At 60.6% G+C, this 57,671-nt stretch carries 51 protein-coding genes, 1 tRNA gene and 6 pseudogenes (1 of these 58 running past the window's edge); 24 read left to right on the forward strand and 34 right to left on the reverse strand.

Annotated elements, in window-relative coordinates; translation table 11 throughout:
- Both G8O24_RS22055 and G8O24_RS22060 read right to left on the reverse strand, forming a co-directional pair.
- The coding region (locus tag G8O24_RS22055) for a thiolase family protein (protein WP_368736612.1) at window positions 1-1,111 on the reverse strand (1,111 nt) is incomplete at its 3' end.
- Window positions 1,112-1,169: 58 nt separating this feature from the next.
- Window positions 1,170-2,279 (reverse strand): CaiB/BaiF CoA transferase family protein, encoded by a 1,110-nt coding sequence (locus G8O24_RS22060; RefSeq protein ID WP_188102985.1) that lies wholly within the window; start codon window positions 2,277-2,279, stop codon window positions 1,170-1,172.
- A gap of 116 nt (window positions 2,280-2,395) precedes the next feature.
- On the opposite strand from G8O24_RS22060, the gene G8O24_RS22065 reads away from it, so the two are divergent.
- Window positions 2,396-3,166: an enoyl-CoA hydratase/isomerase family protein gene (locus G8O24_RS22065; protein WP_368736613.1), complete on the forward strand. Its 771-nt coding sequence runs from the start codon at window positions 2,396-2,398 to the stop codon at window positions 3,164-3,166.
- A gap of 35 nt (window positions 3,167-3,201) precedes the next feature.
- Window positions 3,202-4,422, forward strand: a complete 1,221-nt coding sequence (locus G8O24_RS22070; RefSeq protein ID WP_188102987.1) for a phenylacetate--CoA ligase family protein — start codon at window positions 3,202-3,204, stop codon at window positions 4,420-4,422.
- Between the two features lie 27 nt (window positions 4,423-4,449).
- On the opposite strand, the gene G8O24_RS22075 is transcribed toward G8O24_RS22070, so the two are convergent.
- The 7 genes from G8O24_RS22075 to G8O24_RS22105 form a co-directional block, all read right to left on the reverse strand.
- The gene (locus tag G8O24_RS22075) at window positions 4,450-5,241 is read right to left on the reverse strand and encodes an ABC transporter ATP-binding protein (RefSeq protein ID WP_188102989.1); all 792 of its coding nucleotides are present in this window, start codon (window positions 5,239-5,241) and stop codon (window positions 4,450-4,452) included.
- A 60-nt stretch (window positions 5,242-5,301) separates the two neighbouring features.
- Complete coding sequence (locus G8O24_RS22080; RefSeq protein WP_188102990.1) at window positions 5,302-6,531, reverse strand: ABC transporter substrate-binding protein; 1,230 nt, start codon at window positions 6,529-6,531, stop codon at window positions 5,302-5,304.
- A 51-nt stretch (window positions 6,532-6,582) separates the two neighbouring features.
- Window positions 6,583-7,635, reverse strand: a complete 1,053-nt coding sequence (locus G8O24_RS22085; protein ID WP_188102992.1) for a branched-chain amino acid ABC transporter permease — start codon at window positions 7,633-7,635, stop codon at window positions 6,583-6,585.
- 3 nt (window positions 7,636-7,638) lie between these two features.
- Window positions 7,639-8,523, reverse strand: a complete 885-nt coding sequence (locus G8O24_RS22090; RefSeq protein ID WP_188102993.1) for a branched-chain amino acid ABC transporter permease — start codon at window positions 8,521-8,523, stop codon at window positions 7,639-7,641.
- Window positions 8,520-10,484 carry an AMP-dependent synthetase/ligase gene (locus G8O24_RS22095; RefSeq protein ID WP_188102995.1) on the reverse strand — a complete coding sequence of 655 codons (1,965 nt, stop codon included), beginning with the start codon at window positions 10,482-10,484 and terminating at the stop codon, window positions 8,520-8,522. The genes G8O24_RS22090 and G8O24_RS22095 overlap by 4 nt, the downstream gene beginning before the upstream one ends.
- The gene (locus tag G8O24_RS22100) at window positions 10,484-11,308 is read right to left on the reverse strand and encodes an ABC transporter ATP-binding protein (protein ID WP_311972253.1); all 825 of its coding nucleotides are present in this window, start codon (window positions 11,306-11,308) and stop codon (window positions 10,484-10,486) included. Before G8O24_RS22100 ends, G8O24_RS22095 begins: the two co-directional genes overlap by 1 nt.
- A gap of 296 nt (window positions 11,309-11,604) precedes the next feature.
- Window positions 11,605-11,832 carry a hypothetical protein gene (locus tag G8O24_RS22105; RefSeq protein ID WP_188102997.1) on the reverse strand — a complete coding sequence of 76 codons (228 nt, stop codon included), beginning with the start codon at window positions 11,830-11,832 and terminating at the stop codon, window positions 11,605-11,607.
- 18 nt (window positions 11,833-11,850) lie between these two features.
- On the opposite strand from G8O24_RS22105, the gene G8O24_RS22110 reads away from it, so the two are divergent.
- The gene (locus G8O24_RS22110) at window positions 11,851-13,008 is read left to right on the forward strand and encodes an acyl-CoA dehydrogenase family protein (protein WP_188102999.1); all 1,158 of its coding nucleotides are present in this window, start codon (window positions 11,851-11,853) and stop codon (window positions 13,006-13,008) included.
- A 154-nt stretch (window positions 13,009-13,162) separates the two neighbouring features.
- Window positions 13,163-13,747, forward strand: a complete 585-nt coding sequence (locus G8O24_RS22115; RefSeq protein ID WP_202988767.1) for a TetR/AcrR family transcriptional regulator — start codon at window positions 13,163-13,165, stop codon at window positions 13,745-13,747.
- A 219-nt stretch (window positions 13,748-13,966) separates the two neighbouring features.
- On the opposite strand, the gene G8O24_RS45195 is transcribed toward G8O24_RS22115, so the two are convergent.
- From G8O24_RS45195 to G8O24_RS22160, 9 genes and pseudogenes are all read right to left on the reverse strand, one after another.
- Entirely contained in the window at window positions 13,967-14,218 is a 252-nt protein-coding gene (locus G8O24_RS45195; RefSeq protein ID WP_188103003.1) for an enoyl-CoA hydratase-related protein, read from the reverse strand.
- A gap of 52 nt (window positions 14,219-14,270) precedes the next feature.
- Window positions 14,271-14,657: an enoyl-CoA hydratase-related protein gene (locus G8O24_RS45200; RefSeq protein WP_188103005.1), complete on the reverse strand. Its 387-nt coding sequence runs from the start codon at window positions 14,655-14,657 to the stop codon at window positions 14,271-14,273.
- Complete coding sequence (locus tag G8O24_RS45655) at window positions 14,624-14,971, reverse strand: SDR family NAD(P)-dependent oxidoreductase (RefSeq protein WP_368736614.1); 348 nt, start codon at window positions 14,969-14,971, stop codon at window positions 14,624-14,626. The genes G8O24_RS45200 and G8O24_RS45655 overlap by 34 nt, the downstream gene beginning before the upstream one ends.
- Before the next feature lie 24 nt (window positions 14,972-14,995).
- A pseudogene (locus tag G8O24_RS45660) lies at window positions 14,996-15,913 on the reverse strand (AMP-binding protein); the annotation flags it as partial.
- 15 nt (window positions 15,914-15,928) lie between these two features.
- Window positions 15,929-17,479, reverse strand: a complete 1,551-nt coding sequence (locus G8O24_RS22140; protein ID WP_188103011.1) for an AMP-binding protein — start codon at window positions 17,477-17,479, stop codon at window positions 15,929-15,931.
- Window positions 17,480-17,976: 497 nt separating this feature from the next.
- On the reverse strand, window positions 17,977-19,113 hold the full coding sequence (locus G8O24_RS22145; protein ID WP_188103012.1) for a nitronate monooxygenase: 1,137 nt from the start codon (window positions 19,111-19,113) through the stop codon (window positions 17,977-17,979).
- Window positions 19,114-19,183: 70 nt separating this feature from the next.
- The gene (locus tag G8O24_RS22150) at window positions 19,184-20,368 is read right to left on the reverse strand and encodes a cytochrome P450 (RefSeq protein ID WP_188103014.1); all 1,185 of its coding nucleotides are present in this window, start codon (window positions 20,366-20,368) and stop codon (window positions 19,184-19,186) included.
- Between the two features lie 79 nt (window positions 20,369-20,447).
- Entirely contained in the window at window positions 20,448-21,542 is a 1,095-nt protein-coding gene (locus G8O24_RS22155; RefSeq protein WP_188103016.1) for an acyl-CoA dehydrogenase family protein, read from the reverse strand.
- Between the two features lie 3 nt (window positions 21,543-21,545).
- A complete protein-coding gene (locus tag G8O24_RS22160) occupies window positions 21,546-22,766 on the reverse strand; it encodes an acyl-CoA dehydrogenase family protein (RefSeq protein WP_188103018.1) in 1,221 nt (406 codons plus the stop codon).
- 548 nt (window positions 22,767-23,314) lie between these two features.
- Between G8O24_RS22160 and G8O24_RS22165 the strand changes: the two genes are divergently transcribed.
- The 4 genes from G8O24_RS22165 (at window position 23,315) to G8O24_RS22180 (ending at window position 26,952) form a co-directional block, all read left to right on the forward strand.
- Window positions 23,315-24,466 (forward strand): thiolase family protein, encoded by a 1,152-nt coding sequence (locus tag G8O24_RS22165; protein WP_188103019.1) that lies wholly within the window; start codon window positions 23,315-23,317, stop codon window positions 24,464-24,466.
- Between the two features lie 3 nt (window positions 24,467-24,469).
- Window positions 24,470-24,925, forward strand: coding sequence for a Zn-ribbon domain-containing OB-fold protein (locus tag G8O24_RS22170; protein ID WP_188103020.1), 456 nt, complete (start codon window positions 24,470-24,472; stop codon window positions 24,923-24,925).
- Window positions 24,925-25,791: an HTD2 family dehydratase gene (locus tag G8O24_RS22175; RefSeq protein WP_188103021.1), complete on the forward strand. Its 867-nt coding sequence runs from the start codon at window positions 24,925-24,927 to the stop codon at window positions 25,789-25,791. The genes G8O24_RS22170 and G8O24_RS22175 overlap by 1 nt, the downstream gene beginning before the upstream one ends.
- Before the next feature lie 96 nt (window positions 25,792-25,887).
- Window positions 25,888-26,952, forward strand: coding sequence for an IS630 family transposase (locus G8O24_RS22180; protein WP_188103022.1), 1,065 nt, complete (start codon window positions 25,888-25,890; stop codon window positions 26,950-26,952).
- Between the two features lie 9 nt (window positions 26,953-26,961).
- Here the strand turns inward: G8O24_RS22180 and G8O24_RS22185 are convergent, their stop codons facing one another.
- The 10 genes and pseudogenes from G8O24_RS22185 to G8O24_RS22230 form a co-directional block, all read right to left on the reverse strand.
- Window positions 26,962-28,197, reverse strand: a complete 1,236-nt coding sequence (locus G8O24_RS22185) for an acyl-CoA dehydrogenase family protein (protein WP_188103023.1) — start codon at window positions 28,195-28,197, stop codon at window positions 26,962-26,964.
- Window positions 28,198-28,290: 93 nt separating this feature from the next.
- Window positions 28,291-29,073: an enoyl-CoA hydratase/isomerase family protein gene (locus tag G8O24_RS22190; protein WP_188103125.1), complete on the reverse strand. Its 783-nt coding sequence runs from the start codon at window positions 29,071-29,073 to the stop codon at window positions 28,291-28,293.
- Window positions 29,074-29,189: 116 nt separating this feature from the next.
- Window positions 29,190-30,440, reverse strand: a complete 1,251-nt coding sequence (locus G8O24_RS22195) for an ABC transporter substrate-binding protein (RefSeq protein WP_188103024.1) — start codon at window positions 30,438-30,440, stop codon at window positions 29,190-29,192.
- Between the two features lie 103 nt (window positions 30,441-30,543).
- On the reverse strand, window positions 30,544-31,788 hold the full coding sequence (locus tag G8O24_RS22200) for an ABC transporter substrate-binding protein (RefSeq protein ID WP_188103026.1): 1,245 nt from the start codon (window positions 31,786-31,788) through the stop codon (window positions 30,544-30,546).
- Between the two features lie 41 nt (window positions 31,789-31,829).
- A complete protein-coding gene (locus G8O24_RS22205) occupies window positions 31,830-32,648 on the reverse strand; it encodes an ABC transporter ATP-binding protein (RefSeq protein WP_188103027.1) in 819 nt (272 codons plus the stop codon).
- 7 nt (window positions 32,649-32,655) lie between these two features.
- Window positions 32,656-33,729 (reverse strand): branched-chain amino acid ABC transporter permease, encoded by a 1,074-nt coding sequence (locus G8O24_RS22210; RefSeq protein WP_188103029.1) that lies wholly within the window; start codon window positions 33,727-33,729, stop codon window positions 32,656-32,658.
- 3 nt (window positions 33,730-33,732) lie between these two features.
- The gene (locus G8O24_RS22215) at window positions 33,733-34,620 is read right to left on the reverse strand and encodes a branched-chain amino acid ABC transporter permease (RefSeq protein ID WP_188103030.1); all 888 of its coding nucleotides are present in this window, start codon (window positions 34,618-34,620) and stop codon (window positions 33,733-33,735) included.
- Window positions 34,620-36,545, reverse strand: a complete 1,926-nt coding sequence (locus G8O24_RS22220) for an AMP-dependent synthetase/ligase (RefSeq protein ID WP_188103031.1) — start codon at window positions 36,543-36,545, stop codon at window positions 34,620-34,622. Before G8O24_RS22220 ends, G8O24_RS22215 begins: the two co-directional genes overlap by 1 nt.
- A complete protein-coding gene (locus G8O24_RS22225; protein WP_311972252.1) occupies window positions 36,535-37,329 on the reverse strand; it encodes an ABC transporter ATP-binding protein in 795 nt (264 codons plus the stop codon). The genes G8O24_RS22220 and G8O24_RS22225 overlap by 11 nt, the downstream gene beginning before the upstream one ends.
- A gap of 52 nt (window positions 37,330-37,381) precedes the next feature.
- Window positions 37,382-37,822: pseudogene (locus tag G8O24_RS22230) on the reverse strand (SDR family oxidoreductase); the annotation flags it as partial.
- A gap of 13 nt (window positions 37,823-37,835) precedes the next feature.
- Here G8O24_RS22230 and G8O24_RS22235 point away from each other — a divergent pair.
- The 4 genes and pseudogenes from G8O24_RS22235 to G8O24_RS22250 all read left to right on the forward strand — a co-directional run.
- A pseudogene (locus G8O24_RS22235) lies at window positions 37,836-37,940 on the forward strand (branched-chain amino acid ABC transporter permease); the annotation flags it as partial.
- A gap of 1 nt (window position 37,941) precedes the next feature.
- Window positions 37,942-38,910: a branched-chain amino acid ABC transporter permease gene (locus G8O24_RS22240; RefSeq protein WP_188103032.1), complete on the forward strand. Its 969-nt coding sequence runs from the start codon at window positions 37,942-37,944 to the stop codon at window positions 38,908-38,910.
- A 288-nt stretch (window positions 38,911-39,198) separates the two neighbouring features.
- Entirely contained in the window at window positions 39,199-39,726 is a 528-nt protein-coding gene (locus G8O24_RS22245) for a hypothetical protein (protein ID WP_188103033.1), read from the forward strand.
- A gap of 193 nt (window positions 39,727-39,919) precedes the next feature.
- Window positions 39,920-40,126 (forward strand): hypothetical protein, encoded by a 207-nt coding sequence (locus G8O24_RS22250; protein ID WP_188103034.1) that lies wholly within the window; start codon window positions 39,920-39,922, stop codon window positions 40,124-40,126.
- A gap of 122 nt (window positions 40,127-40,248) precedes the next feature.
- Here G8O24_RS22250 and G8O24_RS22255 read toward each other — a convergent pair whose 3' ends face one another.
- On the reverse strand, window positions 40,249-40,638 hold the full coding sequence (locus tag G8O24_RS22255; RefSeq protein ID WP_188103035.1) for a hypothetical protein: 390 nt from the start codon (window positions 40,636-40,638) through the stop codon (window positions 40,249-40,251).
- A gap of 16 nt (window positions 40,639-40,654) precedes the next feature.
- Complete coding sequence (locus tag G8O24_RS22260) at window positions 40,655-40,855, reverse strand: hypothetical protein (protein ID WP_188103036.1); 201 nt, start codon at window positions 40,853-40,855, stop codon at window positions 40,655-40,657.
- Between the two features lie 616 nt (window positions 40,856-41,471).
- Between G8O24_RS22260 and G8O24_RS22265 the strand changes: the two genes are divergently transcribed.
- Both G8O24_RS22265 and G8O24_RS45210 read left to right on the forward strand, forming a co-directional pair.
- On the forward strand, window positions 41,472-42,743 hold the full coding sequence (locus G8O24_RS22265) for a GGDEF domain-containing protein (protein ID WP_306666318.1): 1,272 nt from the start codon (window positions 41,472-41,474) through the stop codon (window positions 42,741-42,743).
- A gap of 614 nt (window positions 42,744-43,357) precedes the next feature.
- A pseudogene (locus G8O24_RS45210) lies at window positions 43,358-44,298 on the forward strand (diguanylate cyclase); the annotation flags it as partial.
- A 355-nt stretch (window positions 44,299-44,653) separates the two neighbouring features.
- Here the strand turns inward: G8O24_RS45210 and G8O24_RS22280 are convergent.
- Window positions 44,654-44,818 (reverse strand): annotated as a pseudogene (locus tag G8O24_RS22280) (DUF736 domain-containing protein); the annotation flags it as partial.
- Between the two features lie 13 nt (window positions 44,819-44,831).
- Between G8O24_RS22280 and G8O24_RS22285 the strand changes: the two are divergent.
- From G8O24_RS22285 to G8O24_RS44430, 7 genes and pseudogenes are all read left to right on the forward strand, one after another.
- Window positions 44,832-45,467 (forward strand): hypothetical protein, encoded by a 636-nt coding sequence (locus tag G8O24_RS22285; protein ID WP_188103041.1) that lies wholly within the window; start codon window positions 44,832-44,834, stop codon window positions 45,465-45,467.
- A gap of 127 nt (window positions 45,468-45,594) precedes the next feature.
- Window positions 45,595-46,443, forward strand: coding sequence for a P-loop NTPase family protein (locus G8O24_RS22290; RefSeq protein WP_188103043.1), 849 nt, complete (start codon window positions 45,595-45,597; stop codon window positions 46,441-46,443).
- The gene (locus G8O24_RS22295; protein ID WP_188103045.1) at window positions 46,436-47,038 is read left to right on the forward strand and encodes a hypothetical protein; all 603 of its coding nucleotides are present in this window, start codon (window positions 46,436-46,438) and stop codon (window positions 47,036-47,038) included. The genes G8O24_RS22290 and G8O24_RS22295 overlap by 8 nt, the downstream gene beginning before the upstream one ends.
- Before the next feature lie 9 nt (window positions 47,039-47,047).
- A complete protein-coding gene (locus G8O24_RS22300; protein WP_188103046.1) occupies window positions 47,048-48,817 on the forward strand; it encodes a type IV secretion system DNA-binding domain-containing protein in 1,770 nt (589 codons plus the stop codon).
- A gap of 95 nt (window positions 48,818-48,912) precedes the next feature.
- The gene (gene mobF, locus G8O24_RS22305) at window positions 48,913-51,558 is read left to right on the forward strand and encodes a MobF family relaxase (RefSeq protein ID WP_188103048.1); all 2,646 of its coding nucleotides are present in this window, start codon (window positions 48,913-48,915) and stop codon (window positions 51,556-51,558) included.
- 127 nt (window positions 51,559-51,685) lie between these two features.
- Window positions 51,686-51,811 (forward strand): hypothetical protein, encoded by a 126-nt coding sequence (locus G8O24_RS45215; protein WP_283815577.1) that lies wholly within the window; start codon window positions 51,686-51,688, stop codon window positions 51,809-51,811.
- A 77-nt stretch (window positions 51,812-51,888) separates the two neighbouring features.
- Window positions 51,889-52,965: pseudogene (locus G8O24_RS44430) on the forward strand (recombinase family protein); the annotation flags it as partial.
- 48 nt (window positions 52,966-53,013) lie between these two features.
- Here the strand turns inward: G8O24_RS44430 and G8O24_RS44435 are convergent.
- From G8O24_RS44435 to G8O24_RS22320, 3 genes are all read right to left on the reverse strand, one after another.
- Window positions 53,014-53,277 carry a hypothetical protein gene (locus G8O24_RS44435; RefSeq protein WP_244645952.1) on the reverse strand — a complete coding sequence of 88 codons (264 nt, stop codon included), beginning with the start codon at window positions 53,275-53,277 and terminating at the stop codon, window positions 53,014-53,016.
- 246 nt (window positions 53,278-53,523) lie between these two features.
- Window positions 53,524-53,600, reverse strand: a tRNA-Arg gene (locus G8O24_RS22315).
- A gap of 266 nt (window positions 53,601-53,866) precedes the next feature.
- Window positions 53,867-55,390, reverse strand: a complete 1,524-nt coding sequence (locus G8O24_RS22320; RefSeq protein WP_311972251.1) for a sensor histidine kinase — start codon at window positions 55,388-55,390, stop codon at window positions 53,867-53,869.
- A 363-nt stretch (window positions 55,391-55,753) separates the two neighbouring features.
- Between G8O24_RS22320 and rpmH the strand changes: the two genes are divergently transcribed.
- The 3 genes in view from rpmH to yidC are tightly spaced (at most 27 nt apart) and all read left to right on the forward strand, a layout consistent with a single transcriptional unit that may run on beyond the window.
- Entirely contained in the window at window positions 55,754-55,888 is a 135-nt protein-coding gene (rpmH, locus tag G8O24_RS22325; RefSeq protein ID WP_008542748.1) for a 50S ribosomal protein L34, read from the forward strand.
- 27 nt (window positions 55,889-55,915) lie between these two features.
- Complete coding sequence (gene rnpA, locus G8O24_RS22330) at window positions 55,916-56,338, forward strand: ribonuclease P protein component (protein WP_188103050.1); 423 nt, start codon at window positions 55,916-55,918, stop codon at window positions 56,336-56,338.
- A gap of 15 nt (window positions 56,339-56,353) precedes the next feature.
- A protein-coding gene (gene yidC, locus G8O24_RS22335) for a membrane protein insertase YidC (protein ID WP_188103052.1) crosses the window boundary here: on the forward strand, window positions 56,354-57,671 show its 5' portion. 527 nt of this gene lie beyond the right edge of the window; the window shows 1,318 of its 1,845 coding nt (coding positions 1-1,318); its start codon is at window positions 56,354-56,356; its stop codon lies beyond the right edge, outside the window.

The following is a 57,671-nucleotide window of genomic DNA, read 5'->3' on the forward strand; positions in this document are numbered from 1 at the left end:
CGCGCAGTTGCGTCACCAGTTCATGCACCTGTCCGATTCCGGTGGCTCCGACGGGATGTCCCTTGGATTCAAGTCCGCCGGACGGATTGACCGGTAGGCGTCCGCCGAGCGAGGTGTCGCCGCGCTCCGAAATGATGCCGCCTTCGCCGAAGTCGCAGAATCCGAGATTCTCGATCTGGATGATCTCGCCCATGGCCGTGGCGTCATGTACCTCGGCGACGGACACGTCGTCCGGGCCGATGCCGGCCTTGTCATAGGCCTTTTTCGCCGCGAGCGCGGTACAGTGCCGCTCCACCGCGGACGGATCACGATCGCTGCCGGTCTGGATCACCGATGCCAGCACGCGGATCGCCCGTGACTCGTCAAGGCCGAGGCGCTTCAAGCCCACTTTGGTCACAAGGATCGCTGCCGCCGCGCCATCGGATATCGGCGAGCACATCGGCAGTGTCAGAGGATAGGTGATCGGCGGCGCACTAAGCACCTCGTCCACCGAATAGGCATTGCGAAACTGCGCCAGCGGATTTTCTACCGAGTGCCGGTGGTTCTTCGCCGCCACCGCAGCAAGCTGACGCTGCGTGGTGCCGAACCGCTTCATGTGCTGACGGGAGAATGCTGCGTAGACATCCATGAACACACTATAGGGCTTGTCCGAGGTCGAGCCTTCCGGCACCTCGACACCCTCGCCGAGCGCCAGCAGCCTATCCCGTATTTCACCATCTCGGCTGACGTCCCAGGCACTGTCAAACGCCTCGAACATCAGTTTACGATCGGTCGAAAACATCTTCTCGGCGCCGAGCGCGAGCGCAACATCACCCTCACCCGCCTTGAGGAAGGTCACGGCAAGGTTGAACGCCGTGCTACCGCTGGCGCAGGCGTTTTCGACATTGACCACGGGAATGCCGCCGATACCCATTTCGCGCAGCAGGATCTCGCCGCGGATCATGTGCTGGCGCTCCATGTGTCCTTGCGACGCATTGGCGAAAAACCCCGCCTCGATGTCAGCTTTCTGCAATCCCGCATCGCCGAGCGCGGCATCCACCGCACTGCGCGACAGAGTCTTCATATCGGTATCCAGCATGCGCCCAAACGGGGTCATGCCAACGCCGACCACATAGATCTCGCTCATCCCACCCTCCCAGAGGATTATGATCTTCTCTTGTCTCTGCCTGTTAGTCCTTCAGCTCCGGCAGCGTGCGCAGGACCTGCTCGGTATGCTCGCCAAGGCCCGGCACACCGGAACGCGGACCAGGATGTTCGCCGGAGAAAATCAGCGGCTGCGCCACGTGATAGCGTCGCTCGCCATTGCCCTCCGCCACCTCGCGGAATAGCCCGCGCGCACGGAAGTGTGGATCGGCGGTCACCTCGCTCAACGAGTTCACCGGCCCCCACGGAATCCCAGCGGCGTCCAGCCTCTCCGCCCAATCGGCGCGATCGCGCGTCGCCAGCGCGCCAGCGACTTTGCTTCGCAACGCATCGCCGCGCGCGACCCGCTCGCCACGATTGAAGCCCGCCGCATCAGGCATGCCGAGCAGCTCGCACAGCGGCCGCCAGAACCAGTCTTCGTGAGCGATCGACAGTGTGAGAAGACGACCGTCGGCACACTTGAAGACGCCATAGGCCGGCTCGGCGCCGATGTCAGCGAGCGGCGCGCCGTTCATCACTGGACCGAGCATCACCGACATCCAAGACACCAGGCCATCCGTCATCGAGACATCGACGTATTTGCCTTTTTCTGTACGTGCCCGCTCGAACAGTGCCGCCAGCGTGCCGACCACAGCGAACATGCCGGAGGACAGATCGCCGATCGCGATGCTTCCCGGGTCTTCTACCGAACCCTGCTCGGCGTGGCGAAAGAGAAACCCGGCGAGCGCCTGATAGGAAATGTCGTGGGCTGGGCGATCGCGATACGGCCCATCCTGCCCAAAGCCGGAGATCGAGACATAGACAAGGCCTGGATTGAGCTGCGCCATTGCTTCATGGCCGAACCCGAGGCGCGCCATGGTGCCCGGACGAAATCCTTCCATCAGCACGTCGGCGGAAGCCACCAGCCTGCGCAGGTTCAGCTTGCCTTCGGCACTCTTGAGATCCAGCGCCACCGACTGCTTGCCGCGATTGAGCGCGCCATGAAAGGCCGGAAACTGCCGTGCAGGGTCGCCCGCCCCCGGCCGCTCCACCAGGATCACCTCCGCGCCCAGGTCACTCAGCAACAAGGTTGCGTACGGCCCCGGATACTGTTCGGCCAGACTGATCACCCGAATTCCAGCGAGGGGAAGGCTCATCTCATGCTCACTTATGGCAGTGACCCGGCTTGCATTAGTCCCTCCAGTCTGTAACATAACCCGGGAAATAATCAACTAACTTCAAAGTCAATTAAGAGGGAAGCGCGGTGGAATCGGTGATTTCTGAAATTCGGGGCGGCGCGATGTGGATCACGCTGAACCGGCCGGATGCACTCAATGCCATCACTCCCGCAGTGGTTTCGGGCATCAACGCGGCGCTCGACAAGGCTCAGCTGTCGGACGTCCGCGCAGTGGTGCTGACCGGAACGGGGCGCGCGTTCTGCGCCGGCGCTGACCTCAAATTCGTACGCGGCGAAGCGGGAGACGACGAAACGGCGCTGAGTCGCTTTCTCGATACTGTTCTCCTCGTCATGAACCGGCTCGAGACGTTTCCCATGCCGGTCATTGCGTCGCTGAACGGATTGACGTTGGCCGGCGGCCTGGAACTGATGCTGTGCTGCGATCTCGTTGTCGCGGCGCGCGCGGCCAAGCTCGGCGACGCGCATGCAAACTATGGTCTCTTGCCTGGCGGCGGCAGCTCGGTGCGACTGCCGCGCAAGATCGGCTCGACCCGCGCAAAATATCTGCTCTACACCGGCGAGTTCGTGCCAGCCGAACAGCTTGTCGCCGCCGGACTGGTCAACGAGGTCGTCGATGACGATAAGCTGATCCCGACGACCCAAGCGCTGGTCGCCAAGCTCGTCAACAAGAGTCCGCTCGTGCTTCGTCGCATGAAGGCCCTGGTCGATGATGGCCTGGAGCAACCTTCCGCAATAGCATTGCGACAAGAACTTCTCGCCAGCGAAGTCCACGCCCGCAGCCACGACCTGAAGGAGGGACTTGCCGCATTTGAGGAAAAACGCAAACCACGCTTCACCGGCAAATAGGAAAAGCAAGCCGGGAACGCAAAGAGGAGGCGGTAATGAGCCAGGACACCCGCTTCACACGCCTGCAGCGGATTCAACATGCCGCCTACCAGCTTGCACCCACTATCCGGGAGATATTCGATCGTGCAGGCCTTGCTCCGGCCGACCTAAAAACCCTGGACGATCTGTCGCGGCTGCCCGTATTCAAGAAGGAGGCACTGGTCGACCTGCAGCGCCGACGGCCACCATTCGGCGGGTTTCTCGCTGCGAAGGACCAAGATATCGTCCGCATCTTTGTCTCACCCGGCCCCATCAACGAACCTCAACTGGCGCACGATCGCGACGGCTGTGGCTTCGGTACGGCCTTTGCTGCTGCCGGCCTTGGCCCCGGCGATCGAGTGCTCAATACCTGGTCCTATCATCTCGTACCGGCCGGCCTTCTGCTCGACGAGGGACTGCGCTCCGTCGGCGCGACGGTGATTCCAGCGGGCACGGGCGGCAGCGAATTGCAGGCGAAGCTGGCAATCGACCTTGGCGTGACCTGCATCTGCGCCTCGACAGCCTTCTTTATCACGCTTGCAGAAGCCGTCGAGGCGATGGGTCACTCGCTCCCCGGAGGCTGGAAGGTCAAAACTGCGTTGCTCGGCGGCGAACTCGGCGACTGGCTCGGCAAGCGCCGCCGCCTGGAAGCCAGGTACGGCATCCGGACCTTCGCAGTCTATGCGACAGCGGACTTCGGCGTGATCGGCTTCGAAAATGGAGCGCAGGACGGCGGCTACGAGATCCATCAGGATCGTATCGTACAGATCTGCGACCCGACGACGGGGGTCCCGCTCCCGCAGGGCGAGCCTGGCGAGATCGTGGTCACCACGCTGACGCCGGGCTGGCCGCTGATCCGGTTCGGGACCGGCGATGTCGCCGCCGCCACGGCAACGAATGCTGACGGCACGGTGCGGCGGATCGGTATGCTGCAAGGACGCGTCGGCCATGCGGTGAAGGCACGCGAGATCTTCATCTATCCCCGCCAGCTCGAAGACCTCGCAATTGCCGTTCCAGGAATCGGCCGCGCGCAAGCAATCGTCACGCGCCCGCAACTGCGGGAAGAAATCACGGTGCGGCTTTCGCTGCTGCCGGACGCGGACCGCGACGCCGTCCTGGCTGCGGTGCCGGCCCGCTTCAACGCGCTGTCGCGCCTGAAGGCCGATCGTATCGAGGTGGTTGGTACGGATGAGTTGCCGGCTGAGGCTCCATTCGTGGTCGACCGGAAGGACGGATAACCCCGCAAGGCAACAGCACGCAGCGCCTCAGCCGAGCCACCGCTTACGACGTCGGTAATGCTTGATATCGCGATAGCTCTTGCGCTCGCCTTTGAGGTCAAGTCCGAGATAGAACTCCCGCACGTCCTCGTTGTTGCGCAGCTCTTCTGCGGCGCCTTCGAGGACGATGCGCCCATTCTCCATGACGTAACCATAGTCGGCGATCTCAAGTGCAACCCGCGTGTTCTGCTCGACGATCAGAAGCGTGGTTCCGCTTGCCTTGAGGTCCTTCAGCAACTCGAAGACCTCGTCGATCATCAGCGGCGCAAGACCAAGCGATGGCTCATCGATCATGATCAGCTTTGGATTGGCCATCATCGCGCGTCCAATCACGACCATCTGCTGTTCGCCGCCGGACAGATAGCCGGTTATGCGATCCTTGAGCGCCGCAAGCCGACGGATGCGATCGTAAACACTATCGAGGCGCTTGCGCACGTCGCGCCCCGACGATTCCATGTGGCCGCCGACCAGCAGATTCTGCTCAACGGTCAGATGGCGCAACACGCGGCGGCCCTCCATCACGTGGATGATGCCGCTTCGAACGACTTCGGTCGGATCCGCCTTGTCGATCCTCTTGCCGTCGAAATTGATGTTGCCGGAGGTCACCCGGCCATCCTCGACGCGTATGATGCCGGAAATCGCCTTCAGGGTCGTGGACTTGCCGGCGCCGTTGCCGCCGAGCAGCGCAACGCACTTGCCATCCGGCACGGCGAGCGAGATGCCCTTCACCGCCAGGATGACATCGCTGTAGATGACTTCAACGTTGTTCAGTTCGAGCAAAACGCAAGCCTCCCGAGGGGATCCGACCGGGCCCGCTGGACCCGGCCGGATGGCGTTACTTCACCACTTGTTAATGGACGGCACCGGCACGCCCGCCGCGGCCTCCATGTACTTGCCGTCCTTGATGGTGGCGATGCTCGCGACCAGCCCCTGCGTCGGGAACGGCCCCTCGTTTGAGAACTTCGTGTTGCCGAGAATCTTGAAGGTATCGTCCGCCGAGATCGTCGTCGACAGAAGCGCCTCGCGGATCGCTTCGCCGGTGATCTTGTCCGGACCGACCTTCTTGGCTGCAGCTTCGATGGCCCGCATCGCGATCAACGCCTGACCAAGACCCTGCACGGCAGAAACCGTCCACTTCGCCTTGAGGCCGTACTTGCTCTGAAGCATTTCGAAAAACTCACGCCCCGGCGTCTTTGCGTCAGTGGGCGCGGCCATCGCATAGACCTCATAATCGCCCTCCATCTGCTTGACGTCGCCGATCGCGCGGCCGGATTCCGCCAACCCGTTGTGCGAGCTCATGATAATCGGCACCTGCTTGCCTAGCGACTGCAGCGCCCGCTTGGTGGCGACCACGGCGGCCGTGTTCGTCATAATCATGATCACCTCAGCTCCCTTGCGGGTCACGCGGTTGACTTGGGTGGTGAGGTCGGTCGGCTGCACTTCCGTGAACACAACCTCGACGACCTCGACCTTGTCGGGATTGTCGGCCGCATAGCGCTGGACGCCCTTGTGCTGATCGACATAGGCGGGCGAAGCTTCCGACGAAATGATCGCGACCTTCAGCGGCCCGCTGCCACCGCGCTTCTGACGTAACCAGTCGAAGAACGCCGCGGCTTCGTGGCTGTAGGTCGGACGCTGGTTGAAGATCCACGGATCGGGCTTCCAGGCAAAACCATACGCGGCAGTCGACATTACCATCGGGATCTTGTCGGACGGCAGCCGCCCCTGAAGCGCGGCGACGTCGGGTCCGCCGACCCCGAGCACGATGATCGGGTTGAGCTCGGCCTTGATGCCGGGCCACAGGCTCGCCACCTGCGCCGCATCATAACGATGATCGTAATCCTTGATACCGAGCTTGACGCCGATCTTCTTGCCGACTTCGGCATTCCACCAGTCGATGACCGGCCGGCGCGCACCGATCAAGTCTTTCATCACGTCCGCATAGGGACCGGTGAAATCGGCAAGCGACGCCACATTGTAGGTAGTCTGGGCACTGGCCGGCGCCGAGATCGTCAGCAAACCGAGCGCGGCGGCCGCCCCGGCGATCTTGATATGCTTCGAAATTGTCATCTTTTCAGTTCCTCCCATGAATGTTCTCAAAACTCCGATCGGCCCTGGCCTTCAATAGGGAAACGGCCAAAGGCGATAGGATCGTTTCAGGATATTCCAGCGGTGCATCAACCCGCGCGGCTCGAAAATCAGAAACGCGGCGATGATCCCGCCGAGAAACACATTCATCAGCGCGAATACCACGTCGCCACCAAGCGAGGGAAATTCCGCAACGATGCTGGGACCAAGTGTAACGAAGCTTTCCTGAATTGCCTTGATGACGAAGACGCCGACCAATGCTCCGGTGATCGAGCCAAGGCCTCCGACAATGACCATGGCGATGAACCAGATCGAATGGAACAGCGTGAACTGATCAACGGCGACGAAACGCACGTAGTAAGCCCACAGCGCCCCGCCGATCCCCGCGTAGAACGCGCCGATCAGGAAGGCGGTTGCCTTGGTCCGCACGACGTTGATTCCCATCAACCCGGAAGCAACGTCGTCATCACAGACTGCGACGAAGGCGCGCCCGTGCCGGCTGCGCACAATGCCGTAGGCGCCGAGCACCATCGCCGCGGTCGCAGCCAGACAGAGATAGTAGATCGAGGTCTCACTGACGAAACTGAAGCCGAAGATCTGCGCCGGTTCCAGCGTCAGACCGTTCGATCCGCCGAACCATGACTGCGGCAGATTGAGAATGAGGAAATGAAACAAGGACTGCGCCGCGATGGTGGTGAGTGCAAGGTAAAAGCCCTTGATGCGAACCGCCGACAGGCCAAAGATGAACCCGAATACGGCGGCGGCACAGCCTCCAAGCGGAATACTGAGCCAGAACGGCAAGTTGAATTTGATGGCCAGCGCGCCGGTAGCGTAGGCGCCGACCCCCATGAAGGCAGCCTGGCCGAGATTGATCTGACCCGCATAGCCCATGTTGATCTGCAGGCCGACCACGACAACGGCCATGATCAGCATATTGGTCGAGATGGCGACGAGGCGCGGCCCCAGGACGTGGGGCAGAACGACCAGCGCGATGAGAAACAGAACGAGCGCGACCCATTGCCCGCGAGTGCGGATCAAGGCCTGATCGCGTTCGAAACTGGTGGCGAATACGCCTGCCGGATCCATCGGTCAGACCCTTTCGATGGTCTTCCAGCCGAACATCCCGGTCGGCCGAATAAAGAGAATGAGCAGCATGATGATGAACGGGAACACGGTGCCGATCGCACCGCCCACGATCGGATCAAGATAGGCAGTCACGAGCCCCTGAATAATGCCGACGATAAGGCCGGCCAGCAGAACCCCGGCGATCGCCTCGAAACCCGCCAGCAGCGCCACCGGCAACGCCGCAAGGCCGATGTCGGAGGCAAGAAAGTTCAGCGACTTTCCGCTAAGGAAGATGATGGCGCCGAGCGTCGACAGTACGGCGCCGAGAATCCACGCAAACGCGATAGAGCGCTTCACTGAAATTCCCATCGACAATGCCACCTGATGATCTTCGGCCACCGCTGTCATGCGCAACCCGGCCCGCGTGCGGTTGAAAAACCACGACAGGCCGAAGCCGACGATGACCGTGATTGCGCCGCCGATGAGAAGCGAGCGGGGGATGAGAATCTCCCCGATGATCACCGGCTGAAGCGGAAAGATGATTGGGAACGAGCGCACCTGCGGGCCGAACAGCACGAGGATTAAGCCGCGGATCAGGATCAACAGTCCGATGGTGACCATGACCATGGCAAATACCGATTCACCGGCAAGGCGGGAAAAGAACACCCGCTCGACCAGGAGTCCGAACAGCGCCGCCGCAACGAACGCGAGCGGAATGCCGATCGAGAGTGGCAGGCCCAGCGAGGCGACCATCCACCAGACGATGAAGCCGCCGAACACGACAAGTTCGCCTTGAGCGAAATTGAAGACTTTCGACGCTCGATAGATGACCACGAATCCCATGGCGATGAGGGCGTAGAGCAGTCCAACCAGCGCGCCGTTGATGAAATAGTTGACGAAATCGATCATGCGATGGCCCGCAACGGTTCAGCGGCGTTTGCCGACTTGCCCCCTTTGACGACGTCGTGGATGGCGACGTGAGCAGACAGCGTACCCTTTCGCCCGTCCTGATATGTCACTGCAATGTCGAGCTTCTGATCATCCCGACCGTCGTACATCGCCTCGATCAGCACGGCATAGCGTTCGGCGAGGAATTCGCGTCGCAGCTTGCGTGTGCGGGTCAGTTCGCCTTCATCCGGATCGAGCTCCTTGGGGAAGTTGGCGAACCGACGGACCCGCGCATGCTCGGGCAGGAACGTATTGACGCGCGCAATCTCGCCGCGCATCAATTCGGCTACCTCAGCCTTCTGCGAAAGATCGGTAAAGGTGGAGAAGCTGATGTTTCGGTCTTCCGCCCATCGTGACACCACACTCATGTCGATGTTGATCAGCGCGCCGATATAGTCGCGCGTATCATCGCCTAGCGTCATGATATCCTTGATGAACGGGCTGAAACGCAGCCGGGTCTCGATAAACTGAGGCGGAAACCGTTCGCCGGAGCGAAGCTGTCGAAGATCATCGAGGCGCTCGAGGAATACGAGCTCGCCGCCGTCCGTGACCGACACCGCATCGCCCGTACGATACCATCCTTCCTCAACGCGCTGGGCCACGCTGTCAGGCTTCTTGTGATAGCCTTGGAAGAAGCTTCCGCCGCGAATAAGCAATTCACCCTGCTGCGAGACCTTCCATTCCAGCGACGCGCCGGATTCGGGGTGCGCGTTCAGCCAGTGCCCCACCGTCTCGAGATTGTATCGATCGCCCTGATGCAGGGTCAGAAGCCCGATCTCTGTGGTGCCATAGATGTTGCGCAACGGCACGCCGATGGCATGGAACAGGCGGAACACATCCGGCGCCATCGTGGACCCGCCGCACAAAGCGAGCTTGATGCGCGTGAGGCCGAGCTTGTCCCGCAGCGGCTTCAACACCAGCACTTCCGCGAGCGGCAGCGCAAGCCGCGCGCCGAAGGGGATCGGCTTGCCTTCGAGACGCGCGACGTGGACCTTGTGGCCGATATCGACACCCCAGGCGTAGATTGCCCTACGCATCCGGCCGGCATCGAGCATCCGGCCTTGGATCGTGGCGGCGAGACTCTCCCACTGGCGCGGGGCGAACACCATCACCTCGACCGCGAGTTCGCGGATATTGTTGAGAACCTCCTCGGGCGATTCCGGGAAATTCACCACCAGCGGCAGCAGGAGGCCGATGGTGACGCCGAAGAACTGCTCCGTCGCCCAGGCCGGGGCGATATAGGTGAGATACTCCATGCCGGGCTTGATGCCGGTCGCCGCGATGACGCGATGCCCGTTGTCGACGAGATAGCGGTGGGTCAGCACCACGCCCTTTGGCCGCCCGGTGGTGCCGGAGGTATAAGACAGCACGGCCACGTCGTCGGGTCGGCCTGTCTCGACCAGGCGCCGGAACAGATCGGTATCCTCGGCGTGGCGCGCGCGTCCGGCCTCAACCACTTTCTCGAACGGCGTCAGGCGCTCGTGACGATAGGACCACATCCCGGTATCGTCCCAGTAGATCATCTGGCGAAGGTGCGGAACGCGATCGAGAATCGCGAACCCTTTGTCTACCTGCTCCTGATCCTGCGCTACCAGACAGACCGCATCGCTATCGTTGAGGAGGTATTCGATTTCGTCCGCAGTGATGTCAGGATAAAGCGAAACGATCTTGCATCCAATCGAGAACGCCGCAAACTCGCTCCAGAAGTTCTCCGGCTCGTTCTCGCCGATAATGGCCACGGTCTCGCCGCGGCGAATACCCATCGCGTCAAGGCCAAGGGCGAAGGAACGCACCTTCTCGAGAACATCGCCATAGGTGTATTCGCGCCAGATGCCGCGATACTTGTGCCGCTCAACGAGCCGGTCCGGCGCCGCGCTGGCGCGCTCGAGCAACAGTTGCGGAATGGTACGCATCGGCAGCATCAGCGATTTCCTTCGCCCAGATACGCCTTGAGCACCGCAGGATTTTGCTGAATCTCCAGCGGAGTCCCCTCTGCAATAGTGCAGCCAAAGTCGAGCACGACGATCCGGTCGGCAAGATCCATGACGACACCCATGTCGTGCTCGACCAGCACCACCGGGATCCGTCGCGCCTCGCGAACGTCGAGAATGAAGCGCGCGAGGTCTTCCTTCTCCTCGGTATTCATCCCGGCCATCGGCTCATCCATCAGCAGGATGCTCGGCTCCTGAGCCAGTGCACGACCGAGATCGACGCGTTTGCGCAAGCCGTAGCCAAGGCTGCCCACGGGCTGATGGCGGATGGATTCGATTTCGAGCAACTCGATGATTTCCTCGACGACCTCGCGGTGCCGGATCTCCTCGCGCCTGCAAGGCCCGAAGTAAAAGAACGCCGACGGAATCGAGCTCTTCATGTGAATGTGACGACCGACCATGATGTTTTCGATCACGGTCATGTTCGAAAAGATATGCGTCCCCTGGAAGGTCCGGGCCAGGCCGGCCTTCACGATATGGTGGACGCCCATACCGGACAGCAGCGAGCCATTGAATCGCACCTCGCCCTGCTGCGGCCGATAGAAGCCGCTGAGGCAATTCATCAGGGAGGTCTTGCCGGCACCGTTCGGCCCGATCACCGCGAGCAACTCGTCGGCCCCGACCGCCATGGACACATTGTCAAGCGCGACGACGCCACCGAAAGCCATCCGGATACCGTCGGCGACGAGAACCGCGACATTCTGCGCCGCACGGCTCTGCGATGCTGCATAGAGAGGCGAAACAGCGCTCAACACACTCCCCCCTTAACCAACGCAATCCTGGACATTCCTCCTCCCAACGGTATGCGGCATTTCGACCGAGCAGCGCTTGCCCATAATCGATCCATCCTTCACGGATTTTTATGACCGATGAGCATTATTTTTAACTCCACAGTCAATTTTGGTCAAGTCCAATCAGGAGCCTGCAACGCAGCACGACGCAACCAAGCCGATCGAACACTCCGGCGCCAACGCATCAAGAAAACACGGACTCCGGTTGCAGCAAGCAGTAGGCACTTCCCGCTTTGGCGGAAGCTCGTAATCGACCGCATTCAGGCGCGCCTTTCGACGAAGCGGTCTTCGACCTTTCGACCTGCAATGGCACCAAACGCATCCGGAAAGGTAAAGCATCGAATACGAATTGACCACAGCGTCAAATATCCTAATATGCGGTTGAAGGCGAAGATCTGCAGCTCTTCACGAGCAACGCGTGTCAACCGGTTTTCCGCGATCGCGAACCACCTCGCTCCAACAACGCTGCCGATCTCCGATAACGTCACGCAGAAGGAGAATCCGGGATGGCAGGGGCCGAGAGCAAATCTTTTTCGTTCCTCACGGACCAACAAACGATGGTTCGCGACGTGGCGCGCGATGTTGCGGCCGACGCTATCGCTCCCACGGCAGCGGAACGCGATCGCACTGCGACCTGGCCGTACGCCGAATTGAAGGCTCTCGCGAATCTTGGCTTCATGGGCATGCTGCCGTCTGAACAATATGGCGGCTCGAACGCCGGGTTTGTGGCCTATTGTCTGGCGCTGGAGCAGATCGCCTCGGCTGACGCGGGTGTCGGCACCATTTTCCACGTGCACAACGTCACCGCCTATACGATCGCCTTGCGCGGCAACGAAGAACAGAAGCAGAAGTATCTGCCGCCGATGCTGCGGGGCGAGAAGATCGGCGCGTTTCTTCTCACTGAGCCGCAAGCCGGATCGGACACCTCCGCATTTCGCGCCACCGCGCGCCGCGATGGCAATCACTTCATTCTCAACGGAACCAAGCAGTTCATTTCCAACGGGAGCGAAGCCGGCACCACCATCGTGCTGGCCCGTACCGACCCGCAGGCCGGCAAACGTGGTTTCACAACGTTCATCGTCGACCCTACCTCACTTGGCTACAATATCGCGCGTGTCGAGGACAAGCTCGGCCAGCGCACGGCCCATGTCGCTCAGATCCAGCTCGATAACCTTCGCGTTCCGGCGGAAAACGTGCTCGGTGAGGTCGGCGGTGGATACCGGATCGTCATGGGCGGCCTGTCCGACGGACGGATTGCGATCGCCGCGCAGGCGGTCGGCGTTGCTCAGGCAGCGCTCGACGCTGCGATACGCTACGCCAACGAGCGCGAGGCCTATGGCAAGCCGATCGTCGAATTGCAGGCGGTGAGCTTCCATCTCGCGGAAATGGCCGCTCAGGTCGACGTCGCGCGGCAATATTATATCCACGCCGCGCGGCTTCTCGAAGCCGGAGCATCGTGCGCCAAGGAAGCGGCCATTGCCAAGCTCGTCGCTTCGGAGATGGCGGAGAAGGTCTGCTCGGACGCCCTGCAGATCCACGGCGGCTATGGCTACCTGAAGGATTTTCCGGTCGAGCGCTACTATCGTGACGTTCGGGTCTGCAAAATCTATGAAGGAACCAGCGATATCCAGAAACAAATCATCGCACGCAGCCTTTCGGCCTGACGTTCCAAGAATTGACTTTAAGGCAATAGTTTGACTATGGAGACCTAAGCATCGCGAATCGTTCTTATATTCTCCGGATACTCGGCATGCTCTCATGAAGAAAGCATCGACGGCAAGGCGCGGCCGGCATGCCTCCGCCTGGAAAAGCGTAGTCTTGAGCCGGGAACAGCAGTTCTCGCTCAAGCGGGGTGCGCTGCTTCGTGAGGCCGGCCGCGCGTTCAGCCTTCGCGGCTATCACAACACCTCGCTCGAGGATGTGGCGAAGACCTTGGATGTTACCAAGGCCGCGCTCTATTACTACGTCAAGAACAAGCAGGAAATTCTCTTCGAATGCCACATGATGTCGCTCGACTTCGGGGACGACGCGATGAAGTACTGCGAGGAACACGGCAAGACCGGGCTCGAAAAAATTCTGCTGCTAATCGACAAGTACGTCAAAACTATCACCAGCGAGATGGGCTCCTTCGCCGTGCTCGGCGAGTACGACGCATTGGAGCCGCAGAACAAGGCCATCATCGGCAAGCGCCGCGACAAGTTCGACCGCGGTTTCCGAAAACTGATCTCCGAAGGTATTGCCGACGGAACGGTGCGTGCCATTGATCCCAAGCTGACGGTGTTCTTCTTCATGGGGTCGATCAACTGGATGACGCGATGGTTCACGACTGAGGGACCGCTCACCGGCGAGCAGGTCGCCCGGCAACTTGTCGATCTCATAGAGGGGGCTCTGCGGAGCCGCTGATCGAACCGCGACAGCCCCATCGGCGCGCCGAAACCGTTGCTCGCAGCCCCCCGCAAAAGCCACCCGCCGGACGGCGGCGCAGGAACGATGCTACTTTCGTCCCTTCCAGACTGGCTTGCGTTTCTCGCGAAAGGCGCCGATGCGCTTGCGCGCGTCGGCGTGAGCCATGTTCCTCAGCGCGAGTTCGCTGAAATATTCGTACGCATCGGATATCGGCATTTACAGCTGGCGATAGAACGCCTGTTTGCCGAGCGCCAGCGTGTAGGTCGATTTCGAGGCGATCTCCGCGGCGAGTGCTTTGACTGTTTCGGCAAGGCGTTTCGGCTCGACCACGTCGTTGACGAGTCCGACCCGTAACGCGAACTGCGCGTCGTAGAGACGCCCTGTCGCCGGCATCAGCGTCGCATGTTTCGGCATCACCGTTCGCGACAACGCCATGATCGGCGTCAGGCACCACAGGCCGATATTCACACCCGGGTGGCGAACCGCCCCTGGCTGGAAGCGACCGCCAGGTCGGCGCTGGCTACCAGCTGGCAACCGGCGGTGGAGGCCCATCCTCCACGCTCGCAATGATGATCTGCGGTTGATGACGCATAGCCTGCATCATTGCAGAGCAACGCGTCGACACCGTCTTGAAGAATTCCGGATCCGTCTCCTCGTCGAATTCGGTAAGATCATGCCCCGCGCAGAAGATCCTTTTGCCGACCCCAGTCAGGACGATCACCGCGATCGACGGCTGCCGCCGGAGGTCCAACAGGTGACGGGTCAGTTCGTCGATTGTCGTCAGGGAAAGGCTGTTGCCGCTACGTGGACGGTTCAAGGAAATGTACGAAACCGCGCCCCGATCCTCGCGGATAACAAGTCCTTTTTCTTCGCTTATGACACGTTCCCAGAAAGTCTCGTCAGCCAATTCGGCACGTGAGCGCACCATCGACAGGAAGAAGCACGCCGGAGATGTATTTCCGCCTCGTCTGATGCCAGAAACAAGGATGCATGCGCCACGTCCCAGGCGGTGCCCATCTTGCCCATCGGCACCATGGCGTCGCGCTTGGCGATCATGTCGTCGACGGAATCATAGACGTACTTGTAGGGCGCGACGATCATCGGCGTGTTGATCAGGCCCGGAAGCACCGCGTTGCAGAGAATGCCCTTCGGCGCGTATTCAACGGCAATGGCCTGAGTAAAGTGGTTCACGCCGCGGCCGTCGCCATTATCGAGGTGCATGTACGGCGGCAGATAGCTGATCGTGCAAGGCGACTCACCTTGGCCGTAGGTCTGCCACAGCCGCGGGCCGAGCGCTGACAGCGCGCGCTTGAGGTCCTCCACATACATCGGCGCGCCACCGTAGAAGATGTGGTCAAGGTTCTCTACCTTGAGGTCTGCCATGGATGGCGACGTGACGAGCCGGTTCACCATGGTCGGCGCGGCAAAGAACGAGCTGCCTGGGAAGTAGTTGACCAGGTCGACAATCTCATCCGGCTGGAAGCCGCCGCTCTCCGGCACAACATTGGTCGCACCGCGCACCAGATGCGCCAGCGCAAGCAACCCCGCGCCATGCGACAGCGGCGCCGGATAGAGCGAAGCATCGGTCTCGTCGACAGGCCCGATGTCGGCGAGAAAGCTCATCGTCATGTTGTAGAGGTTGCGATGGGTGAGCATCGCGCCCTTCGGATAACCGGTCGTGCCGCTGGTGTCGAACAGCTACGCAGTGTCGTCAGGCTTGGCCGATGCCGGTCGGTGATCGGGAGGCGTCGTCGCGAGCATCGCTCGATAGTCCTCGTCGTCGACATCGACGACGTTGCCCGGCTGCAACAGCCCGCCTTCGATATCAGTGAACAGCACCGAGGCCGCGCAATTGTCGATGATATAGGCGAGCTCCTTCGGATGCAGCTTGGCATTGATCGGCGCCACCGCCAGCCCGGCGAACCACGCGCCGAACAGGATCTCGAAATATTCCGGACGGTTGGAAAGGAAGACGCCGACCCGTGCGCCCGGCGCAAAGCCTTGTTGCGTAGCGCCGCGCCGAGCGCGGCGCTGCGCCGCAGAAGCTGCGCATAGCTGTGAACAGTCTCGCGACCGAGACAGACCAGTCTCGCGACCGAGACAGACCGCCGGGCGATCCGCGAAGGCTTTCGCCGCATTGGCGAGTACCATGGCAATATTCATGGGCTTATTCCCCGTTCAGATCGCGCGCGTGCGTCCTTTCCAGAAGGTCTCGCGGATATCCTTCTTGCGGACCTTGCCGACCGGGCTGCGCGGCAGGCTCTCCCAGAAATCCACCGACTTCGGCGCCTTCACGCTGCCAAGCCTGGTCTTGCAGAGTGCGATAATCTCGTCGGAGTTCGCGGTCGAGCCCTGCTTGAGTTCGATGACGGCCTTGACCGCCTCACCCCATTTCTCGTCGGGTACACCGATCACGGCGCAATCCTGCACGGCGGGATGGCCCCAGATGACTTGTTCGATTTCGCTCGGATAGACGTTGAAGCCGCCCGAGATGATCATGTCCTTCTTTCGATCGACGATATAGACGTAGCCGTCCTCGTCCTTGAAGCCGATATCGCCGGTGTGGTGCCAGCCGAAGGTGGAAACCTCCGCGGTCGCTTCGGGATTCTTGTAGTAGCCGGGCATCACTAGATTGCCGCGCACCACGATCTCGCCGCGCTCGCCGGGCGGCATCAGATTGCCGTCATCGTCCATGATTTCGACCGGCGTCAGCAGCGTCGGCCGGCCGCAGCTTGCCAGCCGCTTTTCCTTGTCGGGATCGCCGATCACCATGTGTTCCTGCGGCGACAGGAACGTGCAGAGCATCGGCGCCTCGGCCTGGCCGAAGGTCTGCGTCATCACCGGCCCGAACACCTCGAGGCATTCCTTCAGCTTGTCCACCGACATCGGCGCTGCGGCATAGATGAAGTGTTCGAGCGAGGAGAAATCATGCTGCTTGATGCCCTCATGGGCAAGCAGCATGTAGATCGCCGTCGGCGGCAGGAACATGTGCGTGACACCCTCGGTCTCGATCGTCTTCACCACCTTGGCGGCGTCGAAGCCCGGCAGGATGATCTGCGTCGCGCCAGCCGCCATCAGCATGATGCCGACGCCGCCCGCGGCGTGCGTCATCGGCGCGACGACGAGATGGACAGGAGGCTTCTTCACCGGCATCGAGGTGAAGAAGTTCGAGATCATGGTTTCCCAGACCAGGTTGGTCCAGAGCACGCCCTTCGGCCGGCCGGTGGTGCCGCCCGACGAGAAAACCGAAATGGGCTTGTTGCGGTCCTCGGGGATATTCGGATCCGTCTCGGCCGCATCTGCGATCCAGTCGAGCAGAAAGGGTGCATCCGCACCGGCCTTGTCGATGCAAATATAGAGGCGGATCTGGGGGCACTCCTTGCGGAACATCTGTGCATTGGCCTCGAACTCGCTGTGATAGAACAGCGCCTGGACGTCGCAATTGTCGAGGATGTAGGCATTGTCTTCGGTGGAGTTGCGGGCATTGATCGGCACCCAGATATTGGCGCCGCGCAAGATGCCGAGAATGCACTCGAATGCCGTCGCCGCATTGGGGCTGTATACCGCGGCCATCTCGCCGGGCTTGAGGCCGGCGGCCGCCAGCGCATTGGCGATCCGGTAGCTGCGAAGCTGAACCTCGCCGAAGGTTCGCGAGACCGTCGCATCCTTCAGGCACGTTCGCGATGGGTTGATACCGACGCCACGGTCGAAGAAATCGATCAGCCGCATGGATACCCCCTCAGCGCTCCAGGATCGTGATGCAGGCGGTCCACTCGGTCCGCCACCCACAGAAAAGCGAGCACGACGAACAACGTGAAGATCAGTTGATCCCAGAGCGTTTGCGTCCAAAGCTCCGGTCGACACTGCCGGGGCCGGCGAAGCGGCTCACCTGTTGCCTTGTTCGCGCTCGAGCGAGGGTGCCCAGGCACGAACTGGAAGCCGAGGCCATTGTCGATCATGGCGAAGCGGCCGGAGGCAAGTGACATCCGTTGGCGGTAGCCCCCGAAATCGGCTCACCTGTTTCGATGGGCATGCGCAAGCCCCCTTTCCTCAGCAAGGCGCCGTCCGACCGTGTCGGGCTCGTTCCCGCGCCACAAGTCGCCAGACGAGCCGCGTCGGGCCCTCCGTCACGCGGGCCGCGTTCTCCAAAGTCGGCGGCAAAAGTGCAGATGGATCGATCACCTTGGGTCGAGGGCAATGTACGAAGTTTCTTCGATCGTAAGAGCTCAGTCAGCCAACGTTGCGGATAGCCGCTCGACCGCCTCCGCATAATCCCGCTTGAAATCCATAACTACGGATCGCGCCGACTGCTCGGCATTCATGAGACCGACGGCCTGGCCCACGAAATAGGCAGCAAGTTCCTTTGCACCGCTGTGGCCGCCAGCCGCAAGCTTATCGACTTTCGCAAACGGGGGGCGACTGAGCAGTCCCTGCAGCGGCATGGGGAGCGGATCAGGCGCATCTTTCGTACCCCAGGCATCCGACCACGCTGATTGCAGTTGGCGCGTGGGCTTGCCGGTTCGGCTGCGAGAACGGACCGTGTTACGCGAGGTCGCCTTCAGCATCTTCTCTTTGACAGTGGGTGTCGTCTCCGCCTCTGTCGTCGTCAGCCACACGGAACCGGTCCAGGCGCCCGCAGCCCCCATGGCCATGCAAGCCGCCATTTGCCGGCCAGTCGCAATGCCGCCCGCCGCCAAGACATAGATGTTCTTATAAGGCTCGATCGCCTGGAGCACTTCGGGGATCAGCACCATCGTTGCGATCTCTCCGCAATGGCCTCCAGCCTCTCCGCCCGCAGCCACCAAAATATCGACTCCAGCCTGCGCGTGCTGGACGGCGTGTTCCCTTGCCCCGGTCAGCGCGCCGACCATGATGCCCTTCTTTCGAGCGCGATCCATCACCGATTTTGGCGGCACACCCAATGCGTTCACAAACAGCTTGATCGGATGTTTGAAAGCAACGTCAATGAGCTTTAGGGCACCAGCTTCCCGCATGTTGTCCGAGGAGCGGCCGTCGTAACCGCCTCTCCATAGATCAGATGAGTCGATTCCGTGCCGATCGAGAAGATCTTCGACGAACTTGCGATGACCCGCAGGGATCTGTTCGCGAAGCTGATCGTCGGTCAGTGCACCTGACTTGTCCTCCATCTTGTTGGGGATCAGCAGGTCGATACCATACGGCTTGCCTCGAACCTTCTTGTCGATCCAATCCATTTCGATCTCAAGACTTTCCGGTGTCAAACCGACCGCGCCAAGGACGCCGAACCCGCCGGCATTGGTCACTTCCGCAACGACATCGCGGCAGTGGGTAAAGGCAAACAGCGGAAACTCTATACCGAGTCTGTCACACAATTCAGAGTTCATGTTGCGCTTCCCTTTTATGGTCGATCACGCCAAGCCAAAAGCCATCCCGTTTTCGGGGTCATCTTTCTATTCAAACCTCAAGGGCAGCACGCGGGGGTCCTCTTACAGCACCTTCCGACCATCTTACGGCCTTGGGGTCCGCCAGATGAAACTCGGGAACGCGCTTGAGAAACTCCTCGACGGCCACGGTCAGCTCCATGCGCGCCAGATTCGATCCGATGCATCGATGAATGCCGAGACCGAAGGCGGCGTGTCGATTTTCCTTGCGGTCGATGATGACCTTGTCGGCATCCGGAAACATTGCAGGATCGCGATTGGCAGCGGGGAACGAAAGCAGCACCATCTGACCCGCCTTGTAAGGACATCCCTCAACAACGGTATCCTTGGTTACCATGCGAGCCATCGTCACGGGCGAATAGGCTCGCAATAATTCCTCGATCGCCGTCGGCATCAGGGCGGGGTCCGATGCAAGCCGGCGTCTGTCTTCAGGCGTCCTGGCAAGATGCCACAAGCAGGCCCCGATCCCGCTCCACGTTGTATCAATGCCGGCAATAAGGAGCAGGCGCAGAGTTCCTAGAATGTGATTGTCCGTAAGAGGTTGCACGTCGACACGAGCAGCAACAAGATAGCTGATGAGATCTTCAGATGGGGTCTTTCGGCGCCGTTGCACCTGTTCAAGGAAGTAGGCGGTCATTTCCTCCAGCGTGCCGACCATCGCTTCGTCATCGAGAACTGCCGCCTCGACCAGCCCATGCACCCAATCGCGGAATTTTTCGCCCTGATCCGCCGGCAGCCCAAGCATTCGTGCTATCACAAGCACAGGAATATGTTGGGCATAGTCGAGCGCCGCGTCGCACTGGTTCTTGCCGGCGAACCGGTCGATCAGCTCGTTGCAGATGGCGCGCGTTCCGGGAATCAGCTTGTCGATGGCCGCCGGCGTGAAAGGCAGCAGCAGCACCATCCGCGCCAGGCGATGGTGTGGGGGATCGGACGTGATGGGCGGCGCCGGCGATTTTACAGGTGGCGGGGTGGCGCGCACTTGCACACGCCGCGAGGAGAAGGCTTCGGTGTGATATGCAATCTCGCGAATGTCCTTGTAACGCGTGGGCAAATATACCCCCTGAAACCGATCCGTATGCGCAACGGGGCAAGAGCTGCGCAGCTCGGCCCAGATTGGAAAAGGGTCCTCTATCCATCGCGGGTCGAGATGATCGAAGTCTGTTGCCCAATCCTCGACGGGTGGACGGATATTCATCTTGCCTCCCTGACGCTGAAGGGTGTCCGCGGTCCGGCAACGGCGAGCGCCGGCCGGACCGAATTGCCAGATTTCTAACTCACACGGTCAGCCAACCCTGCACGGCTGCAGCCTCCTGCCGACAGTGCTCCGGCGCTCCCAACATCTGACGATTAAACGCAACGCGCTTGAACCAATAGTGCAGGCCAAGCAGGTCAGTGAATCCCATCCCGCCATGCATTTCCGTGGTTAGGCGCGCAATTTCCCTGCCGACCTCGCCCAAATGGGCCTTGGCTTGCAACGCCAGGATGCGAGCTTCCTCGGGCACTGCATCTTGCGCATGTGCAGCGTACCAGACCAACGCTCGACACGGCTCCAACATCGTCACCAGATCTGCAAGGGTATGCTTGACGCCCTGGAAGGAACCGATGACGCGATTGAACTGAACCCTTTCCTTCGAGTAAGCAAGCGCTCGGTCGAACATGGACTGCGCTGCCCCCAGTGTATCTGCCGCGAGGACAACTCTTCCTGCATCAGCCACACGGGCCGCAACTACCCGGGCATCGTTGGCGGCGTCCAGAATGATCGCTCTTGCATCATTGAGCTCGTAGCTCGATACCGGACGGGTGCGATCGAGGCTTCCGCGCATCTCGATAGCTACTCCCATCTCATGGGCATCTACGAGAGCTGCGCGACCATCGGGCAGAAATACGAGGACGTGAGATGCGGCCCCGGCATCAAGAGCTCCAGTCAGAAGCCCGCTGATCTGATCGCCGTCGAGCTGCACCGAGGCCTCACCTGTTTGTCCAACTCCGCCAGCGAACGCGACGCTTATTCTAACTTCGCCGCTCGCAATCTTGGGAAGCCACTTGGCTTGCTGCGCCTCGCTTCCTGCAGACATCAGCGCCAGTGGCGCCATGACCACGCTCGCCGGGAAAGGCGCAGGTGCCACATGATAGCCCAAGCTTTCGGCAACAACGGCGGCATCCAGCAAGGCCAGTCCACTACCGCCGAATCGCTCCGGGACCAGAAGTCCTACGATACCCTGCGCGACCAGGCCCTCCCATAGCGTCGCATCAAATCCCGAGCCGATCTCGGCAACCTTGCGCAACCTTTCGAGAGAAAGCTTTTCTTCGAGAAGGCCGCGCAGCGAGTTCTCGAGCATCCACTGCTCGTTGCTAAGACCAAACTCCATGGGTCATTCCTTAGGGCCAAGTTTGATGTCGGCCGTGGGCTCGCGAGGCAAGCCAAGCCCGCGCTCGCCGATGATGTTCCTCTGAATATTGGACGAACCACCGCCGATGATAAGACCGATATCGTACATGTTGTCGATCTGCCACGTCGTGGCCTCATCGTCCTCCAGCGCCTCGCCCTTCGGCTCATAGGGCAGACCGGCTGCGCCAAGCACATCGACGGCAAGCGAGGAGAGACGATACGCGATCATGGTGCCGTTCAGCTTGACGATCAGGCGCCTGACGCCGGATTCTTCGCCTTTGGCCTGCTCACTCAACAACCGGAGACCGTGGAACTTCGACGCCAGAACCTCACCCTGAATCCTGAGAAGACGATCACGATACTCCGGAATTTGAATTGTCGGCACACCTTCCAGAGAAGTCTTCTTCATGAGCTCGATGACCCGGGCGAGCCGATAGGTAAGCTTGTTGGGATCACCGAGAAGTAGACGCTCGTACTTCAGGGTCACATTCGCGACGTGCCAGCCGTCGCCGCGTCTCATCACTATCTGGTCGATTGGAACACGCACATCAGTCAGGAACGTCTCATTGAATTCGGCGCGCCCCGTCATTGTCACCAACGGGCGAACGTCGATGCCAGGGGCGCTCATAGGAACCAAGAGGTATGAAAGTCCACCGTGCTTGCCCTTTTCTGTCTCGGTACGGCAAAGCAGGAACATCATGTCGGCGAAGTGAGCCGAGCTCGTCCAGATTTTTTGGCCATTGATGATAAAATGGCCATCCTCGACTCGCGCATGTGTCTTTGCGGCGGCGAGATCAGAGCCAGAACCCGGTTCTGAGTAACCCTGACACCAGATGACCTCGCCGCGGATGGTCGGACCGACCCATTTCGCGCACTGCTCTTTGGAACCGACTTCCAGAAGGGTCGGAACGAGCATCGATATCCCTTGGTTCATGATACCGGGAGAAACACCGGCAGAAGAAAACTCGTCGGCTATGATCGCCAGCTCCATCACGTCCAGCGGTAACCCAAATCCGCCGTATTCCTTGGGGATATTGCGCGCGAAATATCCGTGCTGAAGAAGCAGATGCTGCCACGCCAGCGCCCGCTTGTCAGGCCGTTTGCGGCCGCCGCCGGTTCGCGGCGACAAATGGCCGTGGCTTCTCACGAAGCCGCGAACCTCCTCCTGCAACGCTCGATATTTGGGACCATAGGCCAAATCCATGAGCGTTCTCCTCCGTGAGCGCTTCTTTTCGCCAAGCCAGCGAGATGCACCGCAACAAACTTGGCCGCCCGCTTACTCAATATTGCGCAAAAATTTGCGGCTCCGACAGCCTGTTAAGTCAAAATGGTGGCACGCCGATAGCCTGACATTTGACTTGATGGCGCAACAATTCTAACGTTTGTTCGGTTCATATTCTTACTTCCAATGGCCGGCGTCAAGAAGGTTGCTCGGTGGTGGATCTAAATGATTGCTCGATTGGCCAGACGCCGAAGCTCAGAGTGCAGCGGGCTTGTTGCAACAGGTCGGCAGGGTACTTCGAGGCCTCCGACCGGCCATACCGGTTTCGGATAGCCCAGCAGCAATGTAGATCGTGGGTTTCGAGGGTGCCTGAGCCAGCCGCAAAAGCGAATTCCGGCGAAGGAAGTATTTGCGGTAGGGCTTCACGCGTGCGGCCAAGTTTTGGTTCGCTAGAGCCTTTGCGATAGAGCCGCCCCGGAATTCATCATGGCCGCGACAACTGCAGCACAGAGTATTTGAGGAGACCACAAATGGCATTGAAGGAACGGGTCGCCATAAGCGGCGTCGGCGAGACGGCCTACAGCCGCAACTCCGGAAAAAGCGTGCTCGCTCTCCAGCTCGAAGCCTCCCTGAAGGCCATCGAGGATGCCGGACTGTCGCCAAGAGACATCGACGGGATCATTCCCTATTCAAACTCGGTGGTCGTTGCCGAGGATTTCGTGACGAACTTCGGCATCGAGGATCTTCGCTTTTCAGCCACGACGCCCCTCGGAGGCGCGAGTTGCGTGGCCGGAATTCAAGCCGCTCTCTTGGCGATCAACGCAGGTCTCTGCAACCATGTATTGCTGCCGATCGGCCGGAACGGCTCGTCTTCAGGTCGCATCGGCACACGGGTCCAGCAGATGCCACAATTCAAGGTTGTCGGCGAATTTGAGATGCCGACCGGGGCAATCGCGCCGGCGCAGCTTTACGCCGCGATGGCGCGGCGGCACATGGAACTCTATGGCACGACGAGCCACCAACTTGGGGAAATCGCGGTGTCGACGCGACACAACGCGATCCTAAACGGCAATGCAATGATGACGAAGCCTATCACGATTGAAGATCATCAGAATTCGCGCATGATCTCCGATCCGCTGCGGTTGCTGGACTGCAGTCTTGAGAGCGATGGTGGCGCTGCCATCGTCGTTAGCGCTGCCGAGCGCACCAAAGATCTGCGTCAAATCCCGATTCTCGTTATGGGCGTCGCTGAAGGACATCCGGACTCCCCAAGTTCGATCACTCAGCGTCCCGACATGACGCGCCTGGGAATTGCCAAAGCCTCGCCCAAGGTGTTTGCGATGGCGGGCGTCGCACCTCGGGAAATTCAGGTGGCCGAAATCTACGATTGTTTCACGTATGTCGTTCTCTGCCAGCTGGAAGATATAGGCTTCTGCAAGAAGGGCGAGGGCGGACCATTCGTCGAGAGCGGCGCCATTAGGCTTGGCGGCAAGCTGCCGATCAACACCCATGGCGGTCTGCTGTCCCAAGCGCACATGGTCGGGATGAACCATGTGGTCGAACTCGTAAGGCAACTCAGGGGCAGTGCCGGAAAGGCCCAGGTAAGCGGCGCCGAGCTGGGTCTGGTCTCCGGCTACGGCGACATGGGCGACGGGTCGATAGCGATCATGAGAAGGGGCTGACGGATGACCGGCGACACCTATTCGAAGCTCTTGCCCGAACCGACGCCCGACTCCATGCCCTACTGGAAGAGCCTCAACGAAGGGAAGCTGCTGCTCCAGGAATGCGCGCGTTGCTGGAGAATCCGGCATTATCCTCGGCCTGTATGCGATGCGTGCCATTCGTTCGAAACCCGGTGGGTCGAAGCATCGGGCAAAGGTGCAATTCACAGCTGGACGATCACGCATCATCCGTTTCACGACGGCTACAGGCTCGATCTTCCGTACACGCTGGTGACCGTCGATCTGGAGGAAGGTGTGCGCATGCTGGCGCGACTGCATGCCCCAGTGGATACAAGGCTCGAGATCGGCATGCCCGTCCGCCTCGTCTTCGAGAAAGCTACGCCTGGCCTTACGCTGCCCGGATTCGCTCTCGCTGCGCCCACGAGCGACGTGTCTGCACCCAACCCGGGAGAACGATGATGGCTGCCGAAATCGACATTGACGGCTTGCGCAAACACATAGGCACCAAGATCGTGGAAGAAGATGAAGCTACGCGAGCGCCGCTTTTCGGGCTCGTCGCTGCATTCGATCGAGACGAGGCGGTACCTACCAACGGTGAAGCGATTCCGCCCGGATGGCATCTGGTCTATTTCCATTCATTCGCCCGCAAAGCGACAATGGGCGAAGATGGCCTGCCCACTTCGGGGGGTGTGATACCCAAGGTACCTTTCCCGCGACGTATGTACGCGGGCACGAGTCTTATGTTTCATCATCCGCTTCTCGTGGGTGACTCCCTCAAACGTGAGACGGAACTGACGGACATGACCTTGCGTTCCGGCAGTACGGGCCCTCTCCTCTTTGTCACGCAAACGCGACGTATCTTTTCGCCACGCGGTCTCGCGATCGTAGAGGAAAGTTACACCGTGTTTCGCGACGCCGTGAAACCGGGAGAGCAAAGCGGCATTCCGAAGCGAAGCACACCACCCGCCGGTCTACCGTGGGCACGACAGATCGAAACGGATCCGGTATCGCTCTTCCGCTATTCTGCTGTGACCTTCAATCCGCATCGTATTCACTACGATCGGACTTACGCGATGACCGTGGAAGGTTACCCCGGGTTGGTGGTGCACGGCCCTTATTCGCAGCAATGTCTCATCGATCTCGCTCGGGACAACAATGCGAGCAGGACTATCGCCTCGTTCACGCAACGCGCGCGCGCACCCTTGTTCGATACCGCGCCGTTCGACGTCGCCGGACGCCCGGTCGACGGTGGCGCGGGCGCCGAGCTGTGGGCAATGACATCGGGCGGAACCATCGCCATGGAGGTGCAACTGCGGTTCACCTGACCGGTTTGGCCGCGGGAACCGACGGCGGGCACGTCAACTTCCGCTTGGGCCTAGTACCCACTTTTCTTGGATCGTGAGTCGTGATTCAAGGTCGGGATGGTACCCGAAGCAAGAGAAGTCCACCTTTCGCGGAAAGATCGCAAGGTGCTGGAGGCGTGTTGTCGCTCGCCGGTGACGTTGCAGCGCGATTTGAAGCGGGCGCGGATAGTTCTGTTGGCGGCGGACGGGCGCAGCACCCGCTCGATCGCCAAGGAAGTCGGCGTCCAACCGCGGATTGTCAGCCTTTGGCGGCACCGCTATGCCGATCATGGCCTTGAAGGGCTGCAAGACAAGCCGCGGCCCGGCAAGCAGCCGATCTATACGAAGGCCACCGACAAGCGGATTCTGAAGCTGCTGGATAAGCCACCCCCGCAAGGGTTTGCGCGCTGGACCGGCCCTCTGCTGGCCGAGGCGCTGGGCGATGTTGACGTCCAATATGTCTGGCGGTTCCTGCGCAGCCACAAGATTGACCTCGCGGCTCGGAAGTCCTGGTGCGAGAGCAACGACCCGAACTTTACGGCCAAAGCCGCCGATGTTGTTGGCCTCTACGTCGCCCCGCCCTCGAAGGCCATTGTGCTATGTGTGGACGAGAAGCCCTCGATCCAGGCCCTGGAGCGAGCGCAGGGTTATCTGAAGTTGCCCAATGGCCGCGCCTTGACCGGCCAGAGCCACGACTACAAGCGGCATGGCACGACGACACTGTTTGCGGCGCTTGAGGTCGCCACCGGAAAGATCATCGCGACGCATTCAAAGCGCCGTCGTCGCGTCGAGTTTCTCGACTTCATGAACAGCGTCACCGCGGCCTTTCCGGGCCGAAAGCTTCACGTCATTCTCGACAACCTCAACACCCACAAGAAGAACGAACCCTGGCTCAAGGCCCACCCCAACGTGCAATTTCATTTCACGCCGACAAGCGCGTCCTGGCTCAATCAGGTCGAGGTATGGTTCTCGATCTTGCAGGGGCAGTCGCTTAGCGGCACCTCCTTCACAAGCCTCAGGCAGCTTCAGGAACACATCGATGCCTACGTCAACGCGTACAACGACAAAGCCGAGCCCTTCGTCTGGACCAAGAAAAAGGTCCGTCAACGCCGTTTCAAAGGCCGCCGTATCACTCAGCTCTGATTCCGGGTACTAGAGATCGACGTCGCCTGCCAGTAATCGCTGGGCAATCATCCGCGTCAGGATTTCATTGGTGCCGTCGGCAATGTTGACGATCCGAAGGTCTTGCCAGGCGTGAACAAGACCGATTTCGTTCGTCAATCCCATGCCGCCGTGTGTCTGAATTGCGCGATCCACGGCGCGAAATCCGGCTTGTACCGAATAGGCCTTTGCCATTGAAAGCTCCTTCGGCGCCTTATCGCCGCGGTCGAGGAGCATCGCTGCATTCAATCCCATCAGGTGCGCGGCATGCAATTCCGTGGCTGCCTCGGCTATCGGGAACGAGACGGCTTGATACTCCGCGATCTTGGCACCGAAGGCCTCACGTTGCTGCGAATAGTCGATAGCCATTTCCAGCGCCCATCTTCCCTGTCCGACAGCCCGGGCGGCGTTGTAGACCCGACCCAGCGAGACTCCATAAAGTGCGATCTTGAATCCCTGGTCGAGCTCGCCGACCAATTGCCAGGGCTGCACGTCGACATCCTCAAGCACGAGAGCGCCCTCGTGACCCCCGGCGTGACCAAACAAGCGCACGACACTCTCAACATGGAATCCTCGTGCATCGGTTGGAACGAGAAATGCGCTGATGCCTCCAGCCTTTCGCGCGGCTTTCTCGACGTCGGTGATGGCGAAAACGACACACCATTCCGCGGTGGGCGCGTTTGTTGTCCAGAGCTTGCGGCCAGTGATTTTCCAGCCTGTTGCGGTCTTGCCAGCCCGCGTCTTGATCATGCTGGCGTCTGAGCCGGCTCCCGGCTCGGAGAGACCAAAGCACATTGATGTCTTCCCGGCCATCATGCCCGCCAGGCATCTCTCGCGGGCCTCCTCCGTGACCTGAGTGAGCAGTCGGCTGGGTCCGAAGGCCCAGTGAGCAATGACCCAGGGAATGATGACGCCCTGTCCTCCGAGCCGGCGATATATGGCCTCCCAGGCCACGTAGTAGACCAGATGCCCCAGCCCCCCTCCTCCGATTTCCGCCGGTGCGCACATCGCATAGAAGCCGGCTTCGGCCGAAAGCATCCTGACTTTTTGGATCAAGGTGCGTACTTCGGCAGAGTATCGACCGGTTTCGTCATACAGCCGTCGCTGATCTTCGAGAAGGGTGCGATTCCGATCGATCAGCGGCACGACCTGCGAATCGACAAAACGCAGGACGCCATCGCGCACTTCAATGACGTGTTCGGGAAGTTCAAACGCAACACTGCCCACTGCGATCGCCCTCGCTAGTCTCTAAAAAAAGCAACGCGCTCAAGGAACCTTGCGTTCTGAGCTCTCGATAGGGCTCCAAGATCGCGGCCGCCCTTACCTGCCCTGCCAGACCGGCTTCCGCTTTTCGGCAAAAGCTCTAGGACCTTCAATTGCGTCTTGGCTGGCATAGACAACTTCGTGAAGGCGTTTACCCTCTACCAGTCCCTTGCGGCATCCGAGGTCCATTGTCGTGCGAACGCTGGCTTTGGCCGCAATGACAGACAATGGCGCACCGTTGGCGATGCGCCTAGCTAAATCCTTGGCACGAGAGCGCACATCGTCTGGTGTATCTTCAAGATAGTTGGTGAAACCATAATCGTGCAACCGCTCGATTGGCATGAGATCACCGGTGAGAACGATCTCCATGAGGATCGCCTGCGGTAGCATATAGAGAGCTGGAGCGGCCCACGGCGAGCCACGACCGATCTTGACCTCCGTGATGCCGGCCTTGGTTCCTTTGAGACCGACGCGCAGATCGCACATCAGCGATAGCATCATTCCGCCCGCCATCAGCGAGCCGGTCATCGCGGCAATGATTGGCTTGGAGCACGCGCACATGCGCTCGTGGAAAGGATCGCGCATCTTGGACAGGATATCGACCTGCTCGTTGCGAGCGACCTCGGCGGCCTCCTTGAGGTCAAGCCCTGCGCTGAAGACGCCACAATCGGCAGAGGTTAGAATTACCGCTCGGATATTGCTGTCCGCTTCGATCCGGTCCCAGGCATCGGTCAGTCCATTGGACGCGGCCACAGATAACGCGTTCTTGCGGTCGGGACGATTGATAAGAACGGTAGCAATAGCCTCGTCGACGCTGACTTCGATTGGACTATCAATCATGGAGTTCACTGGCTTTCGCGCTGAAGGTGGGCAGTTCGGCGGCGGATGTATTGTCCGCCGCCCCGGGGCGATTACACCCGCCGACGCGTAGGGTTTGAGCCAACGGGATCTCCGGATTACTCGACCTTAAATCCGGATGAACTCGTTTTCACGATCTGCCAGATCAGGTCCTGATAGTCCGCCAGCCAGCCGGTCTGCGGCACCCACTTCTGACCGTCCCACATCTCGATTCTTGTCTTGCCTCCGCCACCATGATCTTGAGCAGTGACAGTCACAGGGGCGAGAAGGCCATTGGCATCGAAATTCTTAAGGCTCTCATAGCCAGCCTTCATTGACGCGGCGGTCACCGGCCAACCGGCTTGTTTGACGGCATTCCGTGCAGCCTCAAAGGCAACCGAGTAGTTGGCGAGACCCAAATTGTAATACACATCTTTCAGGTTTTTCTCGGGGCCACTGCCTTTACCCTTCGCGTAAAGCTCGGCCATTATTTCCTTGATGACAGGAACATCCTGACCGCCGACCACGTTTGTGCCACGCTTGACGCCCTTGGCAACGTCGGGACCGATATTGGCAATATCCACCTCGTTGAGCCAGTTGACCGAAATATACTTTTCTATCGGATATCCGTTGCGCTTCATTTCCTTGGCCGCCACGACATGTCCACCCGCGAGCAGCCAGCTGATCATGAAATCAGGCCGGTCGCGCCTTACCTGTGTCCACGCGCTCGTCTGATCGCTGCCAGGCAAGGGCACTGGATAAAGTTTCAATTCGAAGCCTTCCCGTTCAGCAAGCGTCTTCAGGACACCGATCGGCTCCTGACCGAAGGGATAGTCGAGATAGATAAATCCGATCTTGGCCCCTTTCAAATCGCCGCCGCGCTGTTGTTTGATGTAGGCAATATCATTGGCGGCCTGCCCCCAATAGGTAGCACCCACGGGGAAGATTTGAGTGAACACCGAGCCGTCAACGGCATCACCGCGTCCGACTGACGACTGCATCAAAATGTTCTTGTCCTTCATGATACGCGGCAATACCGCGATCGACACCGGTGTCGACAGCATGTCGAATACGAACACGCCCTCACGTTTGAGCTTTTCGTAGCATTCGATGCCGCGTTGCGGCTCATTGCCGTGGTCCTGGACCACGATCTCGATCTTGTGCCCATCAATGCCACCTTTCATGTTCGTGAGGGTGGCGAGGTCCTGAGCAGCTTGCGCGACCTGTGGCGAAACAAAGGTGTAGGATTTGCTGAGATCGAAGCACAAGCCGAATTTAAGGGTGCTATCTTGAGCCAAAGCGTACGACGAGGCTGCGGCACTGAAGGCGGCAGCGACCACCAAGTCCTTTATCACTTTTCCGATTGACATTCTCACCTCCCAATCTGCTGGTTTCGAATTTGCATTGTGCCTTCTCTGCTTTCCCTCAGGGCTTTTTGTTCGACACGTTGGTCGTTTGTCATGTCGGCAAGCCCTAGTTGTGATACTCGGAGGAACTTTTTCTCACTACTTCCCAGATCAGATCCGTATAGGCTGCGATCCACTCTGTCTGGGGCACCCATTTTTCACCATCCCACATCTCGACGCGCGTCTTCCCGCCACCGCCGTGGTCGCTCGATGTCACAGTTACCGGTGCCATCAGCCCGTTGGCGTCATAGTTTGTGATGTTTTGCAGCCCTTCCCGCATTGTTGCAGAGGTAATCGGAGTGCCGTGCAATTTGGCAGCTTGGCGGGCGCCTTGAAGGATCATCGAGTACATCGCTAGTCCCGTGTTGTAGTAGACATCCTTGAGGTTCTTCTCTGGCCCACTGCCCCTGCCCTTTCTATAGAGTTCAGCAATGATCTCTTGAATCACCGGAACATCCTGCCCACCCGCAACGTTGGTGCCCCGTTTCAACCCCTTGGCTGCCTCGGGACCGATATTGGCAATATCCACTTCGTTCAGCCAATTGACCGAGATATACTTGTCCATCGGGATACCGTTGCGCTTCATCTCTTTGGATGCCACGACATGCGCTCCCGCTAACAGCCAACTGATGATGTGGTCAGGCTGGTCACGGCGCACTTGGGTCCAGCTGCCGGCCTGATCGTTGCCAGGGAGCGGCACTGGATAGAGCTTCAACTCGAAGCCCTCCACCTTAGCCAGCGTCTGGAGAATCGGAATCGGCTCCTGACCGAACGGATAGTCGAGATAGACGAAGCCGATTTTGACACCGCGGAGGTTGCCGGTGTGCACTTGTTTCAAGTAGGCAATATCGTTAGCGACCTGTCCCCAATAGGTAGGTCCCAGCGGGAAAACCCACCCGAACACCGCGCCATCCACGGCGTCGCCGCGGCCAACCAGTGCCTGGATGAGAATGTTCTTGTCCTGCATAACTCGCGGCAACATGGCGATTGAGACAGGGGTCGACAGCGTATCAAAAATGAAGACACCTTCACGCTTGAGTTTTTCGTAGCATTCGATGCCGCGTTGCGGCTCATTGCCGTGGTCTTGCACGATGACTTCGATCGGAGTACCGCCGATCCCACCCTTGAGATTGGTTAGCGCGACCAGATCCTGTGCCGCCTGCGATACCTGAGGCGTGGCGAACGTGTAGGCCTTGCTCAAATCGTAGCAGACGCCGAGCTTCAGCGGTTGTTCGGCACGGGCCTGCGGAGCTATCGTAAGCGCCACGATGCTGGCGATTGCCGCAGCTGCAGAACATTTCGAAAATCGCATTACGAGTCTCCTCCGTTCACAACTGAACCGTTTCGTCCTGATCAGCTGAGCCAGCGTTTGCGTCTGCGATAGTGCTTGATGTCGTGAAAACTCCTGGCCTGGCCACCGCCAAGGTAAAATTCCTGAATATCGGAGTTCGCCTTGAGCCTCTCTGCTGTGTCGTGCATGACGACACGCCCGTTCTCGATCAGATAGCCATGCGAGACGATATCGAGAGCCGCGAGCGCGTTTTGCTCGACAAGCAGGACGGACAGGCCATGATCGCGATTGATGCGTTTGATGATTTCAAAAATCTCGGCCACCAGAAACGGAGCCAGACCCAGGCTCGGCTCGTCCAGCATCAGCAAGCGCGGTTGCGTCATTAAGGCTCGCCCGATTGCGAGCATCTGCTGTTCACCACCCGAAAGATATCCCGCAAGCGAAGTCTTTCGCTCGCCCAGCCGCGGAAAGTAGTCGTAAATGCGAGCTTTTTCCGAGGCGACCCGCCCTCTCGACAATGACATCGGAGCGGCCGCCTCGAGGTTCTCATCCGGAGTTAGATGTTCGAAAACCCTGCGTCCCTCGATCACATGGCAAATCCCGAGTTCGACCCGCTCCTGAGGCAGACTGTCGCCGATCACGTTGCCATCAAAGCGGATCTCGCCCCGGCTTACCTTTCCGCGCTCCGCAGTCAGGAGGCCGCTTATGGCTTTCAATGTGGTACTCTTCCCGGCTCCATTGGATCCAAGAAGCGCGACCATTCCTCCGTGCGGCACCTCGATCGACACGCCCTTGATGGCAAGCATGACCGAATTGTAAAGCACCTCCACGCTGTTCATCGACAGGATCGGGCCGCTTTTGTGAACGTCTTCTGGTTTCATGTTGACCCTATTTCTTGAATTGGTCGAAGGGCCAGACCAGGAAATAGTCCCTAATATTGGCGTAGAGCTTTCCGAGCCCCAGAGGCTCAACCAGCAGGAAAATGACGATCAATGCGCCGTAAACGGCTGTGGGGATATGAGCGAGCGTTTCATTGCCGAGTGGAAGCCGAAAGAGAGCTGCAGCGTTTGCGAGGATTTCGTTGGCAATTCCCGGCATAAGGAGAATCAATGCCACTCCAAAATACGTGCCGATGATGCTGCCGAGCCCTCCGACGATGATCATGGCAAGCACCTGAATCGAAACATTGACCCCGAATTGCTCAGGCGCAGCCAGGAAAAAGAACGTCGCAACGAGAAGGGCGCCGCCAATCCCACCGATGAACGAGGATGTCGAAAACGCAATCAGCTTGTAGTAGAAGCTGTTCACGCCAAGGATTGCAGCCGCATAGTCCTTTTCGCGCACGGCAACCAGGGCCCGTCCCAAGGCGGTTCGCTGCAGATTCATCATGAAAACGGTCACCAACGCGCACCATCCGAGCGCCACGTAATATAACCCTCTGCCTGAAGCGATTTCCTGCCCAAGAAGCGCAAAACGAGGGGACTGGAGCGAGGCATGTGAGCCGCCAGATATCACAGGCGAGTGATTTAGCACCCAATCCATGATGAACTGCATCGCAAGCGTCACGATCGCGAGATAAAGCCCTTTCACGCGCAGGGCCGCGAACGCAAACAGGCTTCCTATCAAGGATGCGGCGAGGCCACCGATCAGAAGAGCAAATTCCCAGGGAATGCCGAACCTGGCTGCGTGGACGGCCGCATAGGCGCCCACCGCCATGGTCGCAGCGTATCCCAGATGCAGCTGCCCCGCCCATCCTGTCGCCAAATTGAGGCCGAGCGCCAGCGCCGTCCAGATCAACCAAGGCTGAAGGTAGCTGTTCAAATACAACGAACTCAACAGGAACGGCGCACCGATGCCAGCGATAGTAAGGACAATAAGCAGGTTCCGGTCCGTTGGCACCGGGAATAGCTTGCTGTCCGATAGATAGCTTTGATGACGAACGCCCGCGAGAGGATAGAACATGCGTCACACTCTTTCGATGTCATGGCGTCCGAAGAGTCCATGCGGACGCAACATGACGGTGAAGATCAGCACAGCAGCAACGATCAGATCACGGCTACCTCCTCCCACTATTGAATCGAGATAGGAGGAGCCTACGTTCTCAACGACCCCAAGGAAAATCCCGGCAAGAATCGCGCCGGCAATACTGTCAAGACCGCCCAGGACGGCCACCGTTAGTCCCTTCAGGAGGAGCTGCGAAAGCGACTGGTCGACGCCCTGGATCTCTCCCCAAATCACACCCGACGCAACGGCGACCACCGAAGCCATACCCCATGACAGAGCTACGCCGTGCTCAACAGAGATCCCGATCGACCAAGAAGCGATGTAGTCGTCCGAGATTGCACGCAATCGGATTCCGTGGCGCGTTCGGAAGAACAGAAGGAATGCCACAAAAAGTGCGATCGCGACACCGGCTCCAGCCAGATTGATGCGGCTCAGCAGTATCGGTCCAAGAAACAAGGGATCGTAGCTGATGCCCAGCTCCATCGAACGGGAGGTGCCGCCCCAGACTGCCAAGGTCGAACCTCGTATGAAGATGTCGAGACCGAGCGTCATCATCAGGATCATGACGATCGGACGTCCTGCCATGCGCCGCAATGCCACCTTCTCCACACCAAGACCGGCGAAAAACATGATGATGGTCGTCGCGGCAATTGCCAGCCACAATGGGAAACCCAGCTGCCGGGACAAGGCCAGCACGACGTATGCGGCCAACATCGTCAATGCGCCTTGGGCAAGATTGGGAACGGATGAAGATTTGTAGATCAACACGAGCCCAAGTGCGAAAAGCGAATAAAGCAATCCGGTCAATGCGCCATTTACAGCGAGCTCACTGAGGTATGCGATGTCCATTAGACCTCCCGGATTACCAGCGTGCGCTCCACCAGCCCGACCTCGCCGCTCTCGTACGTCACCGCAGCTTTGACATGGATTTCTTTCGATCCATCATAAAGCGCGGCAATAACCGATGCGTATCGCTCTTCGACAACAGCGCGGCGGAGCTTGCGGGTGCGTGTTATCTCTCCATCGTCCGGGTCGAATTCTTTGTGAAGGCTGACGAACCGATGCAGCTTCAGTGATTCGGGAAGTGCTTTGTTGACTCGATGAAACGCGTCGCGGAGCAGACCAGCCATTTCGGCCCGTTGCGACAGGTCCGCGTACGAGACATAGGGCACAGCGTTGGTCTCAGCCCAATGCCCGGCGGCCTCCAGGTCGATGCAAACGATGGCTGTCAATTCGTCCCGACCGGCTCCGAAAACGGCTGCGTCCTTTATGTATGGGCTGAACTTCAGCCGGTTCTCTATGTAGTTGGGGACGTAACGCTCCCCTCTCTTGGTATGGACGACCTCTGACACACGCCCCAGCACGACAAGGTGGCCATCGTCTTCCAGATACCCGGCATCGCCTGTATGCAGCCAACCGTCTTTGAGCGCTTCCTCGGTTGCCATGGGATTGTTGAAGTACCCGCGAAACACGCTTTCTGCCTTCAGCAGTATTTCACCCGTGCCTGTCACCTTGACCTGAACCCCAGGAAGCGCTCTGCCTACGGTATGTAGCTTGACTTCATCGGCCGCCTGGATGGCGTTGAAGGCCGCATTCTCGGTCTGGCCATAGAGCTGCCGCAGCTTGATCCCCAGCGCACGGTAGAAGACAAACGTATCCTCCCCAATGGCCTCGCCGCCCGTGAACGCGCTCTTTAGTCGGCTGAGACCATACAGGTCTTTTACCGGTCCGAAGATAATGCGTTCGCCCAGCAACCGGCCCAGCCATTCCAGATGGCTACCCGTTTGCCCGTCGAGCTTTCGCCTTTCCCAGGCAATCGCTCTGTCCGTGAAAAAATGGTAGAGCCATTTCTTCAACGGAGTGGAGTTTTCGATTCCGACCTGAATGGAGGTCAGCAAGTTGTCCCAGCTGCGCGGCGCGGCGAGATAAAGGCTTGGCGCTATCTCGCGCATGTCGCGCAAGACGGTTTCCTGCCTTTCCGGTACATTGACCGTGAAGCGAAAAGCGATTGCGGCAGCAACGGTCAGGGCAAAATCTCCGACCCATGCCATCGGCAAGTAAGCGAGAACCTCTTCACCATAATTGAATGCCCCGCCAGAATATGCATTGCGAACTGCGGCGATGACATTTCTGTGGCTGAGCACGATCCCCTTGGGCTTACCGGTCGTGCCTGACGAATGCAGGAATATCGCCGGATCGTCCGGCGTCACGCGATTGACGATGCGCTCGCGCAGTTGTGGATCTGCCTTAAGGTTCGTCTCGCCTTTATCGTGAAGTTCCTCCCACGACAGGAGCCCCGGCGCGTCATAGGTGTTAAGACCCCTCTTGTCCTCGTAGACGATATATTCGATCGCACTGCCGGCCTCCCGCAGCTCTAGAAATTTGTCGACCTGCTCCTGGTCTTCGGCGAGCGCCGCCACAAGTTTCACTTCACCGACGAAATGGCGCAATTCGTCCAGTGTCGTCCCCGGGTAAGCTGGCATCGCGTACGCTCCCAGCATTGACGATGCAGTCATGCCTGCGTAAAGACGAGCGCGGTTATCGCCAAGGACCATGACCGCGTCGCCCGGCCGGACACCGAGGCAATCAAGGCCAGCAGCGCAAACCAGCACTTCATTGAAATATTCCGACCACGTCATCTCCTTCCAAATGCCGCGATGCTTTTCCCGCATCGCGATTTTGTTGCCGTGCTGAGCGGCGTTGTGAGCTAGAAGCCGCGGCAAGGTATCGTCTGCGGCACATATTTGCATGCTCACGGCTTTTTCATGCCGCATGACCGACACCGATATAGGCTTCGATGACCCGCGGATCCTTCACAACTTCCCTTGGCTTGCCCGTTGCAATCATTTCTCCGTAGTTTAATGCCAGCACGCGATCACAGATGCCGGTAATCACATCCATGCTGTGTTCGATCAACAAAACGCTCACACCGCGCTCCGCGCGCGCATCGAGAATGAACCTTGCCATATACTCCTTCTCCTCCTGGTTCATTCCGGCCATCGGCTCATCGAGGATAAGGAGGTGCGGCTCCGCCACCAACGCGCGTGCAAGCTCGACTCGCTTCTTCATTCCGATCGGAATGCCGTCGACGAGTTCGTGACGAACGCTTTCGAGTTGCAAGAACTCGATCACTTCCTCCACGATTTCACGGTTTCGCATCTCATCCGGACGCGCCAACCACCAGTACAGCGCCGTACGAATGACACCAGGACGCATGTGAATGTGTCGTCCAAGCAGAATATTGTCGAGCACACTCATACCATTGAAAAGGGCCAGATTCTGAAACGTGCGGGCAACGCCTAAACCCGCCACCTTGTGAGGTGCCGTGCCTGTAATGTCCTTGCCGTCGAGTTTGATCGTGCCTTTGTTAGGCGGATAGAAGCCGGTAATGGCGTTTGTCAGTGTGGTTTTGCCGCTACCATTCGGCCCGACGAGACCGAAGATTTCACCGCGGTAAATACTCAGATCGACACCGGTCACGGCAACAAGACCGCCGAAGCGTCGTTCAATGCCGGTGCATTGCAGCACCGGTCCCGCTTGGTGAAACTCTTTCGGCACGCAATCTTCCATCATACCAGTTCGATTCGCATTCGCGGCCCGTTGAACCTGGTTAGCCTATTTTGAAATAGTCTGGACGCCCCGTCGGCCACGGATCACCCCACAGCTGCTGACCGCCATCGACTGTCAAGACTTCTCCAGTGATGAACTTGCCTGACGGCGCAGCCAGGTAAACCACGGCCTCGGCAATATCCCACTCGTCTCCCGATCGGCGCATGGGATTTGATTCCTCAAAGGTGGCCGCGCCTTCCGGCGAATAGTTGCTGAATCCGTTGCTTTCGCAGCATCCAGGCGCGACGCAGTTAACCCTGATGTTGTGCGGCGCCCATTCCACGGCCACCGATTTGGATAGATAGATCACACCGGCGCGCGCCGCGCAGGAATGCGCGATGCCTGGCAGGCCGCGCCAGATGTCCGCGACGATGCTTACAATGTTTCCAGACTCTCCTGCCGCGACCCATCTCTTCGCCGCAGCTTGCATCATCCACCATGTCCCATTGAGGTTGTTGACGAAATATTTTTATCCCGAGGCCTCCAACACCGTCGTCTTCGTCTTGATGGTGCTGGTGCTGCTGGTAAAGCCATCCGGACTGACGGGACGGACGACCTGACATGACAGTCATGACCGACGACACCATTCCGGCCCCGCGTCGCGCCATCAGCGACGAGATGATCGCGTTCGTTATCATAACGGCGCTGTTGCTGATCGTGCCCCTGACTGGCCTCTACCCGTTCTTCGTCATGCAGGCGCTGTGCTTCGCCTTGCTGGCGTGTGCGTTCAACCTGCTGATCGGCTACGGCGGGCTGTTGTCGTTCGGCCACGCGATGTTCTTAGGGACTGCAGGATACTTCACCGCGCATGCGCTGAAGGTCTGGGGGCTTTCGCCGGAGCTCGGCATTTTCATGGGCACTGCCGGCGCCGCGATACTCGGCGTCATCACCGGTCTGGTCGCTATTCGCCGCCAGGGCATCTATTTCGCGATGATCACGCTGGCGCTGTCGCAGCTGTTGTATTTCATCTATCTGCAGACGCCGTTCACCCATGGCGAAGACGGCATCCAGGGCATCCCGCAGGGCTACTTGTTCGGAATCTTCAACCTCGCCAAGCCAACCACACTTTATTACGTCATCCTGGCGGGCTTTCTGTGCGGCTTCCTCATCATCTACCGCGCCATCAATTCGCCGTTCGGCGAGGTGCTGAAAGCGATCCGGGAGAACGAGCCGCGGGCGATCTCGCTCGGCTACAAGACCGACCAGTACAAGCTCCTGGCCTATATCCTGTCGGGCACGCTGGCGGGATTTGCCGGTTCGCTGAAGGTGTTCGTTGCCCAGAATGCCTCTCTCACCGATGTGCACTGGAGCATGTCGGGCGAAATCGTGCTGATGACGCTGGTCGGCGGGCTGGGCACCGTGTTCGGCCCGGTGGTCGGGGCGTTCGTGATCATCGCCATGCAGCAATATCTCGCCGGCTTCGGGCAATGGGTGACCGTGATCCAGGGCGCGATCTTCTTGATCTGCGTGCTGACCTTTCGCCGCGGCGTGATCGGGGAAATCGCGCATTTCTTCCGGCGATCGCTATAGCTAAAAGGGGCGGACTCAATCGGCCGACCAAATTGAGAATTGGCAGAGCGGGAGCGATAACGGAGAGGCTTAAGGCCCACGGCTCACATGATCCGCACCAATGACCGCAACCGACCAACACGCCGAAACGTCGAAATAGTACTTGCTATCAGGACGCATCCGCCGGGTGCACAGGTGTGAGCTCTGCAATCGTCTTTTCTTCTCTGCGGGGCTGGCTACCTAGTTGTGCAGAGGTTTGCAGAGGCTGCCAGAACTCCTATCTTGGGAACGAGGCAGATGAGGGACGATATGGCCAAGGACAAGGAATTGGAACGCGGCCTGAAGGCCATGGCAGACGAGTTTCGGCTTCCGTTTGGCGGACGGATGGAATTGTCGAAATTGGTTGCAGCCCATCTCGACTGGTTTGAGGCCGCCGACCGTCGTGGGTTGAAGTGGCCGGATATGATTAGAGCCTTGGCCGCCGCCGGCATCAACGGCAGAAACGGAATGCCCTTGAGCGTGGGCACGCTTTCCTCGACGGTTTGGCGCAAGCGCGCAGAGGCCGAGGTGGCGAAGGCCAGCGCCGGCCCGCGGCTTGTTTCACCGGCAGCCTCCAGCGCGCTTATGGAGCCTGCGAGGACGGCGAGTCCCATTGCGGCGACGTTGCCCCAGCGCAGTAAGCGCGCGGACGCTCCGTCGGTCAAGGAAAGCGCTCAGGTCAAGCGAAAGAAGACAGCGGCTTCGAATGAAGAGGTGAGCAGAAGCCGTGCTCCGAGCAGGAACGATGTGCTCGCTTACATGGACAGGGCCCGCACAATCCGCCGTCGATCGGATTGATCGGGCTGCCGGCGCAAAAGCCGCGCAATTCAATCGTACCCGGATCCGCGAGCCAGGTGGCCGAGCGAGGTAAGGCGCCTGTATAGCCCGACCGGTGCGCCGCGGAAATCGTGCCGTTTGACGGAGGCATCTTGACCTCGACCGCAGCCTTGTAATCAACTGGCACTACTTCTTGTTGTAGGGTGGTCGCGTCATGGAGCATGAGTTCTACCGCGGGCTGGCGCAGCGGGTGCGCGACGTCGCCGAGCGCGTCGATCCATTCACCAAGCTGCGGTTGTTAAGACTCGCGGAGCGATACGCCGTCAAAGGCATCCGGCCGGAGCCTGCCCCGACGACCGAGAGGCCGCCGCCGATCCCCCGCCCTCATCTTCACGTGGTGTTGGCTCCCGAAGAGGGCTGATGTTGCGGGCCGGCCGCCTGTCGCAGTCGATCGTGACCCGCCCAGATGAGGCGATGGGTTTCCGGCGAAATGCCTGCCGCGGATCGCGGCGAATGGTCAGTCGATCCAGAGCAAGAACCAGCTCAGGAAACCTTTGCCCGCGCTTTTTCGCGAGCGGCCTGCCGGCGCTGAAGGCGGTCGCGCCTACCTGGGAGCGCCACGACCGGGAGCGGCTGCGGGGATGTGGCGTGATGGGGAATTGTCGCCGTCTCCGGAGCTGGATGACGGGCTTCCATGACGTCCAACACCGCACGCCCCTTGTCGGTGATCCGCCACCCACCGTTCATGCGCTCAATCAATCCTTGCGAAAAGATGTCCAGATCCGGAACGCGCGCAGCCAAGCGCTTGGTCCGCTCGGCCCATTCGCGGCCGCTGGTTGCCAGAATGGCCATGTCACGCTTGAGGTCCGCCATCACCGCGAAGCCGGCGGGATAGCTCACCAGGATCTTCAGGACCGTGACCTGGAAATTCACCCCCCGCCTCTTGCGACTACCGCCACATGGTTGGGGCGTCTGAGAGAGCTTCGCGGCCGATCTCTTTGAGCCGGTCCGGCGAGGTGTCCCCATTCGTGGCGGCTTCGAGAATCTTCGAGGCGACATGCGTGCGGGTGCCCATCTGGTGGCGGGAAACATCCCCACAGACCTCGTCGAGGACCGCGCGCAACAGCGCGGTGGTAGCGGCATCAAACATGAGAGATCCCCCAGCGGAAAATCTTACCTCAGGAAATCGCTTTTTCGGCGTCGTGCTTAAGAGCGTTAACTATTTTTGGAATTGTATTACCTCCGGCCACGCCTTGCAACGACCGCCGAGCTTGGACTTGACGTCGCCTCAACCAAGGCAAGCGGAGAGAAGCCTGACAAAATCGCCGAGAGCTGGTTCAGCGAAGGAGCGCGACGGAAGGGCCGTGCTTAAGCATGACCTGGAGCGCGCGGGCCGCGGCGCCTCAGAGGCGAACAGCCGCACACGGGTGCGTATGCAGCCGGAGCATCGGTCCTCGCGCTACAGCGCAATGGCCGCAGACCAACGGCCTGCGGCCCACCGGCGAGAAATATAAATCACGATGAAATACGCCAGCCCCGGTGCTGAGTGACGGTAAAGCACGTTTTCGAAGCCTTTTGGATTCCGTAAATCTACGGCAGTTCCGCCAGAGCAGGTGAGGCCGCGATCGCAGGGTCTTGCGGTCAAAGACGGCCGTTCAATCCCTTCTTAAGCAAACCAGCAATTTGCATAAAGTCGGCGCTCCTCACTTAGCGAAATCGAAGCCGGAAGCGACCATCGTGGAGCACTGATTGTTCGTATATTTGATTTGGCGATCACCGCCGCAAGAAACTTTGTCGACAAGATGCCCGAGAGCACTGTGATGCAGTCGGATTCGAGAATCTACAGCCTTCCGCGCTGGCGCGTGACGCGATGGCTCGCCGACTGCGGTGCGGACGTGCCCGAGGACATTCGGATCGCGCTGATCGGCAATGTGTACGGAACGCTGCCGGTCTTCATCGGCGGCATCCTGAATACTCTTCTGGTGGCTGCAGTCATTGCCGCGCGCTCGCCGACGCCGTTGTTCATCGCGTGGCTCGCTATCGAGATTGCGATCTGCCTGACGCGGCTCACCGTGTTGATCGTCGCTCGTCGCCGGGCGCTGAGGCATCACGCTATGCCGACCGACATCAACCTGGTGCTTTCGATCGCTTGGAGCGGCAGCGTCGGCTATGGGGCGCTGATTAGTCTGGCGACGGGCGACTGGGTAGCTGCAACGCTCGCCTGCATATCCGCCGGAGCGATGGTCGGCGGCATCTGCTTCCGCAACTTCAGTGCGCCGCGGCTCTGCGGGGCGATGATCGTGCTGAGCTTGGGGCCGACGATCCCTGGGGCATTGATCGCCGGAGAGCCGCTCATGCTGGTCCTGTTCTTCCAGATACCCATGTATCTGGCGGCCATGACCATGGCCTGCTTCAAGTTGAACCATATGCTGATCGCGACGATGCGTGCGGAGCGCGAGAATGATCATCGCGCCCGACATGATGAGCTTACTGGGCTTGCCAATCGAGCGGGGCTTGTTGGCGCCCTTGAGGAGCGACTGTCACCGCGAAGCGGCCGCGGCGAGACGCTGGCGCTGCTCTATCTTGATCTCGACGACTTCAAGGTGGTCAACGATACGCACGGCCACGCTGCGGGCGACCGACTGCTGCAGAGCGTGGCCGAGCGCCTGCGGGGTGTTCTGCGAGAAGGTGACCTGCCGGCGCGCTTGGGCGGTGACGAATTCGTCGTGCTCGGCGCGCGCTGCACTGAGGAACAGGCAACGGCGTTGGGACGGCACCTGGTTGAGGCGATCGGAGTTCCGCATGATCTCGACTGCGGCGCGCCGGCACGCGTCAGCGTGAGCGTCGGCATCGCGATGGCCCCCAAGCACGGGAACGGAGCGGCCGATCTACTGCGGGCTGCCGATGCCGCGCTCTATCAGGCCAAGTTCGCCGGCGGGTCACGTTGTGAGGTTGCATCCGAAGACGACCTGGCGCGGTTACGCCTGCTTCTCGCGCGAAGTGCCGCCGAGCCCGTTCGCCAAAGCGCCGCAGCGTGACCCGTTGTCGATCGGTCGACGCTCCTCCTCCCGTTGCAGTACGGTCTCCGAAGTTAGAAGCTCGTTAACCGCTCGGTCGCATGGTGACGCCTGTTCGCCGATGAAAGAGGTCTCTCCATGGCCGAGGCTCCCGCTTGCTACTCCTGCAGCGCCAGCAGGCTACTGCGCGACGTGTCGCCCGTGACGCCGGGTTATGAAATCCGATCATTCGAGTGTACCAAGTGCCGGACAGTCCTACGGCTGGTCTTCAGATGTGAGCCAGGTTCGCCCGAGGCGGCGGATTGATCGGGAGCAAGTCGAGAAGAATTAAATTTCCTCTTCGCGCCGTTGCAGGAGGTCTTCTGCAACAAGCCTCTCTCCGCCTGTGGGCATTCCTCCGCAACGTGTTGCCGAAAACAGCCAATCATCCTAGAGCTGCACTCGACGGCCTGAAATCTAACTAGTTTCTTTCATTAGCTTCTTTTGAATTGCGAGAATGCTGGGAAACGCGTTGCGTGCGCGTCTCTCGCGAGTGACCCACCCGGCATATCACAGGGAGGCGTTCGCAGATGCAGAGCCTGGACGACCTCGAACCCGACCACGCGGATTCCGTCTCCAAACACGCGCTCCAACTCATGGCTGAGTTGGAGGTACCGGCGACACCCCCAAATTTTACCGTCTGGTTTGCCTACGTTCTTGGCCACTCGGCGGCGTTGCGTAAGACAATCGATATCCTGCGCTCGAATGACCGCAAATTCGACAAGGCTCTCAATCGCGAACTCTATAACACCTTCCTCAAGGCGGCGACCGGCTCAGTGGGAGAGGTTGCCCAAACCATTTCCGGCGAGCTCGACGCAATCCTTGTCAACGTAAGAAACGACGTCTCAGGCGCGATCGCAGATAGCGCAGCGCATTCCGAGGAGTTGATCGAGGTCGGGCGGACGCTTCGCACGGCGAAAGACCCGCAACTTGCCCTGAAACGGCTGGCCGACGAATTGACGAGAGCGACGGAACGTGCATCTGCGCTGGAAGCGAAGCTGGTTGAAGCCTCTGGCGAGCTTGACGGCCTTCGGACGTCACTTGAGCAAGCTGAACTCAGATCGCGTACCGACTCTCTGACCGGGCTTGCCAATCGCGGGGCAATGGAGAGTTTTCTTCGCACGGCCCAGATCAATGCCATGGAGAGCGGCGACGCCTTGAGCGTCTTCCTGATCGACGTGGACCACTTCAAGAAGTTCAACGACACATACGGGCATCAATTGGGCGACCAGGTATTGCGGCTGGTCGCAAAGTGCCTTCAAGAGGGCATCAGGGACGGCGACCTGGCAGCGCGCTACGGTGGAGAAGAATAATCGGTATTTTGCCGGGAGCCCGGCTCACGATCACCCAGGAGATCGCCGAAAGAATCCGCATCAGAATTGCGAACGCGAACGTCAAGAAGCGGGCAACGGGCGAGCTGATCGGCCAAGTGACGATTTCAGCCGGCGTTGCCGAATTCAAGCCCGGAGAGAGCTTCGAGGCACTCATCGAGCGATGTGACCAGGCGCTCTATCGGGCGAAACAATCGGGTCGCAACTGCACGATCGCCTCGGATGACTAGTCCGCATCGGACTAGCAGCGACAATCGTCGAGGAGAGCTCGCCCGCATGTTCCGAACACGAAACCTGACGGGTCATCGAACTGCCCGCGACCCGCAGCGCGGCAACGGGCGTCATGCCGAACAGAACGGATCGCCGGCTGCCTCTTTCCGGATGTCGTCAACCCATCGCTTGCCGGCACTGATGAGCGCGCCTCGCAGCCGGACCAATCTTCTGGCACAGACTATGGCCTGCGTTCGAGCGCGTGACTTGAAGCCGCCGGGCGGATCGTGCCGCGATCGTCGCATCAAAGAACCTCGCCCGGCGGGTGCCGGGCGAGGCTGACTGAGCGTCTCAGTCGGCGCTCTTGCGCGGCCGCGACCAGAGCAGCGTGTAGCCTTCGCCGCCTTCGTCATCGAACAGGTTGGCGTAGATCGGCGAGTTGAACGAGGGATCGTCAAGCTTGAGTGAGAGATAGTCGCGACCTTCCTCGGAGCGCTTCGACCATGCCGCCCCGACCGCTTATCAGGCCATGAAGTCGGTCTACGTCGGCGTGCTGGAGCAGTTGCACAACGGCGCCAAGCCGGTGCTCGTGAAGGCGGAGCATCTCGAGCTCGTGCGCACTGCTCATGCGATCTACGCCAAGACCGAGGAACTGCTAAGGGCCCAGCACGCAATGTCCGCCGAGCTGCGTAAGATCATGCAGAGCGGCGAATTCGTGAAGGCGAATGCGCAGGAGCAGCATGAGATGCAGGCGAAGTTTCTGCGCGAGCGCGCGATGGCCGAGCATCAGGAGCTCGCGCACAACAAGCAGGGCGGGCCGTCGCTGGCGCAGCTGATGTTGGCGGCCCCGGCGATGGACCTGAACCCGTCCTCCATCTATGCCAACGTGCTCTTCTACAAGAGCGAACTCGATTGCGCGATGCTCCTGGGCCGCGTCGAACGCGGCGTCGGCGTCATGTTGGGGGCAAAGCACATCACGGCGCTGGGCCGCTTCATGGCGCAGGCCGATGAAGCAGAAGGCAAAACCGCCGTCGACGCCGAGACCGAGGCCGCGCGCAACCTCCGCGATCTTGCCCTTCGGGTGAGGACGCGCGCCGGTTGGGGGGAGTTTTTCACCATCGCGGAGGCGAATGGTCGCGAGTTCTGGATCAGCAAGGTATTGTAATTGCGGGTCTTTCTCGCGGCAATCTTCGTTCCCGAAATTCTTAGGCCGAACTGGCCTTAATAGAAGGGCTCCGCAATCGGCGGGGCCCTTCGCGTTTCGGCTCCCGTCAAAAGGAAGAGGGAGCCACATGGCTAAGACCAAATCTCCAACCCACCCCGTAAAGAAGGTCGCCCCGCCCATCACGTGCATTGTCGATGGCGACGTGGGCGGCGTCGGCAAGTCGCTGCTCGCGATCATCCTCGCGATGACGTTCTCGCTTGTCGACCTCACGCTGAAGGTCTTCGAACTCGACGAGCAGGGCAAGCTCCAGAGATTCTTGGGCCCCGAGGTCCAGAGCCTGCATGCCGCCAGGCTTGACGCGGATGCCGATGGCGAGCGCGACCTGCTGCCCGTCTTCGCCCCCTTCCATGAGGCACTGACCACCATGCCCCAGACCAATGCGTCGGTGTTGCTCGAGGTCGGGGGTGCGCTGACGGAGCTCGCAAACTCGTTCATGGCGGAAGTGGACGTCGACGACGACATCTCGGCGCTCGGTCTGAACGTCGTAGTCTTCCTGGTCATGGTCGCCACGGCAGAGTCGGTGCGTCAGGTGCTCGGACAAGCGGCGCGGCTCGAGCGCATCCTGCCCTCCGCTCAAATCGTGATCGTCCTCAATGAGCGCGACGGTTGCCCGCAGAAGGCCTCGCGCGACATGCCGGAGGACCTGGCCAAAGGTGTTGATCGTCTCCTCGACACTTATACCCACATCCGTATGCCGCGACTGCGGCCTCAGTCACGTCGCCTGTTGGAGATGCTGGGTGAGTCGCCGCCACTGATCATGTCGTGGCGTCACGATCACTTCCGCGAGGCCATGACGCGGACGAGGCTGCCGCTGTCGTACGCGAAGCGCTTCGTGAACGACGTCGCCGACTGGAGCGGAAAGATTCACAAAGAACTGACCCGCATCCTCCCGTTCCTCGGAGGTGAGCATGCCTAAGCGCCTTGAGGCATTCCTGAAGGACGTGAGCACCCTGCGCGCGCAGCAGAGTGCGGAGCAGTCGGCGCGCATGGACCGGCTGAAGGCGATGACGCCCGAACAGCTCGTTCGCCTCCCGCGCCAGGAACTACAGGAGCTCACCGATCGGCAGTATGCTGAGATCGTTCGCCACGTCGCACCGGAGCATCGGCTGCCGGAGCCGCAGGAGGTGTCGGTTGGTGCGTTTACCTTTTGGGCCAGGCTCCGCTGGATCGCGCTTCCGACGGCCGCGCGAGCAGCGATGCTCGGCGTGTTGACGGGGCTCCTCGTGCTCTTCGTGAGCCTCGCGGTCGGCCCCGCCAACGATTGGTGGCACTACCGCACCCCGCCGGTCCGCAGCGCTGAAGCCTCGACCTGGCCGCCCTGCCCACGGCTCAGCGGCTGGGTCGACGGCTGCACCTACGTGCCGATGCGAGACATCGCGTGGGATCGCGCCGCGAGCCTGCTCGAGATGCCTGAGGCAGAGCTGCGGCAGGCCAACCAACACATCGGCCCGGCCTACATCCCCGCCCAGACGACGCTCGTCGTCTGGCGGCATCGTGGCAAACTCGATTAGGAGACCGACATGAAGCTCGCTACCTACGAAAAGCGTGATTTGCAAGCGACCAAGCGCGTGCGCTTCCCTGTCGGCGTGGCCATGCTGGTGATGGCGGTGTGGGTGGCGTTTTGGGTCGTTCCGCCGGTCGGCTGGTACGCCGACGCGCCGTGGATCGGGTCCGGTCCGCTGCTGTGGGACGCCTTGAGCGGCTCGTACCCCGGCGTGCTCGCTGAATGGCACACGGTCATTCCGGCCTGCACTCATGCGCTTGCAGCTTTCGCAACCATCTGGCGCATTCCGATCGCGACCAGCATGGTGTTCGAGTTCTACATCCGCACCGGCGGCTGCTTGCTCGGCTGGCTCGTGGCGTGGTTGACGGCCTCGCGCATCATGATGCGCGAGGCCGCTATTATCGATACGCGCAGGCACTATGAAGGGCTGGAACTGCAGCAAGGAGGCGCTGCCAGGAGAGGCGCTTCGGCATTCATGGCGCAAGAGGATCGCCAGCAAGGCCTCGGGATTGCACTGGCGCCCGGGGTGATTCTGTCGCGGCTGCGCGAGATTCGCGGCGTGCTGCTTCTGGGGGCTCCTGGATCGGCGAAGACACGCATCATCTTGCATCTGTTGCAGGAAATCTTTGCTGCGATGTACCGATGGCCCAACCGTAATGTTCGCGTCCTCATCCACGACACCACCGGCGAGATTCTGAGCGGCCTACCGCTGCCTGATGCGGCATTCGCGGCGCTGCACGGGCATCGGCCGGGTGGCTACGCCTGGGCGGTCGGACGTGACGTGCTGACCAAGAGCGACGCCGAAGCGTTCGGTGCATTGCTCGCGCCCCACACCGACGAAAGCATCTGGGAATCCGGCAGCGGTACCCTGCTCGGCGGATGCGCCGTTCTCTGCCAGACCCGTCATGGGGCTGCGTGGGGTATGCCCGAATTCTATGAGGCGATTCTGTCCGATCCCGTCGAGCTCAAGGCACAATTGCAAGGGATCTACCCGCCCGCGGCCGAGCTGATCGAAGTCGATCCAGAGACTGGAGGACTGTCACGGACAACGGTGAGCTTCTTCCTATCGTTCCGCGCGGCAGTACTGCGCTTCCTGCGGCCGCTCGCGGACAACTGGCGCGACCTTCCCGCAAACCGGCAGTTCTCGTTCCGGGAATGGCTGGACGGATCCAATCCCGCCCAGCCGCGTACCGTCGCGGTGCAGCGCTCTGGCCGCTATCCCGAACTATCCGCGGCTTGGATTGGCGCCATCGTCGACACCATCGCGGCTCACGTGAACGACGAGTCGTTTCCGAACTCGCAAACCCGCCGCATCTTCCTCTGCCTCGATGAGCTGGCCTCGCTTGGCCGTTTGCGCCGTTTCCCGGACCTGGTCGATCTCGGAAGAAACAAGGGCGTGGGAGTCCTGGCGGCCGCGCTGCATGAGATCGAGCAGCTCCAGGAGCGCTATGGCGAAAAACTCGCAACCAGCATCTTGCGTCGGTTCCGCACCAAGATCGTCTGCCAGCAGAACCTCGATGGCGGCACCGTGCAGTTCTCTGAGCACATGATCGGCAAGCGGACGGTCGAAGTGGAAGAGACCACCACCACCGCAACGAGAGGTCCGCAAGGCACGACGACCTCACAGACCAAGGCGAGCGCGAGGAAGGAGGTACCCATCGTTCGCGCCGAGCGTCTGGCCTATGAGCTCGGCGTGTTCGGCAACACCGTCAAGGCGATCGCGGTCGGCATCGGCAATCCGGCGCTCCTGACCTGGCCGGTCACCGTTTGGCGCCGCCGTCGATAGAAAAAGCGGACGAATCCCGGCTTCGATCTTCGTTCCCGAAATTTGTCAGCCGACCCGGGTGTAATTGGAAGGCCTCCAAACGGGGGCCTTTCTTCGTGGTTGCGACCTGGAATCCAGCAGCGGCGAGCACATACTACACGCGTCAGCGTGAGACGGAGTATTACGCCGGCAGTGGAGAGCCGGCGGGCATCTGGTACGCGCCTGCTGCGGATTTTGCTGTAGTCGATCGCTCGCCCGTCGACCGCGCCACCTTCGAACGCCTCTATCATGCGCTGGATGAAAACGGCGTGTCGCTGCTCGACAAGGTTCGCCGGCACAGAGATCGCACGCCCGCCTTCGACATCACGCTGAGCGCCCCGCGCTCGGTCAGCTTGGTTTGGGGTCTCGGATCGCACGAGACAAAGCGCCTGATCGAAACGGCGCAGCAGAACGCCGTTCGCGCCACGCTCGGCATGCTGGAACGCGAGGCGACCTGGGCGCGCCGCGGATTCAATGGCGGCTTCATCGAGAAGGTTGCGTTGACTTCTGCGACGTTCCGGCACGGGGAAAGCCGAAGCGCTCGGCACAGCGACGGACGCGTGTTCGCCGATCCGAACCTCCATACGCATTGCGTATGCCTGAACATCGCGACACGTCAAAGCGATCGCACCGTCGGCGGGCTGCATTCGAAACTCATTCGCGATTTCAAGATGGCGGCCGGTGCGACATATCATGCCGCGTTAGCGCATGAGCTTGAGAGGATCGGGTTCGCGATCGACCGCGTCGGCAAGAATGGCGTGTTCGAGATCTCCGGCGTCGATGATACGACGATCAAGTATTTCAGCGCCCGGCGACAGGAGATCGAGGACGAACTCGCCGAACATGGTCTCACCAGCGGGCAGGCCACTGGGCTGGCGGCCGCCATCGCCAAGGCGACGCGAAGCAGCAAGCGCGAGAGTGAAGCTGTCGGACGGGAGGAGGTCTGGCGCGAGGCGGCGCGGTCACTCGGCATCGATACGGAGTCATTTGCCGAGAGCTTGAGGGTCGAGTCGAAGACGCTCAATCAGCAAGCAGGCGAACGGATCCTCTCGGAACGGTTGGCCGCTCTGCCGGCCAGCCTCACCGAACATGAAAGCGTCGTCGAGCGGCGAGAGCTGCTGCGCTCGGTCGCTGCCGCGCTAGTCGGCACCGGCTTGCCGGTCGAGCGCGCTGAAATCGAGCTCACCCGCCTGCTCAACCAGGGCGCCGTTCTCGAGATCGGCCGTGATGCGCTTGGGCTGCCCTGCTACTCGACTCCGGAAATGCTCGCAATCGAGCGGGACGTCGTCGAACAGGCGCAACGTCTCGCGAACAAACCATGGCTTGCCATCGATCCGAAGTCGGTAACGGATCGTTGCCGGGCTTGCGGGCTCACAGCTGAGCAGACAGACGCGGCGCTCGCTGCAACCACAAGCTCGGCGGTCGCTATCGTCGAAGGCGCCCCTGGAGTAGGCAAGTCGACGCTCCTGGCGCGAGTTGTCGAGGGATACGCCAAAGCCGGATGCCGGGTGATCGGCGCCGCATCCGCGTGGCGCATCGCCAACATGCTCCGGGATGACCTCGGAATCGAGGCGCGGGCGACGGCCTCCTGGATCGCGCGGCTCAAAGCCGGCGAGAAGGTTCTTGACGAGCACACCGTTCTGATTGCCGACGAGGCCGGCCTGCTGTCCTCGCGCGACATGCATGCGCTGCTCGGCGCCGTCACCAAGGCCGGCGCCAAGATCGTTCTCGCGGGGGATCGGCGCCAGCTCCAGGCCATCGGCGCCGGCCCTGGCCTTGATCTGGTGGCGCGCGCCGTTGAAGCTGCGCGTGTCAACAACATTGTTCGCCAGCGTGAGGTGTGGGCGCGAGAGGCCATCACAAACTTCGGCACCGGGCAGGCAACGCGCGGGCTCGAGGCGTTCGCAGATCGGGGCCTCTTGTTCGAGGCGGCCGGCGCCAGGGCGGCCATCACGGAGGTGCTGGATTCGGCGGAACAAGTCCATAAACGCGATCCCGGTGCCTCGGTCCTGATTGTTGCCAAGTCCAACGCGGCCGTTGCCGCGATCTCGCGCGCGACTCGCGAGCGCCTCAAGAACAGCGGCATCATCAAGGGCACCGAGGTCAGCTTCACCGCGGCGACTCCATCCGGCCACTCGACCCAGATCGAGCTGGCGGCCGGGGACAAGATCAGATTCCTCGTCCGCGATGACGAACTTGACGTCGTCAACGGCTCCACGGCGACCATCATTACGGTCAATAAGACCGCCGAGCCCTTCAGCAGCGCCAATCGAATTCTCATCGAGGCCGACATCGGAGGGCAGCGGATCGCCTTCGATCCAGCGCGGCTTGCCGACGGGCAGGGACGTCCCCGTCTTGGCTGGGCCTATGCTTCGACTGTTTACGGCTGCCAGGGTCTGACGGTCGACCATGCGGTCGTGTATCTGGATCACAGCTACAATCGTCATGACATTTACGTGGCGGCGAGCCGTGCGCGAGAGCAAACGACGCTCGTGGTGGATGCCAAGAGCATCGATCGACGGCTCGCCTCGGAACTGCCCTTCGATCAGCAGCGCGATGATTTGGTCTTTTCGGCAAACCAGCGCCAAAACTGGCTGGCCGAGCGGCTTGCGCGCGCGTCGCCGAAGATTTCCACGCTCGACGTCATTGAGAGTTCGCGACCATTCGAGCGGCAGACGCAGAAGGACCGGCATCATCGACGGGAGCTCAGCTATGAGCTCTAAACCGATGGCGGCACGGTCGCGCATCAAGCTGCGGACAAGGGAATCTGGTGCATGCGTCCGTGCGGCTGCTCGTCCTGGTGTGGCGAAGAAGAGAGGACGTCGGCAGCCACAAAGTGAGGACTTTCAGGTGGCACTTGATCTCCCGCCCTCGCCGCCGATTCTGGATCGGGAGTTGCGCGCGATTGAGGTTTTGCTTGGCCGCGAGCTGCAGGATCTGCTGGCTGGTGTTGCAACCGATTCTTGGGGAAAATAGCCGTTGACAGGGCATCAAGCGTGACTCTCAATCGAGCTTGGAACGGCGTCAGTAGAGAGTGTCAGTAGAGTTCTCCCATGAACAAGCACGTGTTTCACAATTCGATTGCCAAGCAACCTGACGCGACAAAGCGCGTTGCGACCTATTACAGGGTCAGCACCGGCCGCCAGTACGCGAACGAAGCGTCAATTCCGAGCCAGCGCAAAATTACGGCAAGCTTCTGCGATCAGAACGGCTACGTCGTGGTCGAGGAATTCGTCGAGGCAAAGACCGCGACCGACGATCGCCGACCCGTATTGCAGGACATGATCGAGCGCGCCTGCGCGCCGGATCATCCCTACGACGCGATTGTCTTTTACGCATTCAACCGCTTCTTCCGCAACGTCGCGGAGATGGAGCTGACCATCCGCAAGTTGCGCAAGCACGGTGTCGAGGTAGTCTCGGTCACGCAGCCGACTGGGGATGACCCCAGTCAAATTCTCGTTCGTCAAATCATCGGCGCCTTTGACGAGCACACATCCAGAGAGATATCAAAAAATACAACACGCGCTATGCGCGAATCGGCGAAACAGGGATTTTGGAACGGCGCGACGCCTCCCCTGGGCTACAAGATCGTCGAGGCGGAGCGGCGCGGGCAGAAGATCAAGAAGAAGCTCGACATTGATGCCGTCGAAGCCGAAACGGTTCGGCTGATATTCAAGCTTTATCTTGGAGGCGACGGGAAGTCAGGTCCGCTCGGCGTCAAGGAGACGACGAAATGGCTGAACAGCCACGGTTATCGCACCCGCCGCGGCGCGACGTTTGGCGTCGGGCCGGTGCATAAGATTCTGACCAACGCCTGCTATGCGACCGGGCAGTGGCCGTATGGCGTGCGCAGCTCCCGGGACGGCAGGAAGCATGACCCGTCGACGGTGATCCGCATTCCCGTCCCCGTGTTGGTCGAGCAAAGCGATTTCGACCGGACGCAGGCAAAGCTCGCCCGGAGCAATCCCAAGTCCACGCCGCCCCGCGTCGTGAACGGCCCTTCGCTGCTGACGGGCATCGCGGTCTGCGCATCATGCGGCTCGGGAATGACCCGGACCGGCACGACGAATCGGCAAGGGCGCTCGTACTCCTACTATTCGTGTGCGGGTTGTCAGCAGAAGGGCAATACGGTTTGCAAGGGCCGGCACATTCCGTCGGCGACCCTGGACGAAATCGTCTTAACAAACCTCAAGCAGCGTGTGCTGGCGCCCGACCGCATCGCCGAGCTCCTGAAGTCGCTGATCGAGCGCCAGGCGGCGAAGAGCGAGGCCGCCGACGACCGCTTGCTGGCTCTGCAGAAGGAACTGACAGACTGCGACGATCGCCTGAAGCGGTTGTACCGTTCGATTGAAGACGGCATCGTCGAACTCGACGATATCCTGCGAGAGCGCACGGCTGCTCTGAAAGCTCAGCGGGAACGGGCCAAGGCGGCCCTGGATCATGCGCGCGCACAATGCGGCATGGCGGCGGCCATCAATGCAGAGAAGATTGACGCCTTCGCGCGACTGATGAACGCGAAGCTAGACGCGGGCGATACCAATGCCCGCAAAGGCTATATCAACTCGATCATCGACGCGGTCGAGGTCGACGACCAAGCAATCCGGATCATCGGCAGTAAGGACATCCTCCAAGCCGCCATTGCCGGCAAACAGACCGAGAACGGAAATGTTCGTGGTTTTGTACGCAAATGGCGCGCCCGGAACGATTCGAACGTCCGACCCTCAGATTCGTAGTCTGATGCTCTATCCAGCTGAGCTACGGGCGCGTTTTTCGCTGATGGTGCAGGCGGAGCCCGCACGCAGCCTCCGGACAGCGCCGGAGGGGTGCGAAAGAGCGCTCTGACTAACCGCTCTTGTCGGCGTTGGCAAGGTCCGGAATGGAGAGATTTTGCAGGCAGATGACGGTCTCGCCACCATCATTCCGGGGCTCGCGAAGCGAGAAGGGCGGAATCTCGTGTCAAAACCTCGGGATTCCGGGCTCGGCGCTCTGCGCCGCCCCGGAATGACGGGCGACTCGGCCTCTGGCCCAGCCTTACGCCCGCTGCCGCTCGTTGCGGATGGAGAGCAGTTCCACGGGGCGGTCGGGGATGACGATGCGGAAGGTGGCGCCGATGGTGCCTTCGACCAGATGGATGTCGCCGCCATGGGCGCGGACCAGTTCGGCGGCGATGGCAAGGCCGAGGCCGCTGCCGCCGGGGCGGCCCGAGGTCTGGAACGCCTCGAACAGGTGCTCCCGGGTCTTCTGGGGCACGCCGGGGCCGGTGTCGGAGACCTCCAGGATGGCGACCGCGCCTTCACGTTTTCCGGTGATCCGGATCTGCTGCGGACCGCCGTCGCCGGAGGCGTGGCTCTCCAGGGCCTGGGCGGCGTTGCGCACGAGGTTGAGCAGCACGCGGAACAGCTGGTCGGGATCGGCATCGACCGCAAGCCCGCGCTCGATCGCGGCGACCCAGGCGATCGTGGCATCATTGGCGAGGCCCGCGGTCTCGCGCACCTCGAGCACGACAGGCTCGATCAGCATCATGCGGCGATCGGGCGCCGCCTCCTGGGCGCGGCCGTAGGACAGCGTCGACTGGCAGAAGGCGATGGCGCGCTCGAGCGAGCGCACGAGCTTGGGCGCAAAGCGCTGCACCCTGGGATCGGGCACGCTGGCGAGCTGATCCGACAAGAGCTGCGCCGAGGCCAGGAGATTGCGCAGATCATGGTTGATCTTGGAGACGGCGAGGCCGAGCGCGGCGAGCCGGCTCTTCTGATTCAGCATCGACATCAGGTCGCGCTGCATGTCGGATAATTCGCGCTCGGCGACGCCGATTTCGTCGCTGCGCTGGCTCGGCACGATGATCCGCGCCGAACTCTCGGGATTCTCGTGGAAGCCGACCAGGCTCGCGGTCAGCCGCCGCATCGGCCGCACGAAGAGATAATGGAGCGCGAGATAGACGAGGCCGGCGGTCAAAATGCCGATGATCAGCGCGACCACCACGACGTTGCGGGAGAAGCGGTACATCGACTGCCGCAGCGGCAGATCGTCGGTCACGATCTCGATGAACTGGGCATTGCCGACGCCGGGGCCGACGATGCGGATCGGCTGATTGCCGGTCTCCAGCATCATCTGGAACGAGCCGGTGATCGCCTCCCAGGCGGTCATGTCGCGCAGGTCGATGTCGTGCGCGATCGTGGCCGGCAGATTGTCGCTGGCGAGCAGCCGGCGCTGCTGTCCCATCTTGATGGCGACGGCGCGCGCATTGATGCTCTTGAGGATCTCGCGCGACAGCGAATCCGGCACCATGCCGAGCGGCGCCGCATCGAGCACCAGCGCCGCCGTGTTCGCGGCGGCCACCCGGTCGTTGAGCCGGTTGACCCAGAAGTTGGCGATCGCGGGCACATAGAGCAGGATGGCCGCGATCATCACCAGGGGGACGGTGAGAAGCAGCAGCTTGCCGGACAGGCCGAGTCCATCCGGCCCGCGGGACCGCGTCGCCGGCTGGTCCTCTGGCCGATCCAGATCCAGACCTTGATCCGAATCTTGGGTCGACTGCTGGAGGTCTGTCGCTACCACGAAATTCGCCCCTGCTGGCCTTCTGATAGAGCTCGACGGATGGAGGATGCGACCCGACCCTGGGCGTGGTCAAATTACGGATCGCTAATCTGCCAAGGTGGGATGTAGGCGCTGATACCGCCATTCGCCACCTCAAGGGTTAAAAACCCCAAGGAAACAGCGATATTCACTGGAACTGCGCGGTCCTGCGGCGTTGACGAAAACAAGACGCTCCCTTATAAGCCGCGCAAATTGTCCGCGATGACCCGGTGCGATGCCGGGAGCGGCTCTTCCGGGGCCGGAAAGGGCCCGTTTTGGGCCGCATCTTTACGGACTTTACCATCAATTCTACAGGCAAATTGCCCGGTCAGCGGAGAAAAACCCGTGAAGCGGACTTATCAACCCAGCAAACTGGTGCGCAAGCGCCGTCACGGTTTCCGTGCTCGTCTCGCCACTGCCGGCGGCCGCAAGGTCCTCGCCGCCCGGAGAGCGCGCGGCCGCAAGCGTCTGAGCGCCTGAGCCGGACCCCATTTTTGGGATTTCATCATGGATCGGCTGAGGCAGCGAGCGGATTTCCTCGCCGTTGCCAATGGCGCGCGGGTGAATAGTCCCGCGTTCGTCCTGCAAAGCCTTGACCGCCGAGGTCTTGACCGTTCAAGTCTTGGCCACGACGATAGCGGCCCTGTCAGGATCGGCTTCACCGTTACCAAAAAGAACGGCAACGCCCCCGAGCGCAATCGTATCCGGCGCCGGCTTCGCGAATTGGTGAAGCGGCTCGATCCGGTATCGATGCAACCCCATCATGATTACGTGCTGGTCGGCCGCAGGGACGCGCTCACGCGCGACTTCGCCACCATGCTCGATGACCTCCGCACGGCGTTCACGAGGCCCGCGCGGCAGGCGCCAAGGGGACGCGGGCCAAAGCCAGATCCAAGGCCGGCGCCAGACGCCAGCCGCAAACCGGATTGATGACGAGACATAGTGATGACCGACAATCGCAATACCATCCTCGCCGTCATTCTGTCCGGCCTGGTGCTGATCGCCTGGCAGTATTTCTACAACGTGCCGGCCATGGAGAAGCAGCGCGCCCAGCAGCAGGCGCAGGCCGAGCTGCAAAAGGCCAATCCGCAGCCGACGGCCTCGGCAACGCCGGGCGCCACACCGCAGGCCGGCAGCGCGCCCACCACCGCGCCGGGCGCGAACCAGCAGGGCCAGCCGACCGTCAGCCGCGACACCGCGATTGCAGCGGGCCCGCGCGTCAAGATCGACACGCCGCGCCTTGCCGGCAGCATCTCGCTGAAGGGCGGCCGCATCGACGACCTCGCGCTGCTGCAGTACCGCGAGACGGTCGACCCCAAATCGCCGCCAATCATTCTCTATTCGCCCTCGGGCACCGCAGAACCCTATTACGCCGAGTTCGGCTGGGTGGCGGCGACGGGCGTGACGTCGAAGATGCCGGATGCCCAGACCGTCTGGCAGCAGGACGGCAGCGGCAGCCTGACCCCGGCGACGCCGGTGGTGCTGAAGTGGGACAATGGCGAGGGCCTCACCTTCCGCCGCACCATCTCGGTCGACGACCATTATCTCTTCACCATCAAGGACGACGTGAGCAATGTCGGCAACGCGCCTGTCACGCTCTATCCGTTCGCCCTGATCTCGCGCCATGGCACGCCACAAGTGTCCGGCTATTACATCCTGCATGAGGGCCTGATCGGCTATCTCGATGGCTTGCAGGAATATGCCTACAAGAAGATCGACGAAGCCAAATCGGTCAGCTTCAAGGTCACCAATGGCTGGCTCGGCATCACCGACAAGTATTGGGCCTCGGCGCTGCTGCCCGACACCAGCGCGCAGCTTCAGGCTCGGTTCTCGTCGAACCTCACCGGCAACGTCCATACCTACCAGACCGACTATCTGCTCGACCCTGTTACGGTCGCGATCGGCGGCACAGGAACCGCAAACGCGCGGCTGTTCGCCGGTGCCAAGGAAGCCGGCGTTGTCGGCATCAACTTCCCGCTCGCCGGGCTCGGCGGGTACAACAAGGCACTCGGCCTCAACAAATTCGATCTCCTGATCGACTGGGGCTATTTCTACTTCATCACCAAGCCGATGTTCCTCGGCCTCGACTTCTTCTACCGTTTCTTCGGCAATTTCGGCATCTCGATCCTGCTCGTCACCGTGATCGTGAAGCTCTTGTTCTTCCCGCTGGCGAACAAATCCTACGCCTCGATGGCGAAGATGAAGTCGATCCAGCCGCAGCTGCAGGCGCTGAAGGAGCGCTACCCTGACGACAAGGTGAAGC

It is taken from the genome of Bradyrhizobium campsiandrae, from assembly GCF_014529705.1.
Classification (GTDB): domain Bacteria; phylum Pseudomonadota; class Alphaproteobacteria; order Rhizobiales; family Xanthobacteraceae; genus Bradyrhizobium; species Bradyrhizobium campsiandrae.

Coding starts and splice junctions, on each gene's coding strand:
- G8O24_RS22260 (WP_188103036.1), bottom strand. CDS start 40,855: ATGTTTGATGCCGCTACCACCGCGCTGTTGCGCGCGGTCCTCGACGAG.
- G8O24_RS22165 (WP_188103019.1), top strand. CDS start 23,315: ATGGCATTGAAGGAACGGGTCGCCATAAGCGGCGTCGGCGAGACGGCC.
- G8O24_RS22215 (WP_188103030.1), bottom strand. CDS start 34,620: ATGGACATCGCATACCTCAGTGAGCTCGCTGTAAATGGCGCATTGACC.
- G8O24_RS22190 (WP_188103125.1), bottom strand. CDS start 29,073: ATGATTGATAGTCCAATCGAAGTCAGCGTCGACGAGGCTATTGCTACC.
- G8O24_RS22155 (WP_188103016.1), bottom strand. CDS start 21,542: ATGGAGTTTGGTCTTAGCAACGAGCAGTGGATGCTCGAGAACTCGCTG.
- G8O24_RS44435 (WP_244645952.1), bottom strand. CDS start 53,277: ATGATCCAGGGCCGCCTTGGCCCGTTCCCGCTGAGCTTTCAGAGCAGC.
- G8O24_RS22300 (WP_188103046.1), top strand. CDS start 47,048: ATGAAGCTCGCTACCTACGAAAAGCGTGATTTGCAAGCGACCAAGCGC.
- G8O24_RS22240 (WP_188103032.1), top strand. CDS start 37,942: ATGACAGTCATGACCGACGACACCATTCCGGCCCCGCGTCGCGCCATC.
- G8O24_RS22295 (WP_188103045.1), top strand. CDS start 46,436: ATGCCTAAGCGCCTTGAGGCATTCCTGAAGGACGTGAGCACCCTGCGC.
- G8O24_RS22250 (WP_188103034.1), top strand. CDS start 39,920: ATGGAGCATGAGTTCTACCGCGGGCTGGCGCAGCGGGTGCGCGACGTC.
- G8O24_RS45655 (WP_368736614.1), bottom strand. CDS start 14,971: ATGCACCTCGATAATGGCGACGGCCGCGGCGTGAACCACTTTACTCAG.
- G8O24_RS22150 (WP_188103014.1), bottom strand. CDS start 20,368: ATGAATATCCGTCCACCCGTCGAGGATTGGGCAACAGACTTCGATCAT.
- G8O24_RS22145 (WP_188103012.1), bottom strand. CDS start 19,113: ATGAACTCTGAATTGTGTGACAGACTCGGTATAGAGTTTCCGCTGTTT.
- G8O24_RS22200 (WP_188103026.1), bottom strand. CDS start 31,788: ATGCGATTTTCGAAATGTTCTGCAGCTGCGGCAATCGCCAGCATCGTG.
- G8O24_RS22090 (WP_188102993.1), bottom strand. CDS start 8,523: ATGATCGATTTCGTCAACTATTTCATCAACGGCGCGCTGGTTGGACTG.
- rnpA (WP_188103050.1), top strand. CDS start 55,916: ATGGATCGGCTGAGGCAGCGAGCGGATTTCCTCGCCGTTGCCAATGGC.
- G8O24_RS22110 (WP_188102999.1), top strand. CDS start 11,851: ATGGCAGGGGCCGAGAGCAAATCTTTTTCGTTCCTCACGGACCAACAA.
- G8O24_RS22180 (WP_188103022.1), top strand. CDS start 25,888: ATGGTACCCGAAGCAAGAGAAGTCCACCTTTCGCGGAAAGATCGCAAG.
- G8O24_RS22080 (WP_188102990.1), bottom strand. CDS start 6,531: ATGACAATTTCGAAGCATATCAAGATCGCCGGGGCGGCCGCCGCGCTC.
- G8O24_RS22245 (WP_188103033.1), top strand. CDS start 39,199: ATGGCCAAGGACAAGGAATTGGAACGCGGCCTGAAGGCCATGGCAGAC.
- G8O24_RS22290 (WP_188103043.1), top strand. CDS start 45,595: ATGGCTAAGACCAAATCTCCAACCCACCCCGTAAAGAAGGTCGCCCCG.
- G8O24_RS22175 (WP_188103021.1), top strand. CDS start 24,925: ATGGCTGCCGAAATCGACATTGACGGCTTGCGCAAACACATAGGCACC.
- G8O24_RS22060 (WP_188102985.1), bottom strand. CDS start 2,279: ATGAGCCTTCCCCTCGCTGGAATTCGGGTGATCAGTCTGGCCGAACAG.
- G8O24_RS22140 (WP_188103011.1), bottom strand. CDS start 17,479: ATGCGGCTGATCGATTTCTTCGACCGTGGCGTCGGTATCAACCCATCG.
- G8O24_RS22095 (WP_188102995.1), bottom strand. CDS start 10,484: ATGCTGCCGATGCGTACCATTCCGCAACTGTTGCTCGAGCGCGCCAGC.
- G8O24_RS22210 (WP_188103029.1), bottom strand. CDS start 33,729: ATGTTCTATCCTCTCGCGGGCGTTCGTCATCAAAGCTATCTATCGGAC.
- G8O24_RS22085 (WP_188102992.1), bottom strand. CDS start 7,635: ATGGATCCGGCAGGCGTATTCGCCACCAGTTTCGAACGCGATCAGGCC.
- G8O24_RS22195 (WP_188103024.1), bottom strand. CDS start 30,440: ATGTCAATCGGAAAAGTGATAAAGGACTTGGTGGTCGCTGCCGCCTTC.
- G8O24_RS22170 (WP_188103020.1), top strand. CDS start 24,470: ATGACCGGCGACACCTATTCGAAGCTCTTGCCCGAACCGACGCCCGAC.
- G8O24_RS22285 (WP_188103041.1), top strand. CDS start 44,832: ATGAAGTCGGTCTACGTCGGCGTGCTGGAGCAGTTGCACAACGGCGCC.
- G8O24_RS22070 (WP_188102987.1), top strand. CDS start 3,202: ATGAGCCAGGACACCCGCTTCACACGCCTGCAGCGGATTCAACATGCC.
- G8O24_RS22220 (WP_188103031.1), bottom strand. CDS start 36,545: ATGCGGCATGAAAAAGCCGTGAGCATGCAAATATGTGCCGCAGACGAT.
- G8O24_RS22205 (WP_188103027.1), bottom strand. CDS start 32,648: ATGAAACCAGAAGACGTTCACAAAAGCGGCCCGATCCTGTCGATGAAC.
- G8O24_RS22160 (WP_188103018.1), bottom strand. CDS start 22,766: ATGGATTTGGCCTATGGTCCCAAATATCGAGCGTTGCAGGAGGAGGTT.